Origin of the sequence: Enterococcus mundtii (assembly GCF_002813755.1) — a bacterium.
In the GTDB taxonomy this organism is placed as follows: Bacteria; Bacillota; Bacilli; order Lactobacillales; family Enterococcaceae; genus Enterococcus_B; species Enterococcus_B mundtii.
This window is the reverse complement of sequence record NZ_CP018061.1, coordinates 1612059-1669729: the sequence shown is the minus strand read 5'-3', so window position 1 is coordinate 1669729 and position 57671 is coordinate 1612059. Positions and strand designations below refer to the sequence as shown.

The 57671-nt window shown below is 39.6% G+C and carries 42 protein-coding genes and 1 pseudogene (1 of these 43 only partly in view); 36 read left to right on the top strand and 7 right to left on the bottom strand.

What is annotated here, in order from left to right; all coding sequences use genetic code 11:
- Together EM4838_RS07855 and EM4838_RS07850 are read right to left on the bottom strand one after the other, a co-directional pair.
- Window positions 1-665: the 5' portion of an HAD family hydrolase gene (locus EM4838_RS07855; RefSeq protein ID WP_071866245.1), read on the bottom strand. It extends 34 nt beyond the left edge of the window; only the first 665 of its 699 coding nucleotides appear in the window; the start codon lies at window positions 663-665; its stop codon lies off the left edge, out of view.
- A gap of 10 nt (window positions 666-675) precedes the next feature.
- Window positions 676-1452: a DeoR/GlpR family DNA-binding transcription regulator gene (locus EM4838_RS07850; protein WP_071866246.1), complete on the bottom strand. Its 777-nt coding sequence runs from the start codon at window positions 1450-1452 to the stop codon at window positions 676-678.
- A 226-nt stretch (window positions 1453-1678) separates the two neighbouring features.
- On the opposite strand from EM4838_RS07850, the gene lacG reads away from it, so the two are divergent.
- The 5 genes and pseudogenes from lacG (at window position 1679) to EM4838_RS07830 (ending at window position 6760) form a co-directional block, all read left to right on the top strand.
- On the top strand, window positions 1679-3079 hold the full coding sequence (gene lacG, locus EM4838_RS07845; RefSeq protein ID WP_071866247.1) for a 6-phospho-beta-galactosidase: 1401 nt from the start codon (window positions 1679-1681) through the stop codon (window positions 3077-3079).
- Window positions 3080-3095: 16 nt separating this feature from the next.
- On the top strand, window positions 3096-3407 hold the full coding sequence (locus EM4838_RS07840) for a PTS sugar transporter subunit IIA (RefSeq protein WP_010735223.1): 312 nt from the start codon (window positions 3096-3098) through the stop codon (window positions 3405-3407).
- An 18-nt stretch (window positions 3408-3425) separates the two neighbouring features.
- Window positions 3426-4710: pseudogene (locus tag EM4838_RS07835) on the top strand (PTS transporter subunit EIIC); the annotation flags it as partial.
- The gene (locus EM4838_RS17150) at window positions 4710-5108 is read left to right on the top strand and encodes a lactose/cellobiose PTS transporter subunit IIB (RefSeq protein ID WP_373865790.1); all 399 of its coding nucleotides are present in this window, start codon (window positions 4710-4712) and stop codon (window positions 5106-5108) included. The pseudogene EM4838_RS07835 and the gene EM4838_RS17150, both read left to right, overlap by 1 nt.
- A gap of 20 nt (window positions 5109-5128) precedes the next feature.
- Complete coding sequence (locus EM4838_RS07830; RefSeq protein ID WP_071866249.1) at window positions 5129-6760, top strand: glycoside hydrolase family 53 protein; 1632 nt, start codon at window positions 5129-5131, stop codon at window positions 6758-6760.
- A 60-nt stretch (window positions 6761-6820) separates the two neighbouring features.
- Here the strand turns inward: EM4838_RS07830 and EM4838_RS07825 are convergent, their stop codons facing one another.
- Together EM4838_RS07825 and EM4838_RS07820 are read right to left on the bottom strand one after the other, a co-directional pair.
- A complete protein-coding gene (locus EM4838_RS07825) occupies window positions 6821-7558 on the bottom strand; it encodes an amino acid ABC transporter ATP-binding protein (RefSeq protein ID WP_071866250.1) in 738 nt (245 codons plus the stop codon).
- Between the two features lies 1 nt (window position 7559).
- Window positions 7560-9053 carry an amino acid ABC transporter substrate-binding protein/permease gene (locus EM4838_RS07820; RefSeq protein WP_074801522.1) on the bottom strand — a complete coding sequence of 498 codons (1494 nt, stop codon included), beginning with the start codon at window positions 9051-9053 and terminating at the stop codon, window positions 7560-7562.
- A 294-nt stretch (window positions 9054-9347) separates the two neighbouring features.
- Between EM4838_RS07820 and uvrB the strand changes: the two genes are divergently transcribed.
- From uvrB to whiA, 7 genes are all read left to right on the top strand, one after another.
- Window positions 9348-11342, top strand: coding sequence for an excinuclease ABC subunit UvrB (gene uvrB / locus EM4838_RS07815; protein ID WP_071866251.1), 1995 nt, complete (start codon window positions 9348-9350; stop codon window positions 11340-11342).
- Between the two features lie 9 nt (window positions 11343-11351).
- Window positions 11352-14171, top strand: coding sequence for an excinuclease ABC subunit UvrA (uvrA, locus tag EM4838_RS07810; protein WP_071866252.1), 2820 nt, complete (start codon window positions 11352-11354; stop codon window positions 14169-14171).
- Between the two features lie 262 nt (window positions 14172-14433).
- Complete coding sequence (locus EM4838_RS07805) at window positions 14434-15699, top strand: D-aspartate ligase (protein ID WP_041684221.1); 1266 nt, start codon at window positions 14434-14436, stop codon at window positions 15697-15699.
- 3 nt (window positions 15700-15702) lie between these two features.
- Window positions 15703-16407, top strand: a complete 705-nt coding sequence (locus EM4838_RS07800) for an amino acid racemase (protein ID WP_019723110.1) — start codon at window positions 15703-15705, stop codon at window positions 16405-16407.
- A 375-nt stretch (window positions 16408-16782) separates the two neighbouring features.
- The gene (gene rapZ / locus EM4838_RS07795) at window positions 16783-17667 is read left to right on the top strand and encodes an RNase adapter RapZ (protein WP_010735232.1); all 885 of its coding nucleotides are present in this window, start codon (window positions 16783-16785) and stop codon (window positions 17665-17667) included.
- Window positions 17664-18659 carry a gluconeogenesis factor YvcK family protein gene (locus EM4838_RS07790; protein WP_065096810.1) on the top strand — a complete coding sequence of 332 codons (996 nt, stop codon included), beginning with the start codon at window positions 17664-17666 and terminating at the stop codon, window positions 18657-18659. Before rapZ ends, EM4838_RS07790 begins: the two co-directional genes overlap by 4 nt.
- Before the next feature lie 36 nt (window positions 18660-18695).
- Window positions 18696-19631, top strand: a complete 936-nt coding sequence (gene whiA / locus EM4838_RS07785) for a DNA-binding protein WhiA (protein WP_010735234.1) — start codon at window positions 18696-18698, stop codon at window positions 19629-19631.
- 395 nt (window positions 19632-20026) lie between these two features.
- On the opposite strand, the gene EM4838_RS07780 is transcribed toward whiA, so the two are convergent.
- Entirely contained in the window at window positions 20027-20542 is a 516-nt protein-coding gene (locus tag EM4838_RS07780) for a DsbA family protein (RefSeq protein ID WP_071866253.1), read from the bottom strand.
- 286 nt (window positions 20543-20828) lie between these two features.
- Here EM4838_RS07780 and nifJ point away from each other — a divergent pair, with 286 nt between their 5' ends.
- From nifJ to glmM, 4 genes are all read left to right on the top strand, one after another.
- On the top strand, window positions 20829-24506 hold the full coding sequence (gene nifJ, locus EM4838_RS07775; protein WP_071866254.1) for a pyruvate:ferredoxin (flavodoxin) oxidoreductase: 3678 nt from the start codon (window positions 20829-20831) through the stop codon (window positions 24504-24506).
- Window positions 24507-24676: 170 nt separating this feature from the next.
- Complete coding sequence (gene cdaA, locus EM4838_RS07770) at window positions 24677-25561, top strand: diadenylate cyclase CdaA (protein WP_010735241.1); 885 nt, start codon at window positions 24677-24679, stop codon at window positions 25559-25561.
- Window positions 25558-26724, top strand: a complete 1167-nt coding sequence (locus EM4838_RS07765; RefSeq protein ID WP_071866255.1) for a CdaR family protein — start codon at window positions 25558-25560, stop codon at window positions 26722-26724. The genes cdaA and EM4838_RS07765 overlap by 4 nt, the downstream gene beginning before the upstream one ends.
- A 23-nt stretch (window positions 26725-26747) precedes the next feature.
- On the top strand, window positions 26748-28103 hold the full coding sequence (glmM, locus tag EM4838_RS07760) for a phosphoglucosamine mutase (protein WP_071866256.1): 1356 nt from the start codon (window positions 26748-26750) through the stop codon (window positions 28101-28103).
- Window positions 28104-28346: 243 nt separating this feature from the next.
- Here the strand turns inward: glmM and glmS are convergent, their stop codons facing one another.
- Complete coding sequence (glmS, locus tag EM4838_RS07755) at window positions 28347-30155, bottom strand: glutamine--fructose-6-phosphate transaminase (isomerizing) (RefSeq protein WP_071866257.1); 1809 nt, start codon at window positions 30153-30155, stop codon at window positions 28347-28349.
- 391 nt (window positions 30156-30546) lie between these two features.
- Here glmS and EM4838_RS07750 point away from each other — a divergent pair, with 391 nt between their 5' ends.
- The 7 genes from EM4838_RS07750 (at window position 30547) to yihA (ending at window position 37341) form a co-directional block, all read left to right on the top strand.
- A complete protein-coding gene (locus EM4838_RS07750) occupies window positions 30547-30837 on the top strand; it encodes a hypothetical protein (RefSeq protein WP_071866258.1) in 291 nt (96 codons plus the stop codon).
- An 11-nt stretch (window positions 30838-30848) separates the two neighbouring features.
- Window positions 30849-31874, top strand: coding sequence for a signal peptide peptidase SppA (gene sppA, locus EM4838_RS07745; RefSeq protein WP_071866259.1), 1026 nt, complete (start codon window positions 30849-30851; stop codon window positions 31872-31874).
- Window positions 31875-32062: 188 nt separating this feature from the next.
- A complete protein-coding gene (locus tag EM4838_RS07740) occupies window positions 32063-32740 on the top strand; it encodes an RDD family protein (protein ID WP_081367407.1) in 678 nt (225 codons plus the stop codon).
- An 89-nt stretch (window positions 32741-32829) separates the two neighbouring features.
- Complete coding sequence (locus tag EM4838_RS07735; RefSeq protein WP_071866260.1) at window positions 32830-33765, top strand: hypothetical protein; 936 nt, start codon at window positions 32830-32832, stop codon at window positions 33763-33765.
- Between the two features lie 151 nt (window positions 33766-33916).
- Window positions 33917-35203, top strand: a complete 1287-nt coding sequence (tig, locus tag EM4838_RS07730; RefSeq protein WP_071866261.1) for a trigger factor — start codon at window positions 33917-33919, stop codon at window positions 35201-35203.
- Window positions 35204-35390: 187 nt separating this feature from the next.
- Window positions 35391-36638 (top strand): ATP-dependent Clp protease ATP-binding subunit ClpX, encoded by a 1248-nt coding sequence (gene clpX / locus EM4838_RS07725; RefSeq protein WP_071866262.1) that lies wholly within the window; start codon window positions 35391-35393, stop codon window positions 36636-36638.
- 115 nt (window positions 36639-36753) lie between these two features.
- Window positions 36754-37341 (top strand): ribosome biogenesis GTP-binding protein YihA/YsxC, encoded by a 588-nt coding sequence (yihA, locus tag EM4838_RS07720; RefSeq protein WP_071866312.1) that lies wholly within the window; start codon window positions 36754-36756, stop codon window positions 37339-37341.
- Window positions 37342-37410: 69 nt separating this feature from the next.
- On the opposite strand, the gene EM4838_RS16585 is transcribed toward yihA, so the two are convergent.
- Complete coding sequence (locus EM4838_RS16585) at window positions 37411-37560, bottom strand: SPJ_0845 family protein (protein WP_010735255.1); 150 nt, start codon at window positions 37558-37560, stop codon at window positions 37411-37413.
- Between the two features lie 126 nt (window positions 37561-37686).
- Here EM4838_RS16585 and EM4838_RS07715 point away from each other — a divergent pair, with 126 nt between their 5' ends.
- The 13 genes from EM4838_RS07715 (at window position 37687) to ligA (ending at window position 57587) form a co-directional block, all read left to right on the top strand.
- Complete coding sequence (locus EM4838_RS07715) at window positions 37687-39012, top strand: hypothetical protein (RefSeq protein ID WP_071866263.1); 1326 nt, start codon at window positions 37687-37689, stop codon at window positions 39010-39012.
- A gap of 252 nt (window positions 39013-39264) precedes the next feature.
- Window positions 39265-40017: a DeoR/GlpR family DNA-binding transcription regulator gene (locus EM4838_RS07710; protein ID WP_065097101.1), complete on the top strand. Its 753-nt coding sequence runs from the start codon at window positions 39265-39267 to the stop codon at window positions 40015-40017.
- Window positions 40014-40928, top strand: coding sequence for a 1-phosphofructokinase (gene pfkB, locus EM4838_RS07705; protein WP_071866264.1), 915 nt, complete (start codon window positions 40014-40016; stop codon window positions 40926-40928). Before EM4838_RS07710 ends, pfkB begins: the two co-directional genes overlap by 4 nt.
- An 18-nt stretch (window positions 40929-40946) precedes the next feature.
- Entirely contained in the window at window positions 40947-42875 is a 1929-nt protein-coding gene (locus tag EM4838_RS07700; RefSeq protein ID WP_071866265.1) for a PTS fructose transporter subunit IIABC, read from the top strand.
- Between the two features lie 190 nt (window positions 42876-43065).
- On the top strand, window positions 43066-45273 hold the full coding sequence (locus EM4838_RS07695; RefSeq protein ID WP_071866266.1) for a hypothetical protein: 2208 nt from the start codon (window positions 43066-43068) through the stop codon (window positions 45271-45273).
- Window positions 45273-45797 (top strand): hypothetical protein, encoded by a 525-nt coding sequence (locus EM4838_RS07690; protein WP_081355904.1) that lies wholly within the window; start codon window positions 45273-45275, stop codon window positions 45795-45797. Before EM4838_RS07695 ends, EM4838_RS07690 begins: the two co-directional genes overlap by 1 nt.
- A gap of 28 nt (window positions 45798-45825) precedes the next feature.
- On the top strand, window positions 45826-46428 hold the full coding sequence (locus EM4838_RS07685) for a hypothetical protein (RefSeq protein ID WP_071866267.1): 603 nt from the start codon (window positions 45826-45828) through the stop codon (window positions 46426-46428).
- Window positions 46429-46449: 21 nt separating this feature from the next.
- Entirely contained in the window at window positions 46450-46692 is a 243-nt protein-coding gene (locus tag EM4838_RS07680; protein ID WP_071866268.1) for an LPXTG cell wall anchor domain-containing protein, read from the top strand.
- A gap of 1106 nt (window positions 46693-47798) precedes the next feature.
- The gene (locus tag EM4838_RS07675) at window positions 47799-50003 is read left to right on the top strand and encodes a hypothetical protein (RefSeq protein ID WP_071866269.1); all 2205 of its coding nucleotides are present in this window, start codon (window positions 47799-47801) and stop codon (window positions 50001-50003) included.
- Between the two features lie 105 nt (window positions 50004-50108).
- On the top strand, window positions 50109-50480 hold the full coding sequence (locus EM4838_RS07670; protein ID WP_071866270.1) for a hypothetical protein: 372 nt from the start codon (window positions 50109-50111) through the stop codon (window positions 50478-50480).
- 206 nt (window positions 50481-50686) lie between these two features.
- Entirely contained in the window at window positions 50687-52846 is a 2160-nt protein-coding gene (locus tag EM4838_RS07665) for a hypothetical protein (RefSeq protein ID WP_071866271.1), read from the top strand.
- 434 nt (window positions 52847-53280) lie between these two features.
- Window positions 53281-55524, top strand: a complete 2244-nt coding sequence (gene pcrA / locus EM4838_RS07660; RefSeq protein WP_071866272.1) for a DNA helicase PcrA — start codon at window positions 53281-53283, stop codon at window positions 55522-55524.
- 20 nt (window positions 55525-55544) lie between these two features.
- Window positions 55545-57587, top strand: coding sequence for an NAD-dependent DNA ligase LigA (gene ligA / locus EM4838_RS07655; protein WP_071866273.1), 2043 nt, complete (start codon window positions 55545-55547; stop codon window positions 57585-57587).
- The last annotated feature ends 84 nt before the right edge of the window (window positions 57588-57671 follow it).

Genomic DNA, 57671 nt, shown 5'->3' with positions numbered 1-57671 from the left:
AAATTGAGATAGAAATCATCAAAATTCTCTATCACACCATCTTTTCTTAGTTCTTGATTGGAGAATAACTGGCGATTTTTCCCAAATGGATCAATGGCGATGATCGTACCGATATTTGCACGCTTGGCTGCTAAAAGTCCAGAATAAGCATCTTCAATGACCAAGCAATCTTTTGGTTCAAGAGCTAATTTTTGTGCGGCTTTGATAAAGATATCAGGTTGTGGTTTACCTGGGAAAGTATTATCATCGTAAACGACTTGATCAAATTCAAACCATCTTACTAAATCAAAAATCTCAAAATAAAATTCAACGTTATCTTTGACTGTAGCTGTAGCGATCGTGATCGGGATGTTTTCCTCTTTTAATATGTCCAAAGTACCGATCAATCCCTGCGTCAGCATTAAATCATCCGGTTTTTCTAAGCAAAGAGTGCGATAATATGCCTCTTTCTCGTTTGATAGTTTCTCGACTTCTTCTTTCGATAAAGTAGGGGAGATAAAATAATTCAATATCTCACTATTGGTACGTCCATGGATATTTTTAACAATGTCTTCATCAGAAAGCTCTTTTTTAGAATAATGATGGATCATTTGGACCCAAGCCGCTTCATGTAAATGGGAGTCTTGGAACATCGTCCCGTTAAAATCAAAAATAATTCCTTTCATACGTTCACTCCTAAAGTTCATTTTCTAGCGATTCCGCTAATTTTATTTGGACATATTGCGAATAATGATCTTTCACATGTGGTTTGATGTGTGGATCAGTAATCAGTAAATCAAAATCATGTAATTGATAAAAGATATAAAAGTCATCGCGATTAAATTTTTGGTGATCCACTAATAAGTATTTATTTTTCGAATGGTTCAAGGCAATTTGTTGAGCTTCACCTTCTTCGGTACTATAGGTTGAGATTGCTTCATTATGCACACCGTTAGCGCTGATAAATGATTTGGTGAACTTCAGTTTTCTGAGGTTATCGTTGGTGATGGGGCCGACAAATGCACCAGTGTTTTTTCGAAAGTCGCCACCGATCAACAAAATTTCGGGAACTTCTGCTTGGGCTAACACTTCAAAAACGGCATAATTATTCGTAATGATCCGCAGTTTTCTGTGGATCAAGTGAGAAGCTAATAACTCGATCGTCGTTCCTGGACCCAAAAAGACTGTATCACCTTCATTGATCAACTGTGCAGCTGTTGCCGCAATCTGTTGCTTTTCTTTGATTTGCATGACTGATTTTTCTGTATGTGATAATTCTTGGTCGAGGGTATAGGTAAGACTTTGGGCCCCACCATGGATACGCAATAATTTTCCTGACTTTTCTAGCTCATCCAAATCTCGACGAACGGTCATATCAGAGACATTCAATTGTTCGATGATCTCACTGACCGTTAAAATCCCTTTTTTATTCACCATCTCACTAATTGTTAGTAAGCGCTCTCTTTTTAACATCTAATCACTCCCAATTCACAAATAATCTACCATAGAATAGAATGGAGGTCAACAAAAACAAACACATGCAAACAAAAATAATCAACCTAAACAAACAATCCCCCCTTTTATTTCAAATAAATGCAATTTATTGATTGAATTTGTTTGTTTTTGTTGACAAATGTTTTGAATGCGATTACAATTCGTGTTGTTATATAAATTAGTAGACAAGAAGGTAGGGGAAGAGATGCTGAAATTACCAGAAGATTTTATTTTTGGCGGAGCAACAGCGGCATACCAAGTAGAAGGCGCAACAAAAGAAGGCGGAAAAGGTGAAGTTGCTTGGGACGAGTTTTTAGAGAAACAAGGAAGATTCAGTCCTGATCCGGCAAGTGATTTCTATCATCAATATGAAAAAGATATTGAATTATGTGAGAAGTTTGGTGTGAATGGGTTACGTTTATCCATTGCGTGGAGTCGTATTTTTCCTGATGGAACTGGGAAAGTGAATGAAGAGGGTGTGGCATTTTACCATAAGGTCTTTGCAGCTTGTGAGAAACATGGTGTACTTCCTTTTGTGACGCTCCATCATTTTGATACCCCAAAAGTTTTATTTGATCAGGGTGATTTTTTAAATAGAGACAATATAGAAGCGTTTGTTGCGTATGCAAAATTTTGCTTTGATGAATTTAAAGAAGTACGTTACTGGAGTACATTCAACGAGATTTATCCAGTGGCAACGAATCAATATTTATTAGGGATTTTCCCACCAGGAATAACCTATGATTTTACCAAAATCATTGCTTGTTTGCATAACATGATGTATGCGCACGCAAGGGTGGTGAACTTGTTCAAGGACGAGGGATATGCCGGTGAAATTGGTGTGGTTCATTCTTTAGAAACGAAATATCCTGCATCGGACGCTTTGGAAGATCAACATGCAGCGTTCTTAGATGATGCGTTGTCGATCCGTTTCCTCTTAGATGCCACTTACTTAGGATATTACTCTGATGAAACATTGTCAGCGCTTGCTGAGATTTGTGAAGCAAACGGCGCAAGTTATGATTTTCCGGAAGAGGATTTGGCGGAGATGAAGCGTGCCTCGCACCGTAATGATTACTTGGGTATCAACCATTATCAATGTCACTTTGTCAAAGCGTATCATGGAGAGAATGCGATCCATCATAATGGAACAGGGGACAAAGGAACTTCTGTTTATAAAGTAAAAGGAATTGGAGAACGGATCTATAAAGAAGGAATCCCTCGAACGGATTGGGACTGGTTGATCTATCCAGAAGGGTTATATGATCTATTGTTACGTATCAAGGAAGATTATCCTCACTACAATAAAATCTACATCACTGAAAATGGGATGGGATTCAAAGATCAGTTCGATGATGGTGTGATCATGGACCAACCGCGGATCGAATATTTGAAAGTCTATTTAGAATCATTGAGCCAAGCTATATCTGCTGGAGTAAACGTGAAAGGCTATTTCCTATGGTCGTTAATGGATTTGTTCTCTTGGTCAAATGGTTACAACAAACGATACGGACTCTTCTATGTCGATTTCGAAACACAAAAACGTTACCCTAAAGAGTCCGCCTATTGGTACAAATTCGTCAGTGAAACAAAAACAATCATTTAAGTTGGAGGAATGGAAGATGAATAAAGAAGAATTGCAAATGTTAGGTTTTGAGATCGTGGCTTATTCAGGGGATGCACGTAGTACGTTACTCACATTATTAAGAGAAGTCCGTCAAGGAAAATTTGATCGTGTGGAAGAAGCCTTGAAGGATGCAGATGAGAATTTGACATTAGCCCATAATTCGCAAACAAAGATCTTAGCAGAAGAGGCTTCAGGAAAAGATATGGATATGGGATTTATTTTTATCCATGGACAAGATCACTTGATGACTACTTTATTGCTAAGAGATTTGATCCAAGATTTCATTGAGTTATATAAAAACAAATAATCACTAGGAGTGAAAAGCATGAATGGGATCATCAAGCAAATTGAAAAAGGCAAACCGATCTTTGAAAAAATCTCACGTAACATTTACTTAGGTGCGGTCAGAGATGGATTCTTGACGGCTATGCCAGCAATTTTATTTTCAAGTATCTTTATTTTGATTGCGGCAGTTCCTGAGATTTTTGGTTTTCAATGGCCAGAAGGAGTATCGACCTGGTTGTGGAAAATCTACAATTATTCGATGGGGGTCGTAGGCATATTAGTTTCTACAACTACTGCACGCTGTTTAGCTGAATCGATGAATCGGAGAATGCCGAAAAATAAAATCATCAATACTACATCGGTAATGCTTGCTTCTTTAGTTAGTTTCTTATTGTTGAGTGTTTCACCGATCGAAGGTGGTTTTTCAACAGAATATATGGGAACGAAAGGGTTGCTTGCTTCGTTCATCGCTGCATTTATTACTGTAAACATTTATAAGTTTTGTGTACGAAAAGATATTACGATCAAGATGCCAAAAGAAGTACCAGGAACAATTTCTCAAACGTTCCGCGATATTTTTCCATTTTCATTTTCTGTCTTTGCCGCCGTGTTGGTCGACTTAGCTGCACGTAGTCTTTTTGGCATCTCTTTTGCAGAAGCCATCATCACTTTAATGCAACCACTATTTACAGCAGCAGATGGCTATTTGGGGATAGCCGTGATCTGGGGTGCTATGGCATTTTTCTGGTTTGTTGGTGTCCATGGTCCATCGATTGTTGAACCAGCGATTGCAGCGATCATTTATGCGAATGTCGAAACCAATTTACAACTGTTCAATTCTGGGGAACAAGCTTCACATGTATTGACTGTTGGTTTAGGGAATTTTGTCGGAACGATGGGTGGAACAGGTGCGACTTTAGTCGTTCCGTTTATCTTTTTGCTATTTGCAAAATCCAAACAGTTAAAAGCGGTTGGTAAAGCTTCAGTTATTCCAGTCAGCTTTGCAGTAAATGAGCCGTTGTTGTTTGCGGCACCGATGATTTTGAATCCGTATTTCTTTGTTCCATTTTTATTGACGCCGATTGTAAACGTTTGCTTGTTCAAGTTTTTTGTTGATGTGTTTGGAATGAATAGTTTCATGTATGTCTTACCTTGGGCAACGCCAGCTCCGATTGGTTTAGTCTTAGGAACTGGCATGGGGGTTTTGGCGTTTGTATTAGCCGCAGTTTTGATTCTCGTCGACTTTGCCATCTATTTCCCATTCTGTAAGGCGTATGATGCGACGCTAGTTGAACAAGAAGCACGACAAGCAGAACAAGTAGCCATGCAAGAAAATGAAACAAAAGTGACCGTGACGATTCCGACGAATGAAGTATTGGCAACAGAAGCGAGTTCTTTGGCTGATTCAGGAAAAGAAATCAATGTATTAGTTTTATGTGCAGGTGCAGGTACAAGTGCTATGCTTGCAAATGCCTTAAAAGAAGGAGCAAAAGAATTTGATGCACCAATCAGTGCTTTAGCAGGTGCTTACGGTTCTCATTACGAGATGATGGAAGACTTTGATATGATCGTTTTGGCTCCGCAAGTCCAATCTTACTATGAGGATATCAAGGAAGACACAGATCGTTTAGGGATTAAATTGGTTGCCACAAAAGGTGCAGAATACATTGGTTTGACAAGAGACCCTGAGAAAGCTGTTCGGTTTGTTTTAGATCAATTTTAAATCAAAGGAGAGATCGTTAAATGAACAAAGTAAAAGGTTGGCGAGTGTTGGTTGTCGGATTATTTGTTTCATTAGTCAGTGTAGCATTAGGCACAAAGCAAGTGGAGGCAAAGGAATTGATACGTGGAGCAGATATCTCGATATTAGCGGATATGGAAAAATCTGGTGCAGGGTATTACGAAAATGGTGTGAAAAAAGATGCATTACAGATTCTAAAGAACAATGGCGTCAACTATGTTCGTTTGCGATTATGGCAAGATCCTTATGATGATCAAGGGAATTCATATGGTGCAGGCACGAATGATTTGAACACGACGATTGCTTTGGCGAAACGTGCGAAAAACCTAGGATTGAAAGTGTTACTTGATTTTCATTATAGTGATTTCTGGGTGGACCCTGGCAAACAAAACCTTCCGAAAGCATGGGAAAACTATAGCTTTGAGCAACTTGATGCAGCCTTATACGGTTATACGAAAAGTGTATTGACAGAAATGAAAAACAATGGTGTATATCCTGATATGGTCCAGATAGGCAATGAATTGAACAGCGGCATGCTTTGGCCTTATGGAAAATCATGGGGGGAAGGTGGTGGCGAGTTTGATCGATTAGCCACTTTCTTGAAGTCTGGGATTCGGGGAGTAAAAGAAACGCAACCAGTCGACACCCCAATCATGCTGCATTTAGCTGATGGTGGAGATACGGATGTCTTTACTTGGTGGTTTGATGAGATTACAAAACGTGGGGTAGATTACGATTTGATCGGCCTTTCCTATTATCCTTATTGGCATGGCTCGATGAATGCCTTGCAAACGACAATGAACACAATCAGTGCCAGATATGATAAAGAAGTCAATGTGGTAGAGACTGCATATGGACACACAACTGCCAATGCGGATAGTATGCCCAATGCTTTTGGTCCAGAACAAGAGATTGCAGGAGGATATGCGGCAACACCAGCAGGGCAACGAGAATATTTAAATGATTTGGTGACTCGTATCCAAACCGTGCCGAATGAGAAAGGGAATGGCTTTTTCTATTGGGAACCTTTATGGTATAACGGTAATGTCTCTTGGGCAACAGCTGCTGGAATGAACTATTTAGGCGTACAATCACAAACAGGAAATGAGTGGGATAACCAGGCGATGTTCGATTTCAATGGGCAAGCACTTCCTAGCTTAAAGGCGTTTCAAGAAGCAGGGAGACAGCAAAATATTCTGAAAAATCCTAGTTTTGAAAATGACGGTTTCACGAACACACCGGCAAATTGGTCTGTGTGGCGAGGCAATGGTGCAGCAATCGATACATTGAAAACTGAAACTGGTGGGTTTTCCGGAGCGTATAAAGCAACCTTTTGGGATGACCAAGCGTATCAAATGTCGATCTATCAAACTGTTAATGGATTAAGCAAGGGAACGTACACATTAACTGCTTATACCATGGCAGGTGGCGATTTGACCGCTAGTCAGATGTATGTCAAAAATCATGGTGGGAAAGAGCTGAAGGCTTCGATCACTAAAAGTGGCGAGTGGACGAAGGTAACGATCAAAGATATACCGGTTACTTCCGGCACGAGTGAGATTGGCATTTATGTTGATGCAAAAGCGCAAGGATGGGTATCGGTGGATCATGTAACATTCGTTAAAAATCAATAGTAAAGAGCCCCTAAGGACGCTTGGTTTTTCCAGACGTTCTTAGGGGCTTTCTTTAGTCGATCAGATATCTAATACTTTATCCAAGAAATCTTTCGTTCGCTCATTTTGCGGATCTTCAAAGATTTGTTGTGGTGTGCCATCTTCGAGGAAGTTGCCGCCATCTATAAACATGACACGGTTAGCGACTTCTTTAGCAAAGCCCATTTCATGTGTCACGATGACCATAGTCATTCCTTGTTTCGCTAATTTTTTCATGACATTCAATACATCGCCGACCATTTCTGGGTCCAAGGCTGAAGTAGGTTCATCAAAGAGCATGATATCGGGATTCATTGCTAATGCACGAGCAATAGCAACCCGTTGTTTTTGTCCACCAGATAAGTTATCTGGGTACATATCTTTTTTGTCTTCTAAGCCAACTGTTTCTAACAATTTGATTGCTTTTTTCTCTGCTTCTTCACGAGAGAGTTTTTTTAGATCCATCGGTGCTAAAACGATGTTTTCCAACACAGAAAGATGTGGGAAAAGATTGAAATGCTGGAATACCATGCCTATATGTTGCCTTACTAAGTTGATATCTGTGTTTTTATCCATCAAATGAGCACCATCAATGATGATATCACCGGATGTTGGATCTTCTAAACGGTTCAAACAACGTAAAAAAGTACTTTTACCTGAACCAGAAGGTCCGATCACACAAACAACATCGCCTTCATTGATCGACACGTTGATGTCGTTCAAGACAGTGTTGTCTCCATATTTTTTTACAAGATGTTCGACTAAGATTTTTTCTGTCATCTTATTTCACCTTCTTTTCTAAAACTTTCGCTAATTTCGTCAATGCAGTGATCAAGATCAAGTACATTACTGCGATGATCAAGTAGACATACGTACTTTGAGTGGTACGAGCAACGATGATCCGTCCAGTTTGTAACAACTCGACCACACCGATCGCTGAAATGATCGTCGTATCTTTCAATGAGATCACGAATTGGTTGACAAACGATGGAATCATGATTTTAAATGCTTGTGGTAAAATGATTTTTTGCATCGTACGGTTATAAGACAGACCTAAACTTCGTGAAGCTTCCATTTGTCCTGTAGGAACAGCATTGATCCCGCCACGTACGATTTCGGCGATATAGGCACTCGCGTTCAAGGTCAATGTGATGATCCCTGCAATAAAGTCAGGAATCGTAAAGCCCACGATACTTGGTAGACCGAAAAAGATGAAGAAAGCAAGTACCATCATCGGAATTCCGCGAATGATATCTACATAGATGCTTGCAACTGTTCGTAAGGCGCGGATCGGTGCAACACTGAAAAGACCGAAGATTACGCCGACAACTAAAGCTAGTGCAAATGAAATCAAGGTTAATAGGATCGTTTGCCATAAGCCTTTCAATAGCGCTTTGTAATTGTTTTGGATCAAGCCAGTCAATGTCGATTCATCAACAGCTGGTGCTGCTGCACTTTCGTCTGTAGAGATGTATTGATTGATGATCTCGTCATATTGACCTGTTCGTTTTAATTCTTTTAAGCCTTCGTTGAACATTTCTAATAATTCAGGATTTTCTCCTTTTTTCACTGCGAAACCATAAGAGCCGCCAGTTTCTCGTTCGATTGGCGTTTCTAATTCCTGACCATTTTTGATCGCATAACCGATTACTGGATAGTCATCCATCATTGCGTCAATTGCTCCGACTCTCAAACTATCATATAGCTGATCTGCGGCATCGAAATATTTGATTTCGTAGCCGTATTTCTCTTGGTTAGCGACCAAGAAATCTGCACTTTCGGTACCAACTTTCGCACCGACTGTTTTTCCATCTAAGTCTTCATAAGACTTGATCGAAGTATTGCCTTTTTTGACTGCGATTTGGATACCACTTTGGAAATAAGGGTCTGAAAAATCAAACGTTTTTTTACGTTCATCTGTAATCGTCATCCCCGCGATCATTCCATCTGCTTGTCCGGATTCCAATGCCTGTAACGCAGCAGAGAAACCTCGGAAGTCCATGCGGATATTGAACCCATGCATTTCTGAGATAGCTTCCATTAAGCTGACATCGATCCCCACATATTCGCCATCCGCATTTTGGTACTCGAATGGAGCGAAGGCCGAATCACTTGCAATCACATAAACGTCTTTTTTAGGTTCTATTTTTTGCATCGTCTCGCTAGTTGCTGTAGTCGATTGCGTCTCGTCAGCTTGCACAGGCGTATGCAGAGCGAATGTAACAAGTCCTGTCATTATGAAAAGGAATGTCTGTAACATGTTTCTTTTTTTCATAAATAACCTCCTATATAAATTTCGATAATTTCCAATATTTAACTATTATAGGCGAAAAGATATTCCTAACACAAGATTCCAAGAAAAAATAATTTAAAAAAGTAGCGATTTATTACATGCTATGTAAGAAAACATGACATGCGATAAAAGAAGGAGATTACAGGTAAGATCCAAAACTTTCAATTGGCGAAAGTATGTTCGCCGTGATATAATAGAGGAACAAGGAATGCCTTTGCTTTCCTTTTCTTTTTTTGATGAAATGAGAGAAGGAATGAACGAAAAGGAGGACGAACAATGATTGAAAGAGATACCTCCCGTCATTTTGAGTTGGTGTCAAAATACCAACCAGCCGGCGATCAACCAGAAGCGATCAAGCAGTTGGTCGAAGGTGTAAATGAGGGTAAAAAAGCGCAGATTTTATTAGGTGCGACCGGAACAGGGAAAACCTATACGATATCTAATTTGATCGAAAAAGTAAATAAACCAACTTTGATCATTGCACATAATAAGACACTTGCTGGCCAATTATATGGGGAATTTAAAGAGTTCTTTCCGAACAATGCGGTCGAATATTTTGTTTCTTACTATGATTATTATCAACCAGAAGCCTATGTACCTTCGAGTGATACGTACATTGAAAAAGATTCAAGTGTCAACGATGAAATCGATAAATTGCGTCATTCCGCCACAAGTTCATTGTTAGAACGAAATGACGTGATCGTGATTGCTTCGGTTTCTTGTATTTTTGGGTTAGGTTCACCATTTGAATATCAAAAACAAGTCGTGTCGATCAGACAAGGTGCGGAGATGGACCGTAATCAATTGATCCGAGATCTAGTCAGCATCCAATTTGAGCGAAACGATATTGATTTTCAGCGCGGTCGTTTTCGAGTGCGTGGTGATGTCGTGGAGATCTTTCCAGCTTCACGTGATGAGCGAGCATTACGCGTTGAATTTTTTGGCGATGAAGTCGAAAGAATCCGTGAAGTGAATGCGTTGACAGGTGAAGTATTAGGCGAAACAGAACACGTCGCTATTTTCCCCGCTACTCACTTTGTCACTGATGACGATCATATGGAACATGCGGTCGCCAATATCAAAGCAGAACTGGAACAACGCTTGACTGTGTTGCGTAATGAGAACAAATTATTAGAGGCGCAACGCTTAGAACAACGGACGAACTATGACATCGAGATGATGTTAGAGATGGGCTATACTTCTGGGATCGAAAACTATTCACGTCATATGGATGGTCGTAAAGAAGGCGAACCGCCGTATACGTTATTAGATTTCTTCCCTGAGGATGCGCTGATGGTCATTGATGAATCTCATGTGACGATGCCACAGATCCGTGGAATGTATAACGGAGACCGTGCGAGAAAACAAATGCTAGTCGATTATGGCTTCCGCTTGCCATCTGCACTAGATAACCGTCCCTTACGTCTAGAAGAATTTGAGAAACATGTCAACCAGATCGTCTATGTTTCTGCTACTCCTGGACCTTATGAGTACGAACAAACAGATACAGTGGTCCAACAAATCATTCGACCAACAGGATTATTAGATCCAGTCATCGAGGTACGACCAATCATGGGTCAGATCGACGATTTGGTAGGTGAGATCAATGAGCGAGTTGAAAAAGACCAACGGGTATTTGTGACCACGTTGACGAAAAAGATGTCAGAAGACTTGACCGATTACTTCAAAGAGTTAGGGATCAAAGTAAAATACTTGCATAGCGATATCAAAACATTAGAACGGACAGAGATCATTCGTGATCTTCGTTTAGGCGAGTTTGACGTATTAGTTGGTATCAACTTACTACGTGAAGGATTAGATGTGCCTGAGGTATCGTTAGTCGCTATTTTAGATGCCGATAAAGAAGGGTTCTTACGAAGTGAACGTTCATTAGTCCAAACCATCGGACGTGCGGCACGTAACTCAGAAGGTAAAGTCATCATGTATGCGGACAGAGTCACTGATTCCATGCGTTTAGCCATGGATGAAACGTCAAGACGTCGTAGTATCCAGCAACAATACAATGAGGACCATGGCATCGTTCCGAAAACGATCATCAAAGAAATCCGAGACTTGATCTCGATTACGAAAGAATCAGAAGATGATGCAAAAGAAACGGTGCAAGTTTCTTATGAAGAGATGACAAGAGAAGAAAAAGCAACATTATTGATGAAACTAGAAAAAGAAATGAAAGATGCAGCGAAAGCATTGGATTTCGAGACTGCAGCCAATGTACGTGATATGATTCTTGAATTAAAAGCATCTGAGTAGGGGGTAAACATGGCTAACGATAAAATTATTATTCATGGCGCAAGAGCGCATAATTTAAAGAATATCGATGTGACGATCCCACGTGATAAATTCGTGGTCGTCACCGGATTATCCGGTTCAGGGAAAAGTTCACTTGCTTTTGACACATTATACGCAGAGGGACAACGCCGATATGTTGAAAGTTTATCTGCGTATGCCCGTCAATTTTTGGGACAAATGGATAAACCGGATGTTGATAGTATTGATGGACTTAGCCCAGCAATCTCGATCGATCAAAAAACAACCAGTAAAAACCCTCGGTCTACCGTAGGGACAGTGACAGAGATCAACGATTATTTACGTTTGTTATTTGCTAGGGTCGGTCATCCGATCTGTCCAAATGACCATATTGAGATCACTAGTCAATCCGTCGAACAAATGGTGGACAAAGTGCTAGAACTGCCTGATCGGACGAAGATCCAAATTTTAGCACCGATCGTGGTAAAGAAAAAAGGACAACACAAAAAAGTATTTGAACGTGTCCAAAAAGAAGGGTATGTTCGTGTCCGTGTAGACGGAGAAACCTATGACGTTAGCGAAGTACCTGAATTAGAAAAAAATAAAAAACATGATATCGCGATCGTGATTGACCGAATCGTGGTCAAAGAAGGCGTCCGCTCTCGTTTATTCGATTCGATCGAAGCAGCGCTTCGTTTAGCGGATGGCTATGTATTGATCGATGTGATTGGCGAAGAAGAGATGCTCTTTAGCGAACATTATGCGTGTCCGTACTGTGGGTTTACAGTAGGAGAATTAGAACCGCGCTTGTTTTCTTTCAATGCACCATTTGGCGCATGTCCGGATTGTGATGGTTTGGGAGTCAAATTAGAAGTCGATATCGATCTAGTGATCCCAGATAAAACAAAAACGTTGAACGAAGGAGCAATCATTCCTTGGAATCCCATCAGTTCGCAATATTATCCACAAATGCTAGCACAAGCTTGCGAAAGTTATGGGATCGATATGGATACACCATTTGAAGACTTACCTATTGAACATCAAGAAATCGTGTTGAATGGTACCTCAGAGTCCTTCCATTTTCACTACGAAAATGATTTCGGTGGAGTGAGAGATGTTGAAACGTCATTTGAAGGCGTGATGACCAATATCAAACGCCGTTACCATGATACGAACAGTGATTTTACGAGAGAACAAATGCGTCTTTACATGACAGAATTGACGTGTAAGACTTGTGACGGTTATCGATTGAATCCACAAGCTTTATCCGTACAGATCAATGGGACGAATATTGGTCAGACGAATGACTTGTCGATCCAACATGCCGTTGAATTTTTTGAAAATCTAACTTTATCAGAGCAAGAAAAAGTCATCGCTCGTCCGATTCTAAAAGAAGTCAATGACCGTTTGTCATTCTTAGAAAATGTCGGTCTTGATTATTTGACACTTAGTCGTGCTTCGGGCACTTTATCAGGTGGCGAAGCGCAACGGATTCGTTTAGCCACACAAATCGGTTCAAATCTATCGGGAGTTCTTTATATCTTAGATGAGCCTTCCATTGGCTTACATCAACGGGACAATGATCGCTTGATCGGTTCATTGAAGAAAATGCGAGATCTTGGCAATACCTTAGTGGTTGTGGAACATGATGAAGATACGATGCGTGCAGCCGATTATTTGATCGATGTTGGTCCTGGTGCAGGACATCAAGGTGGCGAGATCGTTTCTGCTGGGACACCCGCTCAAGTTGCTAAGGATAAACATTCATTGACCGGACAATATCTGTCTGGCAAAAAATCGATCCCTGTTCCTGAAACAAGACGAAAAGGTACAGGTAAAGCGATCAAGATCACAGGTGCGACAGAAAACAACTTGAAAAATGTGTCCGTTGAGTTTCCTTTGGGTGAATTCGTGGCGGTCACTGGCGTCTCCGGTTCAGGGAAAAGTACGCTTGTGAACAGTATCTTAAAGAAGGCATTAGCACAAAAAATCAATCGGAACTCAGCCAAACCAGGAAAGTTCAAAACGATAACTGGTTATGAAGGAATCGAAAAAATCATTGATATCGATCAAAGCCCGATCGGTCGGACACCAAGAAGTAATCCGGCGACTTATACGAGTGTCTTTGATGATATCCGTGATCTGTTTGCTCAAACCAATGAAGCGAAGATGCGTGGTTACAAAAAAGGCCGTTTCAGTTTCAACGTGAAAGGTGGGCGCTGTGAAGCTTGCCGCGGTGATGGGATCATCAAGATCGAAATGCATTTCTTACCAGATGTGTATGTCCCATGCGAAGTCTGTCATGGGAAACGTTATAACTCAGAAACACTAGAAGTTCATTACAAAGGAAAAAGTATTGCGGATATCTTAGAGATGACGGTTGAAGATGCCGTTGAGTTTTTCCAACCGATCCCTAAGATCCATCGCAAACTACAAACGATCGTTGATGTTGGCTTAGGCTACGTCACAATGGGACAACCAGCGACGACATTGTCCGGCGGAGAAGCGCAACGAATGAAACTTGCGAGTGAACTGCACAAGATTTCTAATGGGAAGAATTTTTATATTTTAGATGAGCCGACTACAGGGCTTCACACTGATGACATTGCTCGATTATTGCATGTTTTGCAACGATTGGTTGATGCAGGAAATACTGTGTTAGTCATTGAACACAATTTAGACGTCATCAAAACAGCGGATCATTTGATCGATCTAGGACCTGAAGGTGGCGAAGGTGGCGGTACGATCCTAGCGACTGGTACACCAGAGGAATTAGTGAAAGTCAAAGAAAGCTATACAGGACATTATTTGAAAAAAATCATGGAAAAATAATAAAAGTGATGATGATAGTTAAAAAAATATTAAAAGAATACAATATGTATTGTTTTCTTTTCATGAGTATTCTAGAATATTTTGTATGGTAGTTCTTTCTACACTTATTGGTATAGATAAAAACTTCCTATAAGTTCAATCCGTTCAAAAAAGAATTGAGCAATCGGAGGAGATTCCTTTGATTGCTTTTTTCTTTATGGTATGATATTCCTTGTGTAATTGTAAAAGAAAAAACAAGAGATTATTAAGTTAGTGAGAGATAATGATGAACAGTAATGAAAAAAATGAATTTATCCCTATTTTATTAGGTAGCGATATGAACGTTTATGGTATGGCCCGTTCATTTCACGAGGCATATGGCACAGTTTGTCAATCCTATGCGTCGAATCAATTAGCGCCTACCCGCTATAGCAAAATCGTAAACGTTGAAGTGATTCCAGGATTTGATCAAGATCCGGTCTTTATAGAGACGATGAGACGTTTAGCAAAAGAAAAATATACGGATAAAAATAAAAAATATTTACTGATAGCTTGTGGCGACGGATATGCTGAGTTGATTTCTCAGCATAAAGAGGAGCTGTCTGAAACTTTTATATGTCCTTATATCGATTATTCACTTTTCGAGCGATTAGTGAATAAAGTGAGTTTTTATGAGATATGTGAAGAATATCAGTTACCTTATCCCAAAACATTGATCATTCGAAAAGAAATGTTGAACAATGGCCGCTTAGAACAAGAGTTACCTTTCAATTTTCCTGTAGCACTAAAACCGGCAAATAGTGTGGAATATTTATCTGTCCAATTTGAGGGACGAAAAAAAGCGTTTATTATTGATAATCGCGAGGAATTTGATTTGATGCTAGGTCGGATCTATGAAGCGGGCTATACGAGCGAAATGATCGCACAAGACTTTATTCCTGGGGATGACAGCAATATGCGGGTCTTGAATGCCTACGTTGATGACCAGCATCAAGTACGAATGATGTGTCTAGGACATCCATTACTTGAAGACCCAACACCAGCGTCTATCGGAAACTATGTCGTGATCATGCCTGACTATAACGAGAAGATCTACCAAACGATCAAAGCATTTCTAGAAAAAATCGAGTACACTGGCTTTGCAAACTTTGACATGAAGTATGACCCACGAGATGGCGAATATAAATTATTTGAGATCAATCTTCGTCAAGGAAGAAGTAGTTTCTTTGTTACGCTCAATGGCCTGAATTTAGCACGTTTTCTAACAGAAGACCGTGTCTTTGGTGTGCCGTTCGTGGAAACGACCTACGGAACGAACCAATCAGATCAAGCGAAGCTATGGCTGGGCGTGCCAAAAAAAGTCTTCTTGACTTATGCCAAAGAGAACGAACAAAAACAACGTGCCTTGCAGTTGATCAAAGAAAAACGCTATGGAACGACTGTGTTTTATGAGAAAGATCACTCACTTAAACGCTGGGTATTGATGACTTATATGTTCCGAAACTATATTCCAAGATTTAAAAAATACTTTCATTCGAAAGAAGGCTAGTTCATGGAGAATTTTTTCAGCATCTTAGGTGGGATGGGAACGATGGCAACGGAAAGCTTTGTCCGCTTGATCAATCATCGTGTCAAAGCTGCCAAAGATCAGGATTACTTGAACTATGTATTGTTCAATCATGCGACAGTTCCTGATCGAACGGCCTACATTTTGGATCAAACAAAAGAAAATCCTGTCCCTTATTTAGTAGAGGATGTCAAAAAACAAAATTTACTACAACCGAATTTCATTGTTTTGACTTGTAATACAGCTCATTACTTTTTTGATGACTTACAAGCAGAGACGACGATTCCGATTTTGCATATGCCACGAGAAGCGGCAAAAGAGCTTGTCCGTCAAAAAACAACGGGTAAAGTAGCTGTTTTAGCAACTCAAGGAAGTATTCTTGCCGGTGTTTACGAAAAAGAGATCAAAGCATTAGGTTTTGACGTGGTGATTCCTGACCAAGAACTACAAGAAAAAGTGAACTACTTGATTTATCATGAAATCAAAGAAGCGGATCGGTTGAACAAAGAACTTTATTTTGAGATTCTAGAAGAAGTTGTTCAACGCTTGGCGTGTGAAAAGATCATCTTAGGCTGTACAGAATTGTCTTTGATGCAAGAAGTTGCCTCCGATAATCCTTATCCTGTGATCGATGCGCAGTCGATACTAGCTGATCGAACAATCGAGATGGCACTATCTGCTCGAAAGTAAGATACGTTTTTAGTGTAATAATAGTTGTGGGCTGAGTTTGATCCACAGGGGTTCAGCTCCTATAAATTAGCGCGAAAAGAGTTAGAGACAGAAATGTTTCCCCTCGAGAAATAAGACGCCATCCACGAAAATTGTTCTTCAAATTTTTGTGGATGGCGCCTTATTTCCGAAGAGGTTACTTTTGTTTCCATCGTTTATTCAGTTTTAGAATCTCCGAGAGGACTAATGTACCCCTCACTTTTCGCGCTTATTTTAAAGTCGTTTGATTTTGCTTTACAGCCTTTGAATAAAAACCAAAGAAATCGAATTCGAACTAGCAATGATACGCCCGGGATGATATAATTTTATAGGAGAACGAGAGAGGAGGCCATACGGATGGCTGATAATTTAGAACTAGTAATCATTACAGGAATGAGCGGGGCAGGTAAAACTGTGGCCATTCAAAGTTTTGAAGATATGGGGTACTTTTGTATCGATAATATGCCCCCAACACTGATCCCAAAATTCTGGGAACTGATCAAGGAATCGGGGAAAGTCACAAAAATGGCACTTGGTGTGGATCTACGTTCACGCTCTTTCTTTGAAGAGATCCAAAGTATGTTGATCGAGATCGAAAATACAAATTTTATTGATACCTCTGTCTTATTTTTAGATGCCTCTGACGAAGAGTTGGTTGCTCGTTACAAAGAAACCAGAAGAACCCATCCGATGGCTATGGATGGACTAGTAACGGAAGGCATCCGTAAAGAACGGGCGATTTTAAATGACATCAAAGCACAAGCTTCTGTCATTATTGATACGACGACTTTAACCCCACGACAACTACGTGAGAAAATCAATCAAACATTTAAAACAAAAGATGATCAAGGATTTCGCATTGAGTTTGTTTCGTTTGGTTTCAAATACGGGTTACCGATCGATTCAGATATTGTGATGGATGTTCGTTTTTTACCGAACCCTCATTATATCGCTGATTTAAGACCATTGACTGGGAAAGATAAACCAGTCTATGATTACGTCATGTCCTTTGACGAAACAGAATTATTTTATTTGAAATTCCTTGATTTATTAAAAACAGTCATGCCAGGATACATCAAAGAAGGAAAAAGCAGTTTGACTGTAGCGATTGGCTGTACGGGTGGACAACACCGTTCAGTTGCTTTAACAGAAAGGTTATCTCAAGCGCTTAGTGAAACATATAAAGTCAATGTAACTCATCGTGACAAAGATAAGCGCAAAGAGACGGTGAACCGCTCATGAAAATGAAAACTTACCGAATTCGAAAACCCAAAATCGTTGTAGTCGGAGGCGGTACAGGCTTACCTGTTATTTTGAAAAGTCTACGTAATCAAGGAGCCGATATCACGGCAATCGTAACCGTCGCAGATGATGGCGGTAGTAGCGGTGAGATCCGCCAGTCGATCGCGATGGCTCCTCCAGGCGATTTAAGAAATGTGTTAGTCTCGCTATCTGATATGCCTCAATTTTACGAAGATATCTTTCAGTACCGTTTCAAAAAAGAAGACCAATTTTTAGCCAATCATACCATTGGTAACTTGATCATTGCGGCAGTTGCTGAAATGAGAGGGAGTACTTATGAAGCAGTACAACTATTGTCTCGAATGATGCACGTGGATGGACACATCTATCCCTCTTCTGAAACGCCGTTGACCTTACATGCGGTATTCAAAGATGGAACGACAGCGATCGGAGAATCTAAAATCGCTGTTGACCGCAAAACGATCGATCGGGTATTCGTACGTAATACAGAAGACGAAAGTGAAGCCAAAGCAGGCCGCAAAGTTGTTTCTGCGATCATGGAAGCAGATATGGTTGTCTTAGGGCCGGGAAGCTTGTTCACGAGTATTCTTCCTAACTTAGTCATACCAGAAGTTGGTGAAGCCATGCTTCAAACGAAAGCAGAGGTCGTATACATCTGTAATATCATGACACAAAAAGGGGAAACAGAACATTTTTCAGATGCAGATCATATTCGTGTGTTGCATCAACATTTAGACCAACCCTTTATTGATACTGTTTTAGTCAATACAGAAAAAGTACCAAAAGATTACATGGACCCGGAAATCTACGATGAATACCTTGTCCAAGTAGCACATGATTTTAATGGCTTAAGAGAAGAAAATTGTCGGGTCATCTCGACAGACTTTTTAGAGTTGAAAAATGGCGGGGTCTTCCATGATGGTGAAAAGGTAGTCGAAGAACTATTTCGTATCGTCTTTGGCTCAAAGTAATTAAAGGAAAAATTTTGTGAAAAGGAGGTGGATAACGTGTCATTTGCAGCTGAGGTCAAGAAGGAATTGACTGGTTTGGAAGTCCATCGAGAACATGCAAAAGCGGAATTAGCCGCGTTATTACGAATGAATGGCTCACTTGGAATCGTCAACCAGCAATTCATCTTGAATGTACAGACAGAAAACGCCGCAATTGCTCGACGGATCTACTCACTTTTAAAAGATCATTATCAAGTACGAAGCGAACTGCTCGTACGCAAGAAAATGAAATTAAAGAAGAATAATGTCTACATCGTTCGCTTGAAACAAGGAACAAAAAATGTATTGATGGATCTGGATATCATGGATGGCATGATGTTCAATGGGCATGTTTCCGATGAGATCATGGGAAATGCACAAAAGATGCGTTCATATTTACGTGGCGCATTTATGGCGTCGGGTTCAGTCAATAACCCGGAAACAAGTCGCTATCACTTAGAGATTTATTCGATCTACGAACAACATAACCAAGATATTTGTAATATGTTGAATTACTATGGTTTACACGCACGTACACTAGAAAGACGTAATGGCTATATCTCTTATTTAAAAGGGGCCGAAAAAATTGCTGATTTCTTGACTCTGATTGGGGCAACAAATTCGATGTTGCGCTTTGAAGATGTGCGGATCGTGCGTGATATGAGAAATTCAGTGAACCGGTTAGTCAATTGTGAGACGGCTAACCTGAACAAAACCATTGATGCAGCATCAAAACAGATTGAAAATATTGAATTGATCGAAGCACGAGTGGGTTTACAAGCACTTCCGGAAAAGTTACAAGAGATTGCTGAATTACGCTTGCAACATCCTGAAGTCAGTTTAAAAGAACTAGGAGAAATGATCCCATCCGGAGCAATCTCGAAATCAGGGATCAATCATCGGATTCGAAAAATCAACGAATTTGCTGAAAAATTAAAGGAACAAGCATCCTAAAGAATAATGGGGTTTATTTTAATACGGATGATCGACAAGAAGCAGTCTATGTGGTTTGAATGATTTGTATCGGTTTCGATGTCTTCACATTTCATCGAAACGGGGAACAAATATCAGACCACTTTTTTTCTTTTCTTCAAACATGAGCATAACTTAGGCTAAATGGAGAGAAGGCAGAGGGAGTTACAAGAAAATACTGCCCAATATTTGTCAAATCACTTTCCACACATATTTAACAAATCATCCTAACATCAAACGAGTCCTGCAAGAAAAAACGCATCAGTTTCGTTCAATCGAAAATACTTCTTTCTTCCAACGAAAAAATAGACCGAAAAAGCCAATCGCTTTTCGGTCTATTTTTGATTTTGAACATCAAAGAATGATCAAATGATGAGTTATTTAACCAATTCACTCAATTCTTCTGGTGTGATCGATTCATCAAAGATATGTTCATCGATAATTACAGTAGGGACGAATTGGATGTGAGCAGCGTTTGCTTCATCGATGATTGCTTGAGTGATTGCTTGGTCTTCTTGTTCAGTTAAACCAAGTGTTTCAGTAGCATATTCAGCAATGCCGTCTAAATCAAGTTGTTTCCATTCATCTTGCGCATCGAAAATCGCTTTGATTTGTTTTAATGCGACTTTTCCATCCGTCGTAGTGATATGATGATGCATCACATTTCCTTTTTTTAAACTAGGTTTTTCTTTGTCGAACAATTTGATGATTCGTAAGAGTCTTCCAGATTGAACCGCCTCTTCTAAAATGTCATAAGATTCGATAAACCATTGTCGACAATAAGGACAAGCAAGATTGACAAATTCGATCATTTGTTTTGGTGCATCTTCGTTTCCGTACATGATTCCAGTAGTTTTGTTTGTTTTTGTTGCATCGATAATTGAAATATCCATTTTTTAACACCTCTTTATTCTATTGTAATAACTTTACCAAAAAAAAGACAATAATTTGTTCAAAAAATAAGTATGGGTAATTAGTCAATCTCTCATTTCCTAGATTATGAAGATAAAAGTTGTATGAGAGGAAAAGCTATTTTTTTTCTAGCTGTCGATTCTGGTCGAAGCATTTTTGTCATATCTTTAGCATGTGATTTTTCTTTCAAAATTAAGAGGTTTTCTTTGTTCGTTTACGGTATAATAATAAAGATTATTTAGATAAATTGAGCAAAGGTGATGAAACATGCGAAAAATGAAGACGATGGATGGGAATACTGCTGCTGCATATATTTCATATGCCTTTACAGAATTAGCAGCGATCTATCCAATTACGCCTAGTTCAACAATGGCTGAACTGGTTGATCAATGGGCAGCTTCAGGCAAAAAAAATATTTTCGGACAACCAGTGAAAGTCGTAGAGATGCAATCAGAAGCTGGTGCTGCAGGTGTCGTACATGGGTCACTAAAAACCGGAGCATTGACAACAACGTACACTGCTTCACAAGGATTATTATTGATGATCCCAAATATGTATAAGATAGCCGGTGAACTATTACCTAGTGTTTTTCACGTAGCTAGTCGAGCGGTGACGACGAATGCGTTGAATATTTTTGGTGATCATGGTGATGTGATGGCCGCTCGCCAAACAGGATTTGCGATGCTTGCGGAAAGCAGCGTCCAAGAAGTCATGGATTTAGCGCCAGTTGCACATCTAGCTTCCTTAGAAGGAGAAATCCCTTTCGTCAACTTTTTTGATGGTTTTCGAACGAGTCATGAAATCCAAAAAATCGAAGTGTTGGAATATGATGAATTAGCTCCTTTGATTCCTCAAGAAAAATTGCAGGCCTTTCGTGAACGTGGGATGAATCCTAATCGGCCGACGACTAGTGGAACGAATCAAAACCCTGATATCCATTTCCAACAACGAGAAACGATCAACCGCTACTATGATCGTTTGCCTCAAATCGTGAAAAAGTATATGGATAAAATCAATGAACTCCGAGGAACTTCTTATGATCTAGTCACTTATTATGGAGCAGCCAACGCAGAGGAAGTCATTATTTCAATGGGCTCAGTTGCGCAAACGATCCAACAAACAGTTGATTACTTGAACCAAAACGGTCGGAAAGTCGGCTTCTTGAATATCCATTTATATCGCCCGTTTCCAATCGAAACATTGATCGAAAAACTACCGAATTCCGTAAAAGCAATTGCTGTTCTAGATCGCAGTAAAGAGCCGGGAGCAGGGGGAGAACCTTTATTACTAGACGTTCAAAGTGCGTTATATGATGCAGAACGTCATCTGAAAGTGATCGGCGGACGTTATGGCATTGGTTCAAAAGATGTCACTCCTGATCAGATTGTAGCGGTATATGATGAATTGAAAAAAGAAAAAACGGATATGAAGAAACGCTTCACGATCGGGATCATTGATGATTTAACTTACTGTTCTTTGGAAGTTGGCCCATCGCTTGATTTGACCGAAGCGAATACGTATCAAGCGAAATTCTGGGGATTCGGATCTGATGGGACTGTTGGAGCAAATAAATCAGCGATCAAAATCATTGGTGACCATACAAACAAATACGCACAAGGCTATTTTTACTATGATTCAAAAAAATCAGGTGGTCTGACTGTTTCTCATTTGCGTTTTGGGGATACGCCAATCAGGTCGACCTATTTAGTCGAGCATGCCGATTTTGTCGCTTGTCATACCCCTGCTTATCTCCACAGCTATGATCTAGTAAAAGGGTTGAAACCAAAAGGGACTTTCTTGTTGAATACGCTTTGGTCAGACGAACAACTAGCTACGCATCTACCGACCCATTTAAAACGGTATTTAGCTGAAAATGAGATCCAATTTTATACGATCAATGCGATGCGCTTGGCGCAAGAAGTTGGTCTAGGTCGGCGGATCAATACGGCGATGGAAACAGCATTTTTCAAGTTGGCGAATATCATACCATTTGAAGAAGTCCTGCCGATTTTAAAAGAGGAAGCCATGAAGAGTTATGGTCATAAATCAATGGCGATCGTTGAAAAAAACATCAAGGCAATCGATCGCACGGTGGAATTGTTGCATAAAGTCGAAGTGCCGGCTGAGTGGGCAACATTGGCGCTTCCAAAAAAAGAAATGAACACCTCAAATCGCTATATTAGAGACATCCTTGAACCAATCAACGCTCAAGAAGGAAATCAGCTCTCAGTGAGGACCTTAGCAGAAAACGGAATGACACGAGGGGATATGCCTTTAGGAACCGCTGCTTACGAAAAACGCGGGGTCGCACTTGAAGTGCCCGAATGGATCAGTGAGCGCTGTACGATGTGTAATGAATGTTCTTTCGTTTGTCCTCATGCAGCGATTCGACCTTTCTTAGCCGATGAGGAGGAACTGGAAGAAGCACCGGAAGGGTTCATTGTTCGAGAAATGCGTGGACCAGATGGCTTGAAGTATCGTATCCAAGTGTCTGTCGAAGACTGTACCGGGTGTGGGCTATGTGTTGAAGCTTGTCCAGCAAAAGGCAAAGCACTCGTGATGAAGCCCTATGAAGAACAAAAGAAACAAGCAATCAACTGGGCATTTGCAATGACCTTGCGACAAAAAGAAAATCCGATCAAAGGCAAAAATACAGTGTTATCAACACAGTTCAATCAACCTTTATTAGAATTTTCTGGAGCATGTTCCGGTTGTGGGGAAACGCCTTACGTGAAGTTATTGACACAGATGTTCGGTGATCGGATGATGATTGCCAATGCCACAGGCTGTTCATCCATTTGGGGCGGAGCAGTACCGGCTTCACCATTTACCACAAATGATTGTGGGCAAGGACCTGCGTGGTCAAATTCATTATTAGAAGACAATGCTGAATTTGGTTATGGGATGCTTTTAGCCGCACAAACAAGAAGAGAAGCTTTAGCAGAAACAATGAAAAAAGTGATGCCTAAAGTCTCCTTAGAACTACGTGAGTTGATGGAAGATTGGTTGGCGCATATGTTTGAAAGCGAAGGAACCCAACAGCGGGCAGCTAAATTACGTGCGGCAATCGAAAATGAGCTTGAACTTGTTCCTGAATTACAAGCGATCTATCAAGAAAAAGATCTATTTGTCAAAAACAGTCAATGGATGATCGGTGGGGATGGCTGGGCGTACGATATCGGTTTTGGCGGAATCGATCACGTCTTGGCAAGTGGCGCAGATGTAAACATCTTAGTAATGGATAATGAAGTCTATTCCAATACAGGTGGACAAGTCTCGAAAGCTACACCTGCTTCAGCAATCGCTAAATTCTCAGCAAATGGGAAATATGCGTCGAAGAAAGACTTAGGCATGATGGCAATGACGTATGGCAATGTGTATGTAGCACAAATTGCTTCCGGTGCAAATCAAATGCAAACGATCAAAGCATTTGAAGAGGCGGAAAAATTCCCTGGACCATCGTTGATCATTGCGTATACGCCATGTATTGCTCATGGGTTACTAGGTGGAATGAAAGAATCGATCAAAGAAGCAAAAGAAGCAGTGGCTTCAGGTTATTGGTCGTTGTATCGCTATAATCCTGAATTGATCGAAAAGAATAAAACGCCGATGACGCTAGACTATAAAAAGCCTGATTTTACCATGATGGCTGACTTCATGCGCAAGCAAGTCCGTTTTTCATCACTAGAAACGATCCATCCACAGGCTGCGGAGCAATTATTCGACAAAACGATCCAAGATGCGAAAAAACGGTTTTACAACTATGCGGCGATGACTGGTCAATTAGAAAAAATCAAAGCGAAGATCGAACCGACAGAAGGTACTGAAAGTCCAGAGACCGAAACACCGAGAGTCAAAAAAGAACGAACGGTTGATCCGGAAGCAGAAGCTAGACGTGCTGCCAGACGTGCCGCTAGAGCGGAACGAAGAAAAACCAAAGAATGACAAAACGAAACGATCCAAGGAAATAGAATAACTTATTGGAGAATAAATTGAAAATGTAAATTTCTTGAAAAAAATTGGTTTTTGTTAGGAAATTCCAAGCAGATAAGTCTCTTCTGATGAAACATATGATATACTAAAGAGGAAATCTCAAAAGAGAAGAGAGGCTGTCTATGTCATTTCAAATCGGAGAACTTTTTAATTTAGACTATTGGCGACAAATGTTTTCCGGTGACTTGTTTTCTCAGAATTTTTTGGTGAACATACTCGATGTATTGGTTGTTTGGTATTTAGTTTATAAACTCATTCAACTATTGCGAGGAACAAAAGCAATCCAATTGCTAAAAGGGGTAGGGATTTTTGTTGTTATTCGGATCTTAGCCGAGATCATTGGTCTACATACCTTATCTTGGTTGATGAATCAAGTGATCACGTATGGTGTGATTGCGGCTATCGTCATTTTTCAACCAGAGATACGGCGTGGATTAGAACACCTCGGTCGTAGCTCACTTTTCAAACAATCGAAGAGTGAGAAGCAAGAAGATGAACAGATGATCCTTTCTTTCGACAAAGCGATCCAATATATGTCCAAACGTAAAATCGGTGCCTTGATCACGATCGAACGCCACACTGGTTTGGATGAATATATCGAAACAGGGATTGCTTTAGATGCCGATATCACTGGCGAATTACTGATCAATATTTTTATTCCGAATACACCGCTGCATGATGGTGCAGTGATCGTAAAAGATGGAAAAATTGCAGTAGCCAGTGCCTACTTGCCTTTATCTGAAAGTATGTTGATTCCGAAAGAATTCGGAACCCGTCACCGAGCGGCTGTCGGAGTCAGTGAGGCGAGCGATGCGATTACGATCGTTGTCTCAGAAGAAACAGGAGATGTCAGCATTACGTTGGATAACCAATTGATGCCTGGCTTATCTCAAGAAGAATATTTGACGATCTTGCGTAAAAATTTGATCGTCGAAGAAAAAAACAAAAATAAAAATACGCTCCAAACCTTCTTAGACGTGATGACTAAGGGAGGGGATCACAAATGATCTCAAAAGAGAGGCGTAAAAGTATCTTATATGCGTTTGTTGCGTTATTATTCAGTATTGTGCTGTATTTTAATGCAAACGGACAAACTGTCCAAGACACGCTGTCAGGAAATGAAGCCTATACGCAAAACGTTTCTGATGTGTCAGTACAACTTTTATACGACACGGATCAATATTATATCCATGGATATGAGAGTACAGTCACAGCGAAGTTGTCCAGTGCCAATCGTGTTCAGTTGAATGCCGAAGCAATTGAAGATACAAGAATGTTTCGAGTGACAGCGGATCTCACTGGTTTAGGTGAGGGAACACATGAAGTACCATTGAAAACCAGAAATCTGAGCAGTGCGGTCAAAGCAAAACTAGAGCCAGATACGATCACAGTGACTATCGAGAAAAAAGTGACGAAAGAATTTGAGGTCACGCCATTACTCACTACAGAATCAACTCCAGCTGGATTCGAATTGAATGACCTTGAACTATCACCAAAAAAAGTGACGGTCACGACTGGTGATCAGACACTGGAAGAGATCCAACAGGTCGTAGCGAGGATCGAACCTGCGATGATCACGGACGATGGGGTCGACACGAGAGTCACTGTACAAGCATTGAATAGTGCAGGAGAACCTTTAAGTATTGTCTCAGATCCAGTGCAAGTCACTGCAAAAGCAACGGTCACAAAGCCTACGAAAACGATCCGTCTTTATGGAACAGCGCAAGGGACTCCCGCAGATAACGTGGAGAGTTACGATTTCAGTTTCTCTGACATTGAAGCAGAAGTCACTGGTTCAGAGAGTCAACTGGCTCAACTAGGAAATAGCATCACGATACCTATCGATATTTCTGGGATCGTCCACCGGACGACAAGAAATATTGATATTCCGGTAGAGAGTGGACTTAGTATCACACCAACTTCAATCGATGTTGAGATCACACCGATCCTGAAAACAAGTACGGAAAACACTAGCCGTTCTAATTCGGGAAATTCGGGAGGAAGTACAACTTCTGGTGCAGAGTCGACACCTGCGAACTCTTCGTCATCGACGACACGTCAGTCCGAAGAGACGCAGTCAACATCAAGTGAAGGGTCGAATGAATCATCAAGTGAGACAACACAATCAAGTAGTCAACCGAATAGTCAAGAGGATTCATCGGAAAATTAAGTTAAAGGAGCAAATTTACAGTTATGGGTAAATATTTTGGAACGGACGGTGTCCGTGGAGAAGCGAATAAAGAACTAACACCGGAATTGGCCTTTAAATTAGGACGTTGCGGCGGTTATGTACTGAGCCAACATGAGAAAGATGGAAAACGTCCACGTGTATTGGTTGGACGTGACACAAGAATTTCAGGTCAAATGCTCGAAGAAGCGTTAGTTTCTGGTCTGTTATCTGTCGGGATCGAAGTTTTTCAATTAGGTGTGATCTCTACACCAGGAGTGGCTTACTTGACACGTTTGCAAAAAGCAAGCGCAGGTGTCATGATTTCTGCTTCACACAATCCAGCTCAAGATAACGGCATCAAGTTTTTTGGTGCAGATGGATTTAAATTAGATGATGACCAAGAATTAGAAATCGAAGCATTGTTAGATGCGGAAGTCGATGAATTACCACGACCTTCTGCTGAAGGATTAGGTACAGTCGAAGAGTTTCCAGAAGGGTTGCTGAAATATTCACAATTCTTAGTACAGACGATCAACGGCGATCTTTCAGGCTTAACGGTCTGTGTAGATGCGGCAAATGGTGCAACAGCAACATCTGTCAATCGCTTGTTTGCTGATTTAGAAACTGATTTCTACACGATGGGAACAAATCCGAATGGCTTGAACATCAATGACGGTGTCGGATCAACGCATCCTGAGCGTCTAGCTGAAATGGTAGTAGAAAAAGGGGCAGACGTCGGTCTTGCCTTTGACGGCGACGGCGACCGTATCATTGCGGTGGATGAATTAGGAAATATCGTAGATGGCGATAAGATCATGTTTATCTGTGCGAAATATTTGTCAGCTAAAAATCGTCTGAAAAAAGACACGATCGTTACAACGGTCATGAGTAATCTCGGTTTCCATAAAGCGGTCGAAGAAATCGGTTTGAAAGATGTTGTGACACAAGTGGGCGACCGCTATGTGGTCGAAGAAATGCGTAAAAATGACTACAACTTCGGTGGCGAACAGTCTGGTCATATGATCTTCCTAGATTTCAATACAACGGGAGATGGTATGCTTTCTGGTATCCAATTGTTGAATATCATGAAACAAACTGGTAAAAAATTATCAGAATTAGCAGCAGAGGTAACGATCTATCCGCAAAAATTAGTCAATATCCGAGTAAGCAACAAAAACGGTGCAATGGAAGTTCCTGCAATCAAGGAAGTCATTGAAGAAGCAGAAGCTGAAATGGCCGGTGAAGGACGTATCTTAGTTCGCCCTTCCGGAACAGAACCATTACTACGCGTGATGGCAGAAGCACCATCTGATGAAAAAGTAAACTATTATGTTGACAAAATCGCAGCGGTTGTCAAAGCTGAGATTGGAATCAATTAATAGAATGACATATAAAAGAGAGTCAATCTTTGGATTATAGAGATTGACTCTCTTTTTGTGTTCGTTTCTGAAATAATGGGTCATTACACATAAGGTCATTTAAAAGACGATGGCTGTCGCATGATACAAAACGAGCGATCAACTGCTTTACTAGATCAAATAAAAAATCCCTGTACGAAATGACAAATCATTTCGTACAGGGATCTCAAAGAGCATTGACTATTTAAAGGGTCACTTGATTGATTATTCAACCGTGACTGATTTTGCTAAGTTTCTTGGTTTGTCTACATCGAAACCACGCAATAGGGTCGCGTAATAAGCAAGCAATTGCGTCGGGATGACCATGGCAAGAGGAGAAAGGTATGGATGGACAGCAGGAATCACTAATTGATCCGTTTCTTTTTCTAATCCATGTGCGGCGATCACTAAGGTTTTTGCCCCACGACTTTCAACTTCTTTTAAGTTCCCACGTGTATGAGCCCCTGTGATTTCCTCACTAATAATCCCAATCACTGGTGTGCCTTCTTCAATCAGTGCAATGGTACCATGTTTCAATTCACCGGCTGCAAAACCTTCTGCTTGGATATAGCTGATTTCTTTTAGTTTCAAAGCAGCTTCTAAAGCGACATCGTGATCGTTGCTACGACCGATATAAAAGGCGTTGCGCGTGTCATTCAGGAATTCCGCAGCTAGTTCTTGGAGTTCATCTTTTTGGGTAATCACTGTTTCCATCGCATTCGCTACCATACTCAATTCGTGCGCTACATCAAATGTCAATGAACGTTTATTGCCTTTTTGATCACCGACTGCTTTTGCAAGTAAAGCTAGTACAGCGATTTGAGCAGTGTATGCTTTAGTTGAAGCAACAGCGATCTCCGGACCTGCATGTAGCAACAGAGTGAAGCCAGCTTCTCTTGATAACGTAGAACCAGCAACGTTCGTGATCGTCAATGAAGGGTGACCTAATTGATTGATCTTGACTAACACCTGACGACTATCAGCGGTTTCGCCACTTTGACTCAAAAAGATGAAGAATGGTTTTTTCGATAATAAAGGCATGGTATAACCAAACTCACTGGCCAAATGGACTTCTACTGGAATGTCAGTCATTTGTTCGAAGGAATGCTTGCTCGCTAATCCTGCATGATAACTTGTGCCACATGCGACGATGTAAATACGGTCACTTGCTAACAGTTCGTCCATCAATTTGTGATCTAAAGGAATTTCATTGTCCTCATTCACATAGGTTTGCGCGATTTTACGCATGATGATCGGCTGCTCGTCGATTTCTTTCAACATATAGTAAGGGTATGTTCCTTTTTCAATGTCAGAAGCATCTACTTGTGCTTCATAAGAATCACGTTCTATGATCGTACCAGTCATTGTTTGGATCGTGATATCTTTTGCTTGAACGGTCACCATTTCTTGATCTTCGATTTCAATAAATTCTTTAGTGTAAGCAAGCATCGCCATCGCATCACTTGCGATCACATTGAATCCTTGGCCTTTACCGATCAATAAAGGGCTTTTGTTTTTGGCAACGAAAATTGTTTCAGGAGCTGTGCGATCCATCAAGGCAAAAGCGTAAGAACCTTCGATGACTTCTAGCGCTTTTCTAAATCCTTCTTGTGTATCTTGCGCTTCTTCCACGAATTTTTCAATCAAATGAACAACGATTTCCGTATCTGTTTCGCCAATGAAGTCATCAGTGGCTACGTATTGTTGTTTCAATTCTTCAAAATTTTCAATCACCCCATTGTGGACTAAAACAAAACGTCCGCTTTGTGAGTGGTGGGGGTGTGCATTTTTCTCTGCGGGTTCCCCATGAGTTGCCCATCTTGTATGACCGATACCTGCTGTACCAGTCGTTTCTGGAGATAATTTATCTTTAAGGTTTTGGATTCTACCGCGTGCTTTGACTAAATGGTCCTGTTTTCCATTTGAGACAAAGATACCCGCCGAATCATATCCGCGATATTCTAATTTTTCTAACCCATTGATCAAGCCTGGTGTCACGTTCTCTAATCCAATCATTCCAACAATTCCGCACATAAAAAAACATCCTACTTTCTGTTATAAACTTGATATTAGCGTTTCCAACTGCGTAAGAAACCTTTTGTTCTACCTTCACAGATAGTTTTTATGTTTCTTTTTAGGGTGCAGTCCCTAGGGCCATCCGCCGAATCCTTCGATCAACCCTTTCCTCGTCATCTGTTAAAACAGACCTGGCGCTATTCCGTATTGGTCTAATTATCCTCCTGTTATTATTTTCTTTGGAAACATCTAAAATCATAACGTTAATGTGTGAGGTTTGTCAATAAAAAAGATAAAAAATTAAATTGGTATATATCTAATTGGCCTGGACGAAAGAAAATTATCAAATTCGACTATCATCTTTTCTTGTAGTTCGGTACAATAATCATAGATAGAAGGAGGATGAAAGATGGAAGAGAAGATAGAAATCATGACGTTGGGGATGTTAAAAAAACAAATTGCAGCATTTGAAAAAACAGAACACGTGACGGATGACACTAAAATCTTTTTGGATACAGGATGGGACAGTATCCAAGAAATCGCCCCTGATGCGTTCGAAATCGAACATGCGCAACAGTTTGTCGTTGAAGATGAATTGACCCACGAACAGTTTACTGGTTACACCCTTGAAGAAAAAGCAGAAAAGATGAATGCGACACCTGGTTCTGAAGCGGTGATCGTGATTAGAAATCTATATTAGGAGAGTGTGAAATGAATAAGAAACGTTGGATAGCAGTACTGATTGCTGCCGGCTTATTGGTTGTTTCGTTGGTATCTTCAAGTTTGACGCAACCGCAAGAAGAAGTACAAATGGGTAACATCAATAGTTGGTTATATGGAGACGATGAAATGTCACCGGTGGTACTTGAAGAAGGCAGTGGTATGGGAAGAATCGCAAAATTGACTGTGGATGGCGCCATAGCTAGTGGAGGCTCTTCCGGTCTATTCGCTACTGAGAGTTATAATCATGAAGATTTCTTGAAACAAATTGAAGCGATCGAAGCCGATGAAAGCGTCAGCGGGATTTTATTGGAAGTCAATTCTCCGGGTGGCGGAGTTTATGAAAGTGCAGAAATTGCCAATTTACTCAACGAGGTCCGAACAGAACGTGATCTACCGATGTATGTCAGCATGAAAAATATGGCTGCTAGTGGTGGTTACTATATTTCTGCACAAGCAGATAAAATCTTTGCAACGGAAGAAACAGTGACAGGTTCAATCGGTGTGATCATGTCCGGACTCAACTATTCGGGCTTACTTGAAAAAATCGGTGTTGAAGATACCACAGTAAAAAGTGGCGCATTAAAAGATATGGGATCGGCTACTCGACCTGAAACTGAGCAAGATCACGCAGTGTTGCAAGCTTATATTGATAACGCCTATAATCGTTTTGTCAAAGTAGTTAGCGAAGGAAGAAACAAATCAGAAGATGAAGTGAAAAAAGTCGCAGATGGTCGTATTTACGACGGTGTCCAAGCGAAAGAAGCAGGTTTGGTGGACGAAATCGGCTATCCAACAGATGCTTTAGCTGCGATGAGAGAAGATCTTGATCTACAAGATGCTGAGTTGGTTGAATACTCAACTAGTTCAACTGGATTTGGCAATACTTGGTTTGGTGCAAAATTAGCAGAATTACAAGGGTTGCAAGCGTCTGAAACAAGTCAGATCTTGTCATTACTTGAAAGTCTAGGAACAGCAGAATCTCCAAGAGCCATGTATCTATATGGAGGTGAGTAAGCATGAACGAGAAATCAACGAATGCGTCAACACCCGAAGAACGATCAAAGACCAATGAGGAACCGAAAGTAACTGAACGTACGGAGGTATCATCTGAACAAGTTTTTAAGGTAGAAGAAAATAAATTAGTAGATCCGACTAGTAGAAAGCAAGATACGGTAGACGCTTCAGTTGCTCCTAAAGACGAAATTACAGTTGACAAAAACACAAGTAGCTCGTCGGAAGAACTTGAGTATGCAACACAAGCAAAAAATGACCAACCGGCTGTGGGACCAGATCCGGGATTTTCTCAAAAGGTGCTAAGTTCCTTTAAAGAAAAACCACTGTCAGAAACTGAGATCAAAGAAAATCAAAAAAAATGGAAAAAATATACAGAACAGAAAACCGATGAACCAAGTATCAATCGCTTTCCTTATTATTTCTTTGCCGGTTTTTGGGTTCGTTTTGCTGCGTTTTTGGTTGATCTGATTTGTATTGGGTCAATTACTCGCTTAACTTTAGGCATTGCAGTGAACCTAAGATGGCTTCAAGTTTCTGATTCTTATTTGAGTATCTATGGTAGTTTGTCATTGATCGCCTATTTAGCTTATTTTATTTTATTGACGAAATGGAATCACGGACAGACGATTGGGAAAATGATTTTTGGTATTCGAGTGATCAGTTTTGATGAAGAGGAACTTTCATGGAGTACAGTATTAGTTCGTGAAGGCGCTTGTCGCTTCATTTTGAGATTTCCGTTACTTTTTATCGGCTATCTCCCGGTCATCTTTAGTAAGAAAAAACAACACATCGGGGATTATTTCTCAAATACGAGTGTAGTAACGATCAATATGATCAAAGCATTTAATCAAGAGATGAATGCTTGATTCTTTAGGTAGAGAAAATGGCTGAATATTGGTTATTGTTCAATAAGTCGTGTCAGACAAATGATAAAAGAGTGAAGGGAAGAACCTAAGTGAGACCGATCGATTTTCCTGATAAATACGACAATTTGATGCGTATTGGCCAACAGGCATTAACAGATCATCAGTATAGTCAAGCAAAAGAGCTGTTTGAACGTGCATATGACCTTGAAGCAACATTTGAGGCAAATACGTTGTACGTGTTGGCACTATCAGAATTGGATATGTGGGAAGAAGCACTTCATCAAGCACTTTTGCATGAAAAACAGTATTTGATGAATGAAGAATTAGCTACTTTTTACTTTGATCTACTGATTACAGCAAAAGATTTTTTATATGCACGAAAATTGATTGCAAGTGCTGATTTTCCCGATGATTTTGAGCAAGCAGTTTTGCTGAAAATCCAACAATCAGAAGAATTAGTCGGACAGATGCAAAGACAGAAGATTCGTGAAATCTATCAACTGGTAGAAAAATTACCTTTTGAAAAACCAACTACTCAGTTGAGGTATATCCAAGAAATCGAGCAACTGCCTTACCACGAATTTATCCAGACCGCTAAAAAGTTGATCGTTTTAAAAACGGTCCATGTTCTTGTAAGGGCCAAGTTGCTTGAGTCGCTCGTTCAAGTCAAAGAAGCAGCGCCAGTTGCATACTTGACGATCGAGGAAGAGTTGATCGAAGTGATACCAAAGAAAATGGTGCGTCCAGAAGAGCAAACTTCCTATCGACGAATCAAACAAATGGCGGAAGCGTATGAGCGAGAAGACGCCTTGATGAGTGAGAATTTGAAAGAAGAGTTCACGATGCAATCGGCGATCGTTTATCCGATCTATGATAGCTACATTGGAAATCTTGACAGATGGTTCAAACAAACAGTAGCAACCTATACGAATCAGCCGTGTGAGGATCTTTTGGCATCTGAACAACTCGAATTCACTGAAAAAAGAAATAAAATAATGACAGAACTATTATTATTCAATACGTAAAAAAACAGAGGGAAAGATAAAAAAGTCATGAAAAACGTGGATTCTCCTCGTTCAATATGTTTACAATTTGGAAGGGTTAGTGTACTATTTAAAGGTATGCATGAAACGTTTTTGATGTATCAAATGAATTTCTAAACTCGGAGGGAAATAAATGACTGCAACATTCGAAAAAAAAGGCACAAATGATGGTGTTTTAACATTTACGATCGGGCAAGATCAAATCCAAAAAGGATTGACAACTGCCTTTAATAAAGTAAAAGGAAACTTAAACGTTCCTGGATTCCGTAAAGGAAAAGTATCTCGTCAAGTATTCAACCGTATGTACGGAGAAGAAGCATTGTACGAAGATGCATTGAACGCTGTCTTACCTGAAGCATATGAAGCAGCTGTTAAAGAAGCAGCAATCGATCCGGTTTCTCAACCTAAGATCGATGTAGCAAGTATGGAAAAAGGCCAAGACTGGACGATCACAGCAGAAGTAACTGTAAAACCTGAAGTAAAATTAGGTGATTACAAAGACTTAGTGGTTGAAAAACAAGACCGTGAAGTAACAGAAGCCGACGTTGAAGAACGTATTAAACGTGAACAAGAAGCGCAAGCTGAATTAGTCATCAAAGAAGATGCTGCAGCTGAAAATGGCGACACTGTCGTAATCGATTTTGAAGGTTTCATCAACGATGAAGCATTTGAAGGCGGAAAAGGCGAAAACCATTCACTAGAATTAGGATCAGGTTCATTCATTCCTGGTTTTGAAGAACAATTGGTTGGCCACAAATCAGGCGAAAACTTAGATGTTACTGTGACATTCCCAGAAGATTATCAAGCAGAAGATCTTGCGGGTAAAGAAGCAGTCTTCAAAGTAACGATCCACGAAGTGAAAACAAAAGAAGTACCTGAATTAGATGACGAATTTGCAAAAGATGTAGACGATGAAGTATCTACATTAGCAGAATTAAAAGAAAAATACATGAAAGAATTGACTGAAACAAAAGAAAAAGCTGCAGAAGATGCAAAAGATGAAGCAGCAATCAAATTGGCAGTCGAAAATGCGGAAATCGTTGATCTTCCACATGTGATGGTCCATGATGAAGTTCACCGTTCAATGGACGAATTCTTGAACAACATGCAACGTCAAGGAATCTCACCAGAAATGTACTACCAATTAACTGGTTCAACAGAAGAAGACTTGCACAAACAGTTTGAAGAAGAAGCAGAAATGCGTACAAAAACAAACCTTGTGATCGAAGCTGTAGCAGCTGCTGAAAACTTAGATGCAACAGAAGAAGAAATCACTGCAGAGATCCAAGAATTAGCAGAAACTTACAACATGCCGATTGATCAAATCAAACGTGTATTGACAGAAGATATGCTAAAACATGATGTGATCATGAAAAAAGCGATCGAATTGATTACAAGTACAGCAAAAGAAGCAGAATAAGCGAATAGAATTGTTGATCTGCATCTATATGAAAGAGTCCAGGCGCTTAGATGAAGCCTAGACTCTTTCGTTTTGTTTTAAACTTCTTTGATACTTTTGCTTTTTTTTAAATTATGGTATGATAGGGAAAGACTGTAAAGTCTTTGATAGTTTCTTGCGAAGCAACGCAAGTTAAGGGGTGAAGACCATGTATGATAATCCAAGTGGTAATGAGACTGTACGCTGTTCTTTTTGTGGTAAAACACAGGAAGAAGTAAAGAAAATCGTAGCAGGTCCGGGGGTCTACATCTGTAACGAATGTATCGACCTATGTAAAGAAATCATTGATGAAGAATTTTACGAAGAAGCAGTACGAGAGTTTACTGAAGTACCGAAACCTTCTGAGATTCTTGAAGTATTGGATAATTATGTGATTGGACAAGAACGTGCAAAACGTTCATTGGCTGTAGCTGTTTACAATCACTATAAGCGTGTCAATCAAGAAGCACAAGACAACGATGATGTCGAATTGCAAAAAAGCAATATCTGCCTGATCGGTCCAACTGGTTCAGGTAAAACATTCTTGGCGCAAACATTAGCAAAAACATTGAATGTACCATTTGCCATTGCTGATGCAACAAGTTTGACAGAAGCGGGTTATGTAGGTGAAGATGTAGAAAATATCTTATTGAAACTTTTGCAATCTGCTGATTACAATGTTGAACGTGCGGAAAAAGGAATCATCTACATCGATGAGATCGACAAAATTGCACGTAAAAGCGAAAATGTATCGATCACACGAGATGTATCAGGGGAAGGCGTACAACAAGCCTTACTGAAAATCTTGGAAGGGACAGTTGCCAGTGTGCCGCCACAAGGTGGACGCAAACATCCTCATCAAGAATTCATCCAAATCGATACGACGAATGTGTTGTTCATTGTCGGTGGTGCGTTTGATGGCATCGAAACAATCGTAAAAAATCGTATGGGCGAGAAAACGATTGGTTTCGGTACACAAAACCAAAAACTTTCAGAAAATGAAAGTGTCATGCAACATATCATTCCTGAAGATCTATTGAAGTTCGGCTTGATCCCAGAGTTTATCGGACGCTTACCTGTAATGGCTGCGTTAGAAAAACTAACAACCGACGATTTAGTTCGTATCTTGACGGAACCGAAAAATGCGTTAGTGAAACAATACCAAAAATTACTTTCACTAGATGACACTGCTTTAGAATTTGAACCAGAAGCACTAAAAGCCATTGCGAAAAAAGCAATTGAGCGCAATACTGGTGCACGTGGCTTACGTTCGATCATCGAAGAAATCATGATGGATGTCATGTTTGATATTCCTTCTGATGAAACGATCGAAAAAGTGATCATTACAAAAGAAGCTGCCGAACTTACCGGCAAACCAACAGTTATTTACAAAGACTCAGAAAAAAAAGCGGGATAAAATGAAAGGAGCAGTCGTGAAAGTTTTAGAAGCTTTTTCGACTACTCCTTTTCATTCTGTCGAAGAAAGTGGAGGGGGAGTGAGCCACTTTGCCGCTTTGAAGGAGAGAGAGCATATGAAAGTCCATCATGCGGATATTGTGATCAGTGCTGTTGCACCGAAACAATATCCAGAAACAGATCTACCAGAGATTGCCTTAGCAGGTCGCTCAAATGTCGGGAAATCTTCCTTTATCAATACGCTGATCGATCGAAAGAATCTCGCTCGTACATCAGGTAAACCAGGGAAAACACAAACCCTGAATTTTTATCTGATCGAAAATGCGCTGCATTTTGTCGATGTTCCAGGCTATGGTTACGCGAAAGTTTCTAAAACAGAGCGTGCGAAGTGGGGACAGATGATCGAAACTTATTTGACATCTAGAGAACAATTAAAAGCAGTCGTGTCACTGGTGGATGTTCGCCATAAACCATCACAAGAAGATATCCAAATGTATGAATTCTTGAAATACTATGATATCCCAGTGATCGTTGTTGCGACAAAAGCGGATAAGATCCCTCGTGGAAAATGGAACAAACACGAAAGTGAAATTAAAAAAGCGTTGAATTTCGATCGCAATGACACATTCATTTTATTTTCTTCTGTAACCAAACAAGGAAAAGAAGAAGCGTGGAAAGCCATCGAAGACGCGATCAGCAAGTAAACAAATAAGACTTGATACTTAGGTTGAAAGGCGAACTTTCAAAAAGCTAAGGTATCAAGTCTTTTTTGTTTATTTCTTTTTTTTGTCTTTTTTTGGGTCGCTTTTTGGTTTTAAAAAGCGGTCAATATCTTCTTTTGGAGCAACGGTCTTTTCCGGATCAACGCCAAAAGATTCAAATAGTTTGTCGAAATTATCTGTACGCTCAAATTTCAATCCCATGTTTATCACCTCTTTCTTTATTTTAACATGCTCCTCCTCAATCGGTGGCATAAGACGAAAAGTTTTAGTTTTTTTTTATTATTCGTTATAATTTGATTATAAATAGATTTGAGAGAGGTGAGAAATGTGGTGACGAAAGAAAAAATGATGCTCCGTCTCGTCTTGACCAGAGATCGTACGAACGAAAAAGAAGAAGCCTATGATTGGTCCATGCTTACTCGTATCTTGCTTACCCCTGATTTTTACCAATCCTCTCGTCATACGAAAGAACCATATACCTTTATTGCAGTAAAAAAAGCCTTAGAAGAAATCTCTGATGAAGAAATCGGTTGGTTGGAAATTTATGCGAATGGTATTACTTGCCGTTTTGAATTTGGCTATCATCATCTCCAAATTGATTATCAGTTTTTATGGCAGACATTTCAAAAAAATGAATCGGTGATTCGAAACTATCTTCAAATTAAAATGCAAAAAAATGGTATTTTTGCTTACATGAGAAGTGTCGAAGAATATTTGTATCATAATACGAAAGAAATCGAAAAGCGTTTATCCTTTGAATCTGCCGAGAACATCGAGAAGTTACCTAAAATCAAAGGGCGAAATGGACAGATCGAGGTAGATTGTAACCAGTTTTCCGGTTATGATCTAATCGTGGAAGGGCGTTGTTTTACTTCTTGTTGGGAAATGTATTATAGTCAATATTACTATCGATTGATTCCTAAAGAGATTTTTTTGGAAATGCAACAGGTAGAGAAAGTCACCCAATATGAGAATCAAGTAATTGGTATCCAGTTGTATCGCGACCCATTTCGTTGGCAAAGTGAAGCAAATTTAAAATTTCAACAATACTATCGAGATCAATTAGGCTTTGATCATTTGTCGTGGGATAATGGCGTTGGTTTACTGAAAGAGCCATTTGTCGAGTATGCCTATACGCAGGATTCCTTACAAGCTGTCCAATATCAAAATCACTTGATGCAACCAACAGAAAAGAAGAAAGCTACATTTTTCGTAACAAGAAGCTATGATTTTGCTACTTACGATTACAAAGAAAAAAGAGCGAGAGGTGTCCTTAATCGTCAAGCATTTTTTCCATGGGTCGATGAAAGACATAGCCAGTTGATCTGTTATAAAGTAATCGATCCAACATTCATGTTAGACAAGGGGATCGATGCTTATAGTTATTATATCAATGAATACTTGAATGTCGAAGCCCCCGATGAAATGTACCAAGACTATTTGACCTCATTACGTATTTACTTGCCGACTAAGTTTTTAGCTGATTTTCCTATCGAAGAGATCCGTAATCGATTATCAGAGATCCAATTCAAACGAATCCGCAAGAGAAGAGGACGATTAAGCTTTGACGCAGTACAAGGAAAAAAACGTCTCCGGGTCGTCTTATTAGATCAAGCTGAATTGTCTGGGAATCTATTGATGCAGAAGAATTAGCTCATTTCAATCGTTTGCAAGAAAAGCTAGATCGTGCTGAAACGATCAGAAAATTGAAAACGTAAGCTAGTTTAAAACCTAAAATGTCAGAAGGCATCCACAAAAAGTGAAGCATGATTTTGTGGATGGCTTCTTATTGTAGTTGAAGTTATTTGTAGATTCAGGATTTTATCGTTTTTGAATGTTTTTGGATGAATCTTGTTGAATGTTAAATCAAAATATGCTAGAATCTATCGTGAGGTGATCGTGGAAATGCTTACAGAAGAACGTAAACAGAAAATCCTACAACTATTGGAACAACATAAAATTGTCAAATCCCAAGAGTTAGTAGTCTTGTTAGATGCTTCTGAATCAACGATTAGACGGGATCTCCAAGAGTTAGAAGATGAAGGTTTATTGCAACGTATCCATGGAGGAGCAAAAAAAGAGGATCTTTTAGGTTTTGAACAAAACATGAGTGAAAAAACGCTCAAAAACGTTCATGAAAAGCAAATGATTGCACGATTAGCAGCGGAACTAGTGAACGATGAAGAAGTCATTTATCTTGATGCAGGATCAACCACGTTAGAGATGATCCCCTTTTTAAAAGATAAACAGATCACTGTTGTGACCAATTCAGTGAAACATGCTGCCGCGCTAGTTGATCTACAAATCTCAACGATCGTACTAGGGGGCCAAGTGAAACTCTCAACGAATGCAGTGTTAGGAGCTAATACACTTAGCCAATTACAGGCTTACCATTTTAATAAAGCATTTATGGGAATGAATGGCGTTCATCTTGAACGTGGATTCACTACCCCAGATCCAGAAGAAGCAGCGGTCAAACGCTTAGCCATTACAAATGCCCAAGATAGTTATGTTTTACTTGACCATACGAAGTTCAATAAGCAAACCTTTGTTTCTGTTGCACCACTGCAAGATGCCACGATCATAACCGAGCGTTGTCCACTAGAATTTCTTGACGACTACAGTGAACGGACGACAATTAAGGAGGCAAATCAATGATTTATACAGTAACGCTTAATCCATCCATCGATTTTATCGTACGAGTAGATGGATTAAAACTCGGTGATTTAAATCGAATGACCGAAGATTTCAAAGTCCCTGGAGGAAAAGGGATCAATGTTTCTCGTCTATTGAAGCGCATCGATTCTGATTCGACCGCTTTAGGATTTCTTGGTGGTTTCACTGGGAATTTTATTTCTGACTGGTTGAAAGAAGAACAAATCGCAACAGCTTTTACACAAGTAAAAGAAGATACTCGGATCAACATCAAATTAAAGTCTGATTCTGAAACAGAGATCAATGGACAAGGACCAACAATCTCAGATCAAGCCATTGAACGTTTGAAAGCAGAATTAGCAACTGTTGGAGCAGACGATATCGTGGTATTATCGGGAAGCGCACCTGCGAGTTTACGTGCTGGATTCTATCAAGAATTGATTGAGATCATCCGTGAAAAAGGTGCTGAGTTTGTGATCGACACCACCGGCGATGATTTGAAAGAAGCATTAAAAAAAGAACCGTTATTGATCAAACCAAACAATCACGAACTAGCGGAATTGTATGATGTGACATTCCATTCCGTTGAAGATATCATTCCTTATGGCAAGAAATTACTGGCAGAAGGAGTAAAAAATGTGTTGATCTCAATGGCTGGGGACGGTGCTTTATTGTTTACAAAAGAAGGAACCTACCGTTCAAATGTATTAGTTCGACCATTGAAAAATTCAGTGGGTGCCGGAGACTCGATGATTGCTGGTTTTATCGGTTCATATAGCAAACATAGAGATGCGGTAGAAGCCTTCAAGTGGGGCGTGGCATGTGGAAGTGCAACTGCTTTTTCGGATGATTTAGCGGTTCGTTCATTCATTGATGAATTATTACCAGAAGTAGAAATAACAAAAATTGATTAATATCGTGGGGGATAAATCATGGAAATCAAAGACTTAATGATCAAAGATGCGATGATCATGGATCTACAGGCAACTGATAAAAAAGGCGCCATCGATGAAATGGTCCAAAAAATGTATGATGCAGGTCGTATCTCAGATATCGAAACTTATAAACAAGGGATCTTAGCTCGTGAAGCTCAAACATCCACTGGGTTGGGCGATGGCATTGCAATGCCACATGCGAAGAATGCGGCTGTCAAAGAAGCAACAGTTTTGTTTGCGAAAAGTAATAAAGGCGTGGATTATGAAGCACTAGATGGTCAACCAACTTTCTTATTCTTTATGATCGCCGCACCAGAAGGAGCAAACGACACACATTTGCAAGCATTAGCTGCTTTATCACGTTTGTTGATCGATCCAGATTTTGTTGGAAAATTAAAAGAAGCAGGAACACCGGAAGAGGTCCAAGAATTATTCCAAACAGCGGAACAACAAAAAGAAGCAGAAGCGGTAGCGGAACAAGAAGAAGCAGCACAAACAGCGACTTCTTCTAATAAAAAATTTGTTGTTGCAGTTACTGCATGTCCAACAGGGATCGCCCATACTTACATGGCTGAAGATGCGTTGAAGAAAAAAGCCAAAGAGATGGGTGTTGAGATCAAAGTTGAAACAAACGGTTCAGAAGGAATCAAAAACCGTTTAACTGCTGAAGATATTGCCCGTGCAGATGGCGTTATCGTTGCGGCTGATAAAAAAGTCGAAATGAATCGTTTTGACGGAAAAGAATTAGTCAATCGTCCAGTAAGTGACGGTATTCGAAAAACGGAAGAATTGATCAACTTAGCTGTCAGTGGTTCAGCACCAGTTTTCCATGGTGATGGAAAAGAAAATTCTTTTGACGAAGGAAATGCAGATGGAACGATCGGCCAACGAATCTATAAAGATTTGATGAATGGTGTTTCTCACATGTTACCATTCGTTATCGGCGGTGGGATCGCCATTGCCTTATCATTCATGGTCGATCAGTTCATGGGTGTACCACAAGATCAATTAGCCAACCTTGGGAATTACAACCAAGCAGCAAGCTGGTTCAATCAAATTGGACAAGCCGCATTTGGCTTTATGTTACCAGTTTTAGCTGGATTCATTGCGTCAAGTATTGGTGACCGTCCTGGATTGATCGTTGGTTTTGCAGCGGGAGCATTAGCAAATGCTGGCGGTGCTGGGTTCTTGGGTGCCTTGATTGGTGGTTTCTTGGCAGGTTACGTGATCGTCTTCTTACGTAAATTATTCAAAAACTTACCTAAGTCACTGGAAGGAATCAAAACGATTCTATTCTATCCTGTATTCGGATTGTTGATTACCGGTTTCTTGATGTTGATGGTCAATGTACCGATGAAAGCACTCAATGATGGTTTGAATAGTTTCTTATCTGGACTTAGCGGTTCGAATGCTGCATTATTAGGTGCATTACTTGCTGGGATGATGGCTGCCGATCTAGGTGGACCAATCAATAAAGCAGCATATGTGTTCGGTACAGCAACATTAGCAACCACTGTCGCAACGGGTGGTAGTGTTGTGATGGCTTCCGTTATGGCGGGAGGAATGGTTCCACCATTAGCTATCTTCGTTGCAACACGTTTATTCAAAAATAAATTCAGTAAAACAGACCAAGATGCTGGCTTGACAAACATTGTTATGGGGCTCTCTTTCGTAACCGAAGGATCGATTCCATTCGCCGCAGCTGATCCAATCAGAGCAATTCCAAGTTTCATTATTGGTTCTGCATTGACAGGTGGTTTAGTGGGAGCTTTTGGTATCAAATTGCTAGCACCACATGGCGGGATCTTCGTTGTCTTCTTACTAAGTCATCCGATTATGTATCTTGTATTTATTTTAATTGGTGCAGTGGTCTCCGGTATTATCTATGGTTGGCTAAGAAAAGCACCTGCCGCTGTTGAAGCTTGATATAGTATAGTTGTTTAATAGAAATAGTCGAATCTTACTAAAGTATAATTCTTTAGTAAGATTCTTTTTTTTTAAAAAAACACTATACCAAATAAGTTGACTTATTACTTCTTTTCGTAGTATCATCGTTTTGCAATCAAAATCTAATCTATCTAATTTTTTCTTTTTTAAAAAATATGTGGAGGTAATTATGATTATAATGAATAAAATATCTATATTACTAGTTTTTTTTTATTTAAGTCTATTACCAATCGTTCATTGTTACGCTGGAGATATACAATTTGAAGTCAATGATTCTCATGAAGCAGGAGAAGATATCCATCATTTTGAACATTCAAAAAATAACGAAAAAGAACAAGGGCTATCTATTCAAAAGGAAGAAATTCTATCAGATTTAGAAAATGGAACCGAGTGGGAAACGTTTGACTATGTGATGACTGATGATGTGTATAATCATGGATTTGAACAAATTGAATCCTTGAATGGGCTTGGGACTGAAGGAAATCCCTATACTGCTGGAACAGCTACTGAATTACGTGATGTGCTAAGAGCAATCAATTCAAGTCCTTCAAATGGGGTTTATCATGTTGTTCTGACGAATCATATCTTGTACCAAGATTCAGATGTCTTTGAGATAAGAAGAAATTTAGTGGTCGACGGGCAGGGATTTCACATGCTTTACTCTAATAGTTCTAGTAGTACAGCGATTAATACGGGATATCGAATCCAAAGATCTGGGGTACATGTGACACTTAGAAATATGAATTTTGGAAGCAATAGCATGACAGATGCCGCTGGAAGAATCTATGACAACAATACCTACTATGGAATTATTGGATCTGGAAATGTATCAGGAATAAACTTTACGGCAGTTTTTGAAGATGTTGATTATTATGCAAGAACAGGTGCGCAACCACTTTTGTCTTGGAATCAAGAGTCGACGTTTATATTTAAAGGAGAGAACCATTTTACTAGTCGAGCAGGAACAAATAGCCAGGAATTTATGGAAGGTTATAATCTTGTTTTTGGTTCAGGTACAAAAACAACGATTGATCATCAAACGGAAACCGATTCAGGATTTATTCATGGATTTGGTACTGGAGGTTCGAATGGAGGTAATAGGCGCATAGAAGTCGTGATCGAAGAAGAGGCAGAAGTGTCAATTCTTTCATCAAAGCAAAACTTGACACATGGTGCACCATTGATTTTTACAATCGCTGACAACGCAAAATTCTTCTATCGACAAACAGCGAATCGGGCACTTAATTTTTCCGATTCACATGCTACAACGATCAATATCGGTAGAGACGCTCAAACAACATTCTTAAGCAACGGCCCGATCAATTCAGGTAATTCAGTAACTTTCAATGTCGATGAACCGGAGTTTATCCATTTTGAAAATGTCGGTACAACCAATCGATTATTCGCCCGAGATATGACGCTCAATCGCTTAGATGGTGTTCCAGGTGTTACTGGAGATTACCAGATCAATTATCTTGATCATGACCAAGGCTTAGGGAAAAAGCAAATACCAGGAAGGGCGACACAAATCTTGGCAGACAATCAGTTTAGTCTCATAGGGTTGCGACAAGCGATTTACCAAAGAGGTGTTCATTTTACGTGGGACAGCATTCCAAATGTACAGATCGGCAAAAGTGAACTATTGACTACGATTCATCCAACAAGTCAGATTATTAAAGAGGTCCGCTATAAGCTTAGCACTGAACGTCTTTGGAGTGGAGATTCGGTGACCTCACCTGCTGCCCAAGATGCGATTACACAAGCAAACCCGGATACACCAGGAGTGATGGCAGTCGAAAATACAACAAGCTTGTCTTGGCAGAATGAACAATTACGGGCAGGTACGTATTATGTGTATGTCCAAGTGATTTTTCAACAGATGGCTGACGGAGCGGTTGCAGGGCAAGAGATGGAGCCCTTATCGATTGAGAGTTTATGGGAGGAAAAAGAAGTGATGATTGTCCGCAGTCCGATACATGTAGAAGTGCCTCTGAAAAAGATATTTGAAGTTCGTGAAGCTGGAACTTTTCATCAAGAGGAACATAGCCAACCAATCATTACCCATAGTAATTTTACCATTGATTTTACAGTGACACATATTGCTGATCACTCGATTGATCCGACAATTTCATTGGTTGTTCAGATACCAGAAGTGGAGGGGGATCATTTGTTATTGAAGTTGAGTACAAATGATGGTCAAGCATTTGGGCCGTTGATTGTAGGTGAAAATCGACCGGAAGCGATCACATTAGAACCGTTCTTAAAAGATCCATTAGAACTTTTCTTAAAAGGTGAATTCGCTGGATCGATTTTCAAGAAACATGAAACAGATTTTAGATTGACTTATACTCTGACAGCAAAAGGAGACGTGGATTAATGGAAATAGGGATGAATAAACGAAAGAAAACTCTGATTATTATATTGGTAAGTCTATTATTACTGATTAGTGGTTGGCTGATTTATCGATATTACTTTCAAAAAACACCTGAACCAGTGACACTTGTCAGCGGGGAATTCCTTCCAGATGGAAAAGATGCGCAACGAATCTCAGAAGAAGAGTTGTTAGAATTATCGCAAACAGCAGTTGATAGAAGTAAATTCAATCTAATGATTTCACCAGAGGCGACGTTTAATCACCGAACGCTGCAAGGTGAATTGATGATCAAGAACCCACTTGAAAATGGCCATCCCATCAATGTGGAAATACGAAAACAGAGTAATGATGAACTTGTTTATACATCTGGCGCAATCCAGCCAGGGTATGAAATAAAAGAGGTAACACTTGAACAGTCACTGGAGAAAGGAGAACATCCATCTGTAGCAATGTTTAGCTTATACGATCCAGATACGAATCAGAAAAAAGGACAAGTAGCAGCTGGAGTAACACTAGTCATCGAATAAAAAATACATTAGATAGGGGAATATTAGGATGAAAAAGAAATTATTAGCAAGTGTATTCGTTTTAGGAACAACTGCGGGAGCGTTTGCACCAACGACGATTTTAGCATCGGATGTTATTGGAGAACCAACGGCAGATATTCAAATCAACGGTTCTTTGGGGTTGGACAATACAGATCCTGAAGAAGAAATCGAAGAAGGTGATACAAATTGGATCAATGTCACACTGGACACTGCGACAATTTTTTATAATCTTGCAGGCACAACCAGCATAAATTCACCAACCTACAATATCGCCAATAATTCTGGTCGACCAGTAGCAGTGTCTGTTAAAAATTTTGCAAGCAATTCTGGCGATTATTCCGCTATCTCTGCCTTAGATATTGTTTCGCCATCACCTTTATCAGCGTCAAGAAGATTGATCGCCAACGGTCAACTGCAAGATTTCACACCTGAATCATCCGGAGTGATATTCACTTTAGCAAATCGTGAGGGGAGATTGACAGCTACTGGTGATACATCAAACCCGACCTCTACTACTTTTAGCTATAGTGGTGCTGTCACATCAGCTAATATTTCAGAAGCAAATCCGTCATTTACACTGACACTTCAATTAGACGCCGTGAACTTTTAATCCTAAGTTAGAGGAGATACTATGAGTACTACGACGATTGAATTGAATGGGAGGCTAGGTGTAGAAACACCGACACTTGCACCAGTACCCGAAGAATCGCCTACAACCGAAAGAAATCAGGTGGCCCGTACAGAAGTGAAGGTGGTTCAACCAATGCCACAGACAAATGATCAAACAGGTATATATCTTTCACTTTTAGGATTCGTGTTGATTTTTATGATCGTAGGGGGATTGTTTCTGAGACATCAATTGGACAATACTTGATTCAAGAAATAAAACTTACAAAACAAATCCTTAAAAATCCAAATCAGTAGGTATTGAGAAGGTTTTAAGTAAAAAGAGCAGAAAGAAGATTAACATCTCTTTTCTGTTCTTTTTTCGTCATAGAAAAGACCTTAGGGCGGTCACATGCTTGCTTCAATTGAAATGTAAACACTATTGAAAACCTGTTGTGAATAGAGCGATTCCATATATCGAAAACAGCCATTCATTCGTAACGTTTTATTTTAATTTGAATAAAAGATATCGTACTAGTAACATATCGTACTGATTTGAATTCTCCCAATGACAAAAATCGGTTGACTCGATAGATAGATTTCATGCGGCACTTATTACATAAATAACCTTGGAAAAAATGAGTCTCATCTATGAGACTAAAAAATTATTTGTTATTTTTTGTATTATTTTGACCATCCATAAATAGTGATCAAGTGTGAATGGTTCGGCTGTTTAGCTAAAATAATACCTCTCTTAACATTTTTATAGAGGGAAATTAATTTTTTGTTGTTTATATAACAATCGTTTTCAGCGTTTTGCCATAGAACATGTTTTGACTATAAATAAAGGAGTGTAGTATCATTATTTTGCAATCTTTTTATAATCTAATTTTAATCAATATAGATAAGCACGAAAAACAAGTAAAAATTTACTAGATTATTGTTCGTGATCTAATTGTCTATAAAGGGCAAGGCTTGCTTGAATCAATATGAAGGTTTTCATATGACTATTATGATCAAAATAACTCAAATAAATAAAATCAAGATTATCAGCGGGAGGAAATTGTCAAAAAAAGGGGAATAGGTGAGTTGCTACAAAGGGAATCGGCTTTAGATGGATGAAGAGTTGTGACAGAATTGTCCACAAAAATGATTGAAAAAATATTATATGTTCATCAAATGAATAAAATGTGCGTCATCTATTAATTGTTACAGTGATTCTTCAAGGGATTTCCTTTTAGAGAAGCCATTGAAACTCTATTTAAGAGTGCATTATTCAGAATTTAATCATCGAAGACATGGAGTCAGCTGAGAATTTTAGTATCAATTGACTTCGCGATGATCTGAGACAAACAGTAGGAAAAGGAGGTCGTTATGAAAAAAATATCACGTTTACTTATTGTTGTTTCTATTATTTGTTTTACTAGCTCAACGATGAGTCATCATTTTGCTCTAACGGAGACATTTGAAAGCGACAAACCATTAACAGTAAACAATTCGGAAAGTATAAGCTCGGATGATTCATTAAATATACCAACAGAAGATGATAGCTGGTCGTATGAAGAAACAAACGAAGGCCCTACAGACGCTCAAAAAAACTTTTCCGATAAAAACGATGAGAATGTTATACCAGAAACAATTTTAAATGATAGCTCTGATCAGCCAATTACTGCCCATGCAGGAAACGGAACTGAGATTGATCCTTATTTGGTAGGTTCTCAGGCCGAAATGATCAGCGCTTTGGCTATGATTCAAAATGATCCTGGTACTGGGACCTATTATATTGAGTTAACGGGCAATATTATTTATGAAGGAGCCACCATTGTTTTTAATATTTACAAAGACGTAGTAATTGATGGGAAAGGCTATTATGTATTGCATGATAATGTCAGCCCTTCTAGAGCTGAAAGATTATTCAATGTGGCTGTGGCAGGATTAAGTGTTACACTCAGGAACATGAATATTGGCAGTGATACACTGATGGATGGTAACGGTATACTTTACAACAAAAACCCCTCTCGTTTGATCTATAGAGAAAGTGTCAGTCCATCTTCTATTTATGATGTATCTGTAATTATTGAAAATATCAATTACTATGGAACAGTCTATTTTGATGTGATTTACGCAGCAAGAGTGACATTTAAAGGGCATAATTCATTTAGAAATGCGGGAAGATTTGTCATCAACCAGCAAGTATTCTTTGCGGAAAATTCCACAACTGCAATTTATGCGATGCAACCTTCAAGTTCTATGATAGATTACTGTTTTTACCTGAGTAATTCTAGTTTAAACGAACCATTTGTCATTGACAGAAATGCCGAATTATCCATAGTAACACCTACTCCTAAAGCAATATCTGCAATAAATTCTATTAGGATGGATATAAGAACCGAGGCGAGACTATTTGTTTATACGACGCACCCGACAGCTATTTCATCCTATATGATTTATCACACTCAATATTCTAGTGCTGTTGGTACAATGATACTAGTTGGACCAAACGCTACTGTCGTACATGAGAGTCAAACGATGATCGGCAATTCTTATACATTTATGGCTGATAAACCGAAGTATATCCTTTTTAGAGCAGCAGCAAGACAAACATTAACTGGAAGAGGGATATTTGCAGTTAATCGACTTGATACAGCAAGTGAATTTGGTGGTCATTACCAAGTTAGCTATAGGGTCGCCAATACTCAACTTGGCAATTTAAGTGTATTTCCAAATACCACAGTATCGAGGGATTTAACTACTGTCTATAGTGGTGGTTCAGGCACTTATGATATTATCTATCAGCCGAATTTTGTGATTGACGAGATTCAAGTAGAACCAGAGGTGGGTATAGATATAAGTAATTTAACCACTACCATCAATACAACGATTCCGCCTGAGCGACCGCTAACAAAGCACGATTTCAAATTAAGTAAGCAACGGTTGTGGACAGGTAGTTCAGTCAATAATCAAACAGCACAAACTCAAATCAACAATGCTACCCTTACAACGAATGGAATGGTTGCTGTTCGATCTTCACCTACTGAAAGTTTATGGCAAGAGCAAAAACTTTATGCTGGCACCTATTATGTCTACGTGAAAGTAACTGGTCAATTACATGAAGATCCTGAACTAGCACATTTACCAAGTGAAAGCTTTTGGTATGAAGTCGTTATCGAGGTGCCAAAAAGTCCATTAAATGTCGAAGTTCCTTTAGAAAAAATCTTTAAAATTCGTGAAGAAGGGCAATTTGATACGATTGCATCCTCTCAACCGATTATCAGCCACAGTAATTTTCCGATCAATTTAACGGTAACCGAAGTCGTGGAACATGCCACAGCTTCACCTGTGACATTGGTGAATGAAATTCTATCTGGCGCAAACAAACAGCTACGTTTGCACTTAGGGACGACGAATAACCAAGATTCTGGTTCTCTAGTTGTGGGACTGAACCAAGCGTCTCCCATTGAAATACTTCCATTTTTAGATAATCCGTTGCATTTGTATCTCAAGGGGGAATATGCTGGGTCACTCCAGCAAAAACATGAGGTCAGCTATTCATTTGTTTATCAGTTGACAGCGAAATAATCAAGCAAAAATAAGCAGATGATCAGTCGAAACGTTTGATTTTTATAGATATAAGGGGAACATTTGAAGCTGGTTATCTTTGAATAGAGAGAGGTAAGGAATATTATGGAGACAAATATAGAGTTAAAAGGCGAATTAGGTATCGTGGATAGTCGACCGCCGACTGAAGAAAGTAAACCACCCCCTGGAGAAAGTCAGCCATCAACAGAGGAGAGTAGTTCTTCTGAGGAGCGCACATCAACGACGGATTCAACGAGGACAGATGAGCAACTTGAACAAATAAACGATACAAACACAGCAATTCGAACAGATATCCAAGGGAGTACCCAAATACCGATCAAAGTCGAAACGCAAACGATTGATTATTTTCCAAAAACCAATGAACAATCGGAACCTTTAGTTGTGACGTGGGTAGGTATTTTCCTTGTGTTTGCTGTGATCAGCTATCGAATTATTGATCGTAAAATGAACAAATGATTTAGTGGAGACAGCGATTGAAACTAAACTGATTTTTTTAGTTATTTATGTCATCGCTTACAGGTTGGTCATCATTAAACTGAATAATGAAGTAAATAACTAGTGAAGAGTATCAGGAGTTTTAGATAAAAATAGGGCGAACTAGCTTATAGTAAGCGTTGAACTCTCTATGAATCAATTAAAAAATCTCATACATGGAGGTAAATATGAAACAACATAAAAGGTGGCTTATCTATTGGACATTTTTGTTGTTCACTCAACTATTATTTTTGAATCAATTAGTTTACGCTGAAACTAATTTAGTAGATGGAAAAACTGAATCAAGTATTGTACAAAGCGGACAGAGGGACCCTAATTTTTTGGGAAGTGATCGCAATTCAGTAAATGATAATGGAGAAGAGACTCTATCAGAATCTAATCAAGTGGCTAGAGCATATGGTGGAAGTGGGACAGAAACCGATCCTTATACAGTAGCTTCCCGAGACGATTTGATTGCTGCGTTAAATGCGATAAATACCGATGCCGGTAGCGGACCTTATCATATTAAATACACTGCTAATATTCTTTTTTACGCTTCAGGTGTCCATGATATTCATAAAGATATCATCATTGACGGGCAAGGGTTTTACATGCATTCTTCCAGTACCAACCAAGGATCTTATCTCTTTCGAGTGCAAGTCCCAAACGTAAATGTAACCATCAAAAATCTTAATTTTGGTAAAAAGGGCTATGTAATTCCTGGAGGGTCAGAGATAAGTTTGCTTCCTACATCTGGAATATTGACTTCTGCTAATGTGTCCATTCCGTTTCATTTAAGTGTAGAAAATATTACGATTTATACAAATTATGGTGGTCGTCGATTTTTTACTAACAACCAAGAATCTACAATTACTTTTTACGGAGAAAATATAATCACTATTACTGGTTCTTTTCTTCCAATCTATAGTTCGATGATCGACATGTGGCATGTGACATTTGCAGAAAATTCTAAAACGTATCTGATTTCTGACGATAGACTTCTTAATTCAGCGATATTTAGTACTCAATTAGCAACCGGTCAAAGTTCGGCTGATCAAAGATTACAAATTCAACTAGAAGATCGTTCGGAAGTAATCATTAATGCCAATATTCCTCAGTTAGGCATTACCCCTGTGGGATATGATCTATTTATAGGAGAAGGCAGTAAGCTAAGTTATGAAAGTGATGGGTTAATGGAATTTGGGCTTGCCAAGCAGTCTTCAACCACAGTGTCGGAGATAAATGTTGCTAAAGATGCACAGTTGACTTTCAGCACTTACTCCACGTTTAGTCCCCTTCTAACGCCTAGTTCTAAAGTCTTATTTAATGTGAATGAGCCTGAATTAATCAGGTTCAAAAAAAGAAGCACGTCAGTAGTTAGTTCAATTAGTGGAATAGAAAAAATTCAAATCAACCGTTTAGATGGGCAATCTGGAGAAATCGGTGGCTATCAATTCAATGCGCAGGATCGGTATAGTCAACCGGTTTCGAAAGATATTGCGACAGATCAACTAGTTGATTTGTATACGCTTGGTATAACGAATGAAGTGATTTACCAAAAAAAATTCGATATTCCAACAGTTGAGACTAGTCCAGAGGTTGATTTAGATGTGAGTGAACTGACCACGACAATTGAGACGGTGACACCAAGCAACCGCCCGTTGACGAATCATCAATTTATACTGAGTAAAGAACCGCTTTGGTCAGGGACGTCCATCAACACAGAGGCGGCTCAAACGCAGATTACTAGTACTACCCTTGCAACTAGTGGTGTAATAGCAATTGAAACTTCAGAGACTGAAAGAACTTGGAAACAAGAAAAATTACGCGCTGGCACCTACTATGTCTATGTGAAAGTAACAGGAGTCATGCAAGAAGATCCAGAACTCCAGAAATACTTAAGTCAAAGTTTGTGGAAGGAATTCGTAGTTGAGGTGCCTAAGAGTGTGCTGAGTGTGGAAGTACCTTTGGAGAAATTCTTTACTGTCCGTGAAGCAGGAGAATTTGATGAACTGGCCGCCGCCCAACCAATCATCAGCCATAGTAATTTTCCAATCGATTTTTCAGTGACTGAAGTAATTGACCATTCAATTGAAGAAACGCCAGTGACTTTAGTGAATAATGTAGTGCAAGACGCCCATAAACATTTACGTCTTCATTTAGCAGCGACAAATGGGCAACATTCTGGGCCATTGATTCTTGGTGAAAATCAATCAGATTCAATTGAAGTATTGCCTTTTCTTGAGAATCCCTTAAAACTATACCTTAAAGGAGAATATTCTGGTCCCATGACGGATAAACATGATGTGAGATACCGGTTCATCTACAAACTAAGCGCTCAAAGTTGAACTTAGTAAATAGATGTTGCCATGTACGGAAGAAGCGGTGAACGCAGCTTGTTATTAATTTGAAAACTAAATAAGGGATGTTTTAGGAGAGGGATCTTCAAACGAAAGCCAGAAAATCTAAAAATGGGCATATTTTAGATTTTCTGGCTTTTTTAGGATGACAAAGTAGAACAATAGACCAGACTGCTTTTTTGACCTTTTTCTGACATGATACAAGGGTTCTTTATTCATTTATGAATGGTCAAAATGGACGCCTTTTGAAATTCTTCAAAATTTTGTAAAACCGATGGTTAGACGTATATTAAAGTAGAATATTTCTTTTTTATTCTAGGTTCTTCACAAGATATAAACAAGCTTTCACAAGAAGATTCCCTTTATTGAACCGCATGATAATGCTATAATTAGAAGGATTGATAATAGAAAGGATGTTGTGAATGTCATCCAAAGAAAACTTATTAAAGGGAATGAACCCTCGTCAAAAAGAAGCGGTTCTACATACGGATGGCCCGCTTTTATTGATGGCTGGCGCCGGTAGTGGGAAAACCCGCGTTTTGACGCATCGAATCGCTTATTTGATTGAAGAAAAAGAAGTGAATCCGTGGAATATCTTGGCGATCACCTTTACCAATAAAGCGGCGAAAGAAATGAAAGAACGGGTCAATGCCATTTTAGAAACAGGCGGCGAAGATGTTTGGGTATCTACCTTTCACTCCATGTGTGTCCGTATTTTAAGACGTGATGTGGATTATATCGGGTATAACCGAAACTTTACGATTATTGATTCTTCCGAACAATTATCGTTGATGAAACGAATTTTGAAGGAACTGAATATCGACCCTAAAAAGTACGACCCAAGAAGCCTTTTAGGTTCGATCTCGCAAGCAAAAAATAGCTTATTGTCACCAGAGGCTTTTGCCAAAATGCAAGGCAGTTACTATGAAGAAATTGCTGCGAAATGCTATGCAGCATACCAGAAGGAACTCCAATACAACCAATGTATGGATTTTGATGATCTGATCATGAATACGATCCGTTTATTTGATGAGCATCCAGATTCATTGACGTATTACCAAAACAAATTCCATTACATCCATGTAGATGAATATCAAGATACGAACCATGCACAATATACGTTGGTCAATCTATTAGCCGGACGTTTCAGAAATCTTTGCGTAGTAGGAGATGCAGATCAAAGTATTTACGGTTGGCGTGGAGCAGATATGCAAAACATCTTGGACTTTGAAAAAGATTATCCAGATGCTGCGGTGATCTTGTTAGAACAAAATTATCGCTCAACAAAAACAATCTTGAATGCAGCGAATCAAGTCATTGAAAACAACAGCAATCGCAAACCCAAAAATCTATGGACTGAAAATCAAGATGGGAATAAAATCACCTACTATCGAGCAGACAATGAACGTGACGAAACACGTTTTATTGTAGAAAGAATGCAAGAAGAGATCCAGATGAATCGTCGGAATTATGGAGATTTTGCTATTCTTTACCGAACAAATGCCCAATCGCGTGTCATGGAAGAAACCTTACTGAAAGCCAATATTCCGTACAAAATGGTTGGAGGTCATAAATTCTATGATCGAAAAGAAATCAAAGATGTTTTGGCGTATCTTAATGTGATGGCTAATCCTCAAGATTCACTGAGTTTTGAGCGGATCGTCAACTCACCAAAACGTGGCATTGGACCAGGATCGGTGGAAAAACTCCGTAGCTTTGCCACGATGCACGAATGGCCATTGCTAGAGGCTGCAAGAAATGTTGAATTAGCGAACATCGGTGGAAAAGCCGGAACACAATTAGGCTCTTTTGGCGAGATGATGCACCAATTGACTGAAATGATCCCTTATTTGACCGTCACAGAGTTAACCAAAGAAGTGTTAGAGCGTAGCGGCTATTTAGATGATCTAAAAATCCAAAATACCTTAGAATCACAAGCACGTATCGAAAACTTGGAAGAGTTTTTGACCGTGACACAAGAATTTGATAAACAATTTGAAAAAGAAGGATTAGATAATGCAGAATCACCAGAAGACAAATTGACCGTATTCTTGAATGATTTAGCGCTTGTTTCAGATCTGGATAATTTAGAAGAAGAAACGAAACAAGTAACATTGATGACATTACATGCGGCTAAAGGATTAGAATTTCCAGTGGTATTCTTGATTGGTTTAGAGGAAGGGGTTTTTCCGCTTTCACGTGCCTTGATGGAAGAAAGTGAATTGGAAGAAGAACGTCGATTGGCTTATGTGGGGATCACCAGAGCCGAAGAAGCATTGTTTTTAACAAATGCCTTTTCGCGAACGTTGTATGGACGCACGCAGTACAATCGCCCATCACGTTTCTTAGAAGAAATTGATCAAGAATTATTAGACATCCATGGCATGCGTCCAACACCGAATGCGTCTCAACCGTCACCTTTTCGTACGAATAACGCGACACCTAAGTACCAACAACCAACAAAAGCAGGTGTTTCAGCAAAAGTCGCTACAGGTGGTGAAACAGGTGGTTGGAAACCAGGAGATAAAGTCAAACATAAAAAATGGGGACCAGGAACAGTGGTTAGAGTAAGTGGTGACGCAAAAGATCTTGAACTTGATATTGCTTTTCCAAGTCAAGGAGTCAAGCGTGTATTAGCCGCTTTTGCACCAATCGAAAAAGTTTAGTTCAATAGGGGGAGAAAAAGATGGAACACGAAATGACGATCGATGAAGCAACAAAAAAAGCAGAAGAACTCAGAGTGCAGTTAGATCGTTGGTCTCGTGAGTATTATGTGTTGGACCAGCCAACAGTAGAAGATTATATCTACGACAAAACCTATGCCGAATTAGTGGCGATCGAAGAACAATATCCAGACCTGATCACCGCAGATTCACCGACACAACGAGTAGGTGGAAAGATTCTTTCAGCATTTGAAAAAGTCACACATGACATTCCATTATATAGTTTGAACGATGTCTTCAATAAAGAAGAACTATTAGCATTTGATCAACGCGTCCAAAAAGCAATCGGCCATCCAGTCGATTATTGCTGTGAATTGAAAATCGATGGTTTATCGGTATCCTTGCGTTATGAGAATGGCGAGTTTGTTCGGGGAGCAACTCGTGGGGATGGTTCTGTCGGCGAAAATATCACGGAAAATCTGAAAACTGTACGCTCTGTTCCAATCAAATTAAAAGAACCAATGAGTATTGAAGTGCGTGGCGAATGCTTTATGCCAAAACGTTCATTTGTAAAATTGAACCAAAAAAATGAAGAAGAAGGTAAACCAGTCTTTGCCAATCCCCGCAATGCTGCAGCGGGTTCCTTGCGCCAGTTAGATTCCAAGATCACAGCAAAAAGAAATCTTGATACGTTCTTATATACCGTAGCCGATTTTGGACCAATGCAAGCCACTACGCAATACGAAGCGTTAGAAGAATTAGACAAGATCGGTTTCCATACGAACCATGAAAAACGGCTTTGTCACTCAATCGAAGAAGTTTGGGCGTTCATTGAGGAATACCATGAAAAACGAAAAGACTTACCTTATGAGATCGACGGGATCGTTATTAAAGTCAATGACTTTTCAATCCAAGACCAATTAGGTTTTACGGTTAAAGCCCCACGTTGGGCAACAGCCTATAAATTTCCACCTGAAGAAGTAGAAACGGTCATCGAAGAAATCGAATGGACGGTCGGCAGAACGGGTGTAGTGACACCGACAGCGATCATGACACCAGTTCGTGTTGCTGGAACGACGGTCAGTCGCGCCAGTCTGCATAACGGGGATTATATCCAAATGAAAGATATCCGCTTGAACGATACTGTCCAAATCTATAAGGCAGGGGATATCATTCCAGAAGTCGCACAAGTTATTTTAGATAAACGTCCAAAAGACAGCGAGCCTTATAAAATGCCCGAACATTGCCCTGTCTGTCACAGTGAGTTGGTTCATTTAGATGAAGAAGTTGCCTTGCGTTGCATCAATCCGAAGTGTCCCGCACAAATGAAAGAAGGACTGAACCATTTCGTTTCCCGAAATGCGATGAACATCGATGGCTTAGGCCCAAGAGTCTTGGAACAGATGTACGATAAGAAACTAGTCGCTGATGTTGCCGATCTCTATAAACTAACAGAAGAAGAATTATTGACGTTAGACAAAATCAAAGAAAAATCAGCGAATAATATTTTAACAGCGATCGACAATAGCAAAGATAACTCGGTAGAACGCTTGATCTTTGGTTTAGGTATCCGTCACGTTGGCGCAAAAGCAGCGAAAATCTTAGCAGAGCATTTTGGCGATTTAGAAACGTTGAGTCGCAGCGATTTTGAATCAATCATCCAATTAGATACGATCGGGGATATTATTGCAGATAGTGTAGTGACTTATTTTGACAACGAAGAAGTCCACGAGTTGATGGAAGAGTTAAAACAAGCAGGTGTCAACCTTGAATACAAAGGGATTCGTTCGACACAGCTGAAAGAAGTAGAATCGCCGTTCAAAAACAAGACGATCGTATTGACGGGCAAACTAACTCGATTCACAAGGGAAGAAGCCAAAGAAACGATTGAGAATCTTGGCGGAAAAGTCACTGGTAGCGTATCGAAAAAAACAGATATCGTTGTCGCTGGCGAAGATGCGGGTAGTAAATTAACGAAAGCCCAAGAGTTAGGGGTCGAGGTTTGGACGGAAGATCAAATGGCTGACGCGTTAGCAGAGAGTCATCCTGTCGAGGGAGCAGAATAATTTTTCAGATAAATTTCAAGAAAGAATTTCAGAATGCGAATTTCTTATGTTAAAATAAGAAGCAAAGTTTTCATTTAGGAAAGA

Bases quoted from the DNA above. Each gene is read 5' to 3' on its own strand.
- EM4838_RS07850 (WP_071866246.1), bottom strand. From the start codon at position 1,452: ATGTTAAAAAGAGAGCGCTTACTAACAATTAGTGAGATGGTGAATAAA.
- lacG (WP_071866247.1), top strand. From the start codon at position 1,679: ATGCTGAAATTACCAGAAGATTTTATTTTTGGCGGAGCAACAGCGGCA.
- EM4838_RS07840 (WP_010735223.1), top strand. From the start codon at position 3,096: ATGAATAAAGAAGAATTGCAAATGTTAGGTTTTGAGATCGTGGCTTAT.
- EM4838_RS17150 (WP_373865790.1), top strand. From the start codon at position 4,710: ATGCAAGAAAATGAAACAAAAGTGACCGTGACGATTCCGACGAATGAA.
- EM4838_RS07830 (WP_071866249.1), top strand. From the start codon at position 5,129: ATGAACAAAGTAAAAGGTTGGCGAGTGTTGGTTGTCGGATTATTTGTT.
- EM4838_RS07825 (WP_071866250.1), bottom strand. From the start codon at position 7,558: ATGACAGAAAAAATCTTAGTCGAACATCTTGTAAAAAAATATGGAGAC.
- EM4838_RS07820 (WP_074801522.1), bottom strand. From the start codon at position 9,053: ATGAAAAAAAGAAACATGTTACAGACATTCCTTTTCATAATGACAGGA.
- uvrB (WP_071866251.1), top strand. From the start codon at position 9,348: ATGATTGAAAGAGATACCTCCCGTCATTTTGAGTTGGTGTCAAAATAC.
- uvrA (WP_071866252.1), top strand. From the start codon at position 11,352: ATGGCTAACGATAAAATTATTATTCATGGCGCAAGAGCGCATAATTTA.
- EM4838_RS07805 (WP_041684221.1), top strand. From the start codon at position 14,434: ATGATGAACAGTAATGAAAAAAATGAATTTATCCCTATTTTATTAGGT.
- EM4838_RS07800 (WP_019723110.1), top strand. From the start codon at position 15,703: ATGGAGAATTTTTTCAGCATCTTAGGTGGGATGGGAACGATGGCAACG.
- rapZ (WP_010735232.1), top strand. From the start codon at position 16,783: ATGGCTGATAATTTAGAACTAGTAATCATTACAGGAATGAGCGGGGCA.
- EM4838_RS07790 (WP_065096810.1), top strand. From the start codon at position 17,664: ATGAAAATGAAAACTTACCGAATTCGAAAACCCAAAATCGTTGTAGTC.
- EM4838_RS07780 (WP_071866253.1), bottom strand. From the start codon at position 20,542: ATGGATATTTCAATTATCGATGCAACAAAAACAAACAAAACTACTGGA.
- nifJ (WP_071866254.1), top strand. From the start codon at position 20,829: ATGCGAAAAATGAAGACGATGGATGGGAATACTGCTGCTGCATATATT.
- cdaA (WP_010735241.1), top strand. From the start codon at position 24,677: ATGTCATTTCAAATCGGAGAACTTTTTAATTTAGACTATTGGCGACAA.
- EM4838_RS07765 (WP_071866255.1), top strand. From the start codon at position 25,558: ATGATCTCAAAAGAGAGGCGTAAAAGTATCTTATATGCGTTTGTTGCG.
- glmM (WP_071866256.1), top strand. From the start codon at position 26,748: ATGGGTAAATATTTTGGAACGGACGGTGTCCGTGGAGAAGCGAATAAA.
- glmS (WP_071866257.1), bottom strand. From the start codon at position 30,155: ATGTGCGGAATTGTTGGAATGATTGGATTAGAGAACGTGACACCAGGC.
- EM4838_RS07750 (WP_071866258.1), top strand. From the start codon at position 30,547: ATGGAAGAGAAGATAGAAATCATGACGTTGGGGATGTTAAAAAAACAA.
- sppA (WP_071866259.1), top strand. From the start codon at position 30,849: ATGAATAAGAAACGTTGGATAGCAGTACTGATTGCTGCCGGCTTATTG.
- tig (WP_071866261.1), top strand. From the start codon at position 33,917: ATGACTGCAACATTCGAAAAAAAAGGCACAAATGATGGTGTTTTAACA.
- clpX (WP_071866262.1), top strand. From the start codon at position 35,391: ATGTATGATAATCCAAGTGGTAATGAGACTGTACGCTGTTCTTTTTGT.
- yihA (WP_071866312.1), top strand. From the start codon at position 36,754: ATGAAAGTCCATCATGCGGATATTGTGATCAGTGCTGTTGCACCGAAA.
- EM4838_RS16585 (WP_010735255.1), bottom strand. From the start codon at position 37,560: ATGGGATTGAAATTTGAGCGTACAGATAATTTCGACAAACTATTTGAA.
- EM4838_RS07710 (WP_065097101.1), top strand. From the start codon at position 39,265: ATGCTTACAGAAGAACGTAAACAGAAAATCCTACAACTATTGGAACAA.
- pfkB (WP_071866264.1), top strand. From the start codon at position 40,014: ATGATTTATACAGTAACGCTTAATCCATCCATCGATTTTATCGTACGA.
- EM4838_RS07700 (WP_071866265.1), top strand. From the start codon at position 40,947: ATGGAAATCAAAGACTTAATGATCAAAGATGCGATGATCATGGATCTA.
- EM4838_RS07695 (WP_071866266.1), top strand. From the start codon at position 43,066: ATGATTATAATGAATAAAATATCTATATTACTAGTTTTTTTTTATTTA.
- EM4838_RS07690 (WP_081355904.1), top strand. From the start codon at position 45,273: ATGGAAATAGGGATGAATAAACGAAAGAAAACTCTGATTATTATATTG.
- EM4838_RS07685 (WP_071866267.1), top strand. From the start codon at position 45,826: ATGAAAAAGAAATTATTAGCAAGTGTATTCGTTTTAGGAACAACTGCG.
- EM4838_RS07680 (WP_071866268.1), top strand. From the start codon at position 46,450: ATGAGTACTACGACGATTGAATTGAATGGGAGGCTAGGTGTAGAAACA.
- EM4838_RS07675 (WP_071866269.1), top strand. From the start codon at position 47,799: ATGAAAAAAATATCACGTTTACTTATTGTTGTTTCTATTATTTGTTTT.
- EM4838_RS07670 (WP_071866270.1), top strand. From the start codon at position 50,109: ATGGAGACAAATATAGAGTTAAAAGGCGAATTAGGTATCGTGGATAGT.
- EM4838_RS07665 (WP_071866271.1), top strand. From the start codon at position 50,687: ATGAAACAACATAAAAGGTGGCTTATCTATTGGACATTTTTGTTGTTC.
- pcrA (WP_071866272.1), top strand. From the start codon at position 53,281: ATGTCATCCAAAGAAAACTTATTAAAGGGAATGAACCCTCGTCAAAAA.
- ligA (WP_071866273.1), top strand. From the start codon at position 55,545: ATGGAACACGAAATGACGATCGATGAAGCAACAAAAAAAGCAGAAGAA.